Source organism: Parabacteroides timonensis (genome assembly GCF_900128505.1).
GTDB classification, from domain to species: domain Bacteria; phylum Bacteroidota; class Bacteroidia; order Bacteroidales; family Tannerellaceae; genus Parabacteroides; species Parabacteroides timonensis.
On the sequence record NZ_LT669940.1, the window covers coordinates 230,687 to 287,390 of the forward strand.

63 protein-coding genes (2 of these 63 cut by a window edge) are annotated in these 56,704 nt (G+C 43.6%); 25 read left to right on the top strand and 38 right to left on the bottom strand.

Features of this window, described 5'->3' with window-relative positions; all coding sequences use genetic code 11:
* From BQ7394_RS01740 to BQ7394_RS01790, 10 genes are all read right to left on the bottom strand, one after another.
* Positions 1–1,749: the 5' portion of a phage tail tape measure protein gene (locus BQ7394_RS01740; protein ID WP_075555796.1), read on the bottom strand. Its footprint begins 1,131 nt before the window's first position; only the first 1,749 of its 2,880 coding nucleotides appear in the window; it begins with the start codon at positions 1,747–1,749; its stop codon lies beyond the left edge, outside the window.
* A 425-nt stretch (positions 1,750–2,174) separates the two neighbouring features.
* On the bottom strand, positions 2,175–2,477 hold the full coding sequence (locus tag BQ7394_RS01750; RefSeq protein WP_075555798.1) for a hypothetical protein: 303 nt from the start codon (positions 2,475–2,477) through the stop codon (positions 2,175–2,177).
* Between the two features lie 14 nt (positions 2,478–2,491).
* Positions 2,492–2,917 carry a hypothetical protein gene (locus BQ7394_RS01755; protein WP_057327584.1) on the bottom strand — a complete coding sequence of 142 codons (426 nt, stop codon included), beginning with the start codon at positions 2,915–2,917 and terminating at the stop codon, positions 2,492–2,494.
* The gene (locus BQ7394_RS01760) at positions 2,917–4,110 is read right to left on the bottom strand and encodes a DUF2586 family protein (protein ID WP_075555799.1); all 1,194 of its coding nucleotides are present in this window, start codon (positions 4,108–4,110) and stop codon (positions 2,917–2,919) included. The genes BQ7394_RS01755 and BQ7394_RS01760 overlap by 1 nt, the downstream gene beginning before the upstream one ends.
* An 11-nt stretch (positions 4,111–4,121) precedes the next feature.
* Entirely contained in the window at positions 4,122–4,331 is a 210-nt protein-coding gene (locus BQ7394_RS01765) for a hypothetical protein (RefSeq protein WP_057327586.1), read from the bottom strand.
* Position 4,332: 1 nt separating this feature from the next.
* Positions 4,333–4,623 carry a hypothetical protein gene (locus BQ7394_RS01770; RefSeq protein ID WP_075555800.1) on the bottom strand — a complete coding sequence of 97 codons (291 nt, stop codon included), beginning with the start codon at positions 4,621–4,623 and terminating at the stop codon, positions 4,333–4,335.
* A gap of 94 nt (positions 4,624–4,717) precedes the next feature.
* Entirely contained in the window at positions 4,718–4,996 is a 279-nt protein-coding gene (locus BQ7394_RS01775) for a hypothetical protein (protein ID WP_235848650.1), read from the bottom strand.
* Positions 4,997–5,107: 111 nt separating this feature from the next.
* Positions 5,108–5,521 carry a structural protein P5 gene (locus BQ7394_RS01780; protein WP_075555801.1) on the bottom strand — a complete coding sequence of 138 codons (414 nt, stop codon included), beginning with the start codon at positions 5,519–5,521 and terminating at the stop codon, positions 5,108–5,110.
* Positions 5,518–6,582, bottom strand: a complete 1,065-nt coding sequence (locus BQ7394_RS01785; RefSeq protein ID WP_075555802.1) for a hypothetical protein — start codon at positions 6,580–6,582, stop codon at positions 5,518–5,520. Before BQ7394_RS01785 ends, BQ7394_RS01780 begins: the two co-directional genes overlap by 4 nt.
* A 19-nt stretch (positions 6,583–6,601) precedes the next feature.
* A complete protein-coding gene (locus BQ7394_RS01790; protein WP_075555803.1) occupies positions 6,602–7,552 on the bottom strand; it encodes a hypothetical protein in 951 nt (316 codons plus the stop codon).
* 204 nt (positions 7,553–7,756) lie between these two features.
* Between BQ7394_RS01790 and BQ7394_RS01795 the strand changes: the two genes are divergently transcribed.
* From BQ7394_RS01795 to BQ7394_RS01830, 8 genes are all read left to right on the top strand, one after another.
* Complete coding sequence (locus tag BQ7394_RS01795; RefSeq protein WP_075555804.1) at positions 7,757–8,215, top strand: hypothetical protein; 459 nt, start codon at positions 7,757–7,759, stop codon at positions 8,213–8,215.
* Positions 8,205–9,740, top strand: coding sequence for a hypothetical protein (locus BQ7394_RS01800; RefSeq protein WP_075555805.1), 1,536 nt, complete (start codon positions 8,205–8,207; stop codon positions 9,738–9,740). The genes BQ7394_RS01795 and BQ7394_RS01800 overlap by 11 nt, the downstream gene beginning before the upstream one ends.
* Position 9,741: 1 nt before the next feature.
* Positions 9,742–9,972, top strand: coding sequence for a hypothetical protein (locus BQ7394_RS01805; RefSeq protein ID WP_075555806.1), 231 nt, complete (start codon positions 9,742–9,744; stop codon positions 9,970–9,972).
* Positions 9,973–9,975: 3 nt separating this feature from the next.
* Positions 9,976–10,395, top strand: a complete 420-nt coding sequence (locus BQ7394_RS01810; RefSeq protein WP_075555807.1) for a phage protein Gp36 family protein — start codon at positions 9,976–9,978, stop codon at positions 10,393–10,395.
* Positions 10,396–10,397: 2 nt separating this feature from the next.
* Entirely contained in the window at positions 10,398–11,636 is a 1,239-nt protein-coding gene (locus BQ7394_RS01815; protein ID WP_075555808.1) for a phage portal protein family protein, read from the top strand.
* A gap of 14 nt (positions 11,637–11,650) precedes the next feature.
* On the top strand, positions 11,651–12,952 hold the full coding sequence (locus tag BQ7394_RS01820; RefSeq protein WP_139317665.1) for a phage head morphogenesis protein: 1,302 nt from the start codon (positions 11,651–11,653) through the stop codon (positions 12,950–12,952).
* A gap of 102 nt (positions 12,953–13,054) precedes the next feature.
* Positions 13,055–13,612 (top strand): phage virion morphogenesis family protein, encoded by a 558-nt coding sequence (locus BQ7394_RS01825; RefSeq protein ID WP_075555810.1) that lies wholly within the window; start codon positions 13,055–13,057, stop codon positions 13,610–13,612.
* Positions 13,609–14,151, top strand: a complete 543-nt coding sequence (locus BQ7394_RS01830; RefSeq protein WP_057327598.1) for a hypothetical protein — start codon at positions 13,609–13,611, stop codon at positions 14,149–14,151. Before BQ7394_RS01825 ends, BQ7394_RS01830 begins: the two co-directional genes overlap by 4 nt.
* On the opposite strand, the gene BQ7394_RS01835 is transcribed toward BQ7394_RS01830, so the two are convergent.
* The 15 genes from BQ7394_RS01835 to BQ7394_RS01905 form a co-directional block, all read right to left on the bottom strand.
* Entirely contained in the window at positions 14,148–14,366 is a 219-nt protein-coding gene (locus tag BQ7394_RS01835) for a hypothetical protein (RefSeq protein ID WP_057327599.1), read from the bottom strand. The genes BQ7394_RS01830 and BQ7394_RS01835 overlap by 4 nt on opposite strands.
* A 108-nt stretch (positions 14,367–14,474) precedes the next feature.
* Positions 14,475–14,957, bottom strand: coding sequence for a hypothetical protein (locus BQ7394_RS01840; RefSeq protein WP_075555811.1), 483 nt, complete (start codon positions 14,955–14,957; stop codon positions 14,475–14,477).
* A 7-nt stretch (positions 14,958–14,964) separates the two neighbouring features.
* Positions 14,965–15,675: a DUF7168 domain-containing protein gene (locus BQ7394_RS01845; RefSeq protein ID WP_075555812.1), complete on the bottom strand. Its 711-nt coding sequence runs from the start codon at positions 15,673–15,675 to the stop codon at positions 14,965–14,967.
* A 42-nt stretch (positions 15,676–15,717) separates the two neighbouring features.
* A complete protein-coding gene (locus BQ7394_RS01850; RefSeq protein ID WP_075555813.1) occupies positions 15,718–15,990 on the bottom strand; it encodes a hypothetical protein in 273 nt (90 codons plus the stop codon).
* 12 nt (positions 15,991–16,002) lie between these two features.
* Positions 16,003–16,269 (bottom strand): hypothetical protein, encoded by a 267-nt coding sequence (locus BQ7394_RS01855; RefSeq protein WP_075555814.1) that lies wholly within the window; start codon positions 16,267–16,269, stop codon positions 16,003–16,005.
* A 17-nt stretch (positions 16,270–16,286) separates the two neighbouring features.
* The gene (locus BQ7394_RS01860; RefSeq protein WP_075555815.1) at positions 16,287–16,547 is read right to left on the bottom strand and encodes a hypothetical protein; all 261 of its coding nucleotides are present in this window, start codon (positions 16,545–16,547) and stop codon (positions 16,287–16,289) included.
* A 259-nt stretch (positions 16,548–16,806) separates the two neighbouring features.
* Positions 16,807–17,043 carry a hypothetical protein gene (locus BQ7394_RS01870; protein ID WP_075555816.1) on the bottom strand — a complete coding sequence of 79 codons (237 nt, stop codon included), beginning with the start codon at positions 17,041–17,043 and terminating at the stop codon, positions 16,807–16,809.
* Complete coding sequence (locus BQ7394_RS01875; RefSeq protein ID WP_057327618.1) at positions 17,040–17,702, bottom strand: DUF3164 family protein; 663 nt, start codon at positions 17,700–17,702, stop codon at positions 17,040–17,042. Before BQ7394_RS01875 ends, BQ7394_RS01870 begins: the two co-directional genes overlap by 4 nt.
* A gap of 7 nt (positions 17,703–17,709) precedes the next feature.
* The gene (locus BQ7394_RS01880) at positions 17,710–18,135 is read right to left on the bottom strand and encodes a hypothetical protein (protein ID WP_075555817.1); all 426 of its coding nucleotides are present in this window, start codon (positions 18,133–18,135) and stop codon (positions 17,710–17,712) included.
* A complete protein-coding gene (locus tag BQ7394_RS25930; protein ID WP_167369465.1) occupies positions 18,132–18,299 on the bottom strand; it encodes a hypothetical protein in 168 nt (55 codons plus the stop codon). The genes BQ7394_RS01880 and BQ7394_RS25930 overlap by 4 nt, the downstream gene beginning before the upstream one ends.
* A 23-nt stretch (positions 18,300–18,322) precedes the next feature.
* On the bottom strand, positions 18,323–18,904 hold the full coding sequence (locus BQ7394_RS01885; protein ID WP_172681329.1) for an ATP-binding protein: 582 nt from the start codon (positions 18,902–18,904) through the stop codon (positions 18,323–18,325).
* A gap of 32 nt (positions 18,905–18,936) precedes the next feature.
* Positions 18,937–19,149 (bottom strand): hypothetical protein, encoded by a 213-nt coding sequence (locus tag BQ7394_RS01890; protein ID WP_075555818.1) that lies wholly within the window; start codon positions 19,147–19,149, stop codon positions 18,937–18,939.
* The gene (locus tag BQ7394_RS01895; protein ID WP_075555819.1) at positions 19,146–20,030 is read right to left on the bottom strand and encodes an AAA family ATPase; all 885 of its coding nucleotides are present in this window, start codon (positions 20,028–20,030) and stop codon (positions 19,146–19,148) included. Before BQ7394_RS01895 ends, BQ7394_RS01890 begins: the two co-directional genes overlap by 4 nt.
* 34 nt (positions 20,031–20,064) lie before the next feature.
* Entirely contained in the window at positions 20,065–22,122 is a 2,058-nt protein-coding gene (locus BQ7394_RS01900) for a hypothetical protein (RefSeq protein WP_075555820.1), read from the bottom strand.
* Between the two features lie 9 nt (positions 22,123–22,131).
* Positions 22,132–22,524 (bottom strand): hypothetical protein, encoded by a 393-nt coding sequence (locus BQ7394_RS01905; RefSeq protein ID WP_057327624.1) that lies wholly within the window; start codon positions 22,522–22,524, stop codon positions 22,132–22,134.
* Positions 22,525–22,633: 109 nt separating this feature from the next.
* Between BQ7394_RS01905 and BQ7394_RS01910 the strand changes: the two genes are divergently transcribed.
* Positions 22,634–23,068 (top strand): hypothetical protein, encoded by a 435-nt coding sequence (locus BQ7394_RS01910; protein WP_075555821.1) that lies wholly within the window; start codon positions 22,634–22,636, stop codon positions 23,066–23,068.
* Positions 23,069–23,253: 185 nt separating this feature from the next.
* Here the strand turns inward: BQ7394_RS01910 and BQ7394_RS01915 are convergent, their stop codons facing one another.
* A complete protein-coding gene (locus tag BQ7394_RS01915; RefSeq protein ID WP_075555822.1) occupies positions 23,254–23,463 on the bottom strand; it encodes a hypothetical protein in 210 nt (69 codons plus the stop codon).
* Positions 23,464–23,617: 154 nt separating this feature from the next.
* On the opposite strand from BQ7394_RS01915, the gene BQ7394_RS01920 reads away from it, so the two are divergent.
* Positions 23,618–24,364 (top strand): LexA family transcriptional regulator, encoded by a 747-nt coding sequence (locus BQ7394_RS01920; RefSeq protein ID WP_075556829.1) that lies wholly within the window; start codon positions 23,618–23,620, stop codon positions 24,362–24,364.
* 377 nt (positions 24,365–24,741) lie between these two features.
* Here BQ7394_RS01920 and BQ7394_RS01925 read toward each other — a convergent pair whose 3' ends face one another.
* The 4 genes from BQ7394_RS01925 to BQ7394_RS26405 form a co-directional block, all read right to left on the bottom strand.
* Entirely contained in the window at positions 24,742–24,960 is a 219-nt protein-coding gene (locus BQ7394_RS01925) for a hypothetical protein (RefSeq protein WP_075555823.1), read from the bottom strand.
* Between the two features lie 799 nt (positions 24,961–25,759).
* Positions 25,760–27,451: a right-handed parallel beta-helix repeat-containing protein gene (locus BQ7394_RS01940; protein WP_082211626.1), complete on the bottom strand. Its 1,692-nt coding sequence runs from the start codon at positions 27,449–27,451 to the stop codon at positions 25,760–25,762.
* Between the two features lie 110 nt (positions 27,452–27,561).
* Entirely contained in the window at positions 27,562–28,308 is a 747-nt protein-coding gene (locus BQ7394_RS26400; RefSeq protein ID WP_262497516.1) for a 6-bladed beta-propeller, read from the bottom strand.
* Between the two features lie 5 nt (positions 28,309–28,313).
* The gene (locus BQ7394_RS26405; protein WP_262497517.1) at positions 28,314–28,718 is read right to left on the bottom strand and encodes a 6-bladed beta-propeller; all 405 of its coding nucleotides are present in this window, start codon (positions 28,716–28,718) and stop codon (positions 28,314–28,316) included.
* Positions 28,719–28,828: 110 nt separating this feature from the next.
* Between BQ7394_RS26405 and BQ7394_RS01950 the strand changes: the two genes are divergently transcribed.
* Both BQ7394_RS01950 and BQ7394_RS01955 read left to right on the top strand, forming a co-directional pair.
* A complete protein-coding gene (locus BQ7394_RS01950) occupies positions 28,829–29,713 on the top strand; it encodes an ion transporter (protein WP_075555826.1) in 885 nt (294 codons plus the stop codon).
* Between the two features lie 63 nt (positions 29,714–29,776).
* Positions 29,777–29,983, top strand: coding sequence for a hypothetical protein (locus BQ7394_RS01955; RefSeq protein WP_075555827.1), 207 nt, complete (start codon positions 29,777–29,779; stop codon positions 29,981–29,983).
* Here the strand turns inward: BQ7394_RS01955 and BQ7394_RS01960 are convergent.
* Together BQ7394_RS01960 and BQ7394_RS26410 are read right to left on the bottom strand one after the other, a co-directional pair.
* Positions 29,961–30,878: a BF3164 family lipoprotein gene (locus tag BQ7394_RS01960; protein WP_161951772.1), complete on the bottom strand. Its 918-nt coding sequence runs from the start codon at positions 30,876–30,878 to the stop codon at positions 29,961–29,963. The genes BQ7394_RS01955 and BQ7394_RS01960 overlap by 23 nt on opposite strands.
* A gap of 172 nt (positions 30,879–31,050) precedes the next feature.
* Entirely contained in the window at positions 31,051–31,179 is a 129-nt protein-coding gene (locus BQ7394_RS26410) for a hypothetical protein (protein WP_262497518.1), read from the bottom strand.
* A 234-nt stretch (positions 31,180–31,413) separates the two neighbouring features.
* Here BQ7394_RS26410 and BQ7394_RS01965 point away from each other — a divergent pair, with 234 nt between their 5' ends.
* From BQ7394_RS01965 to BQ7394_RS02010, 11 genes are all read left to right on the top strand, one after another.
* Positions 31,414–32,952, top strand: coding sequence for a sulfatase family protein (locus tag BQ7394_RS01965; RefSeq protein ID WP_075555829.1), 1,539 nt, complete (start codon positions 31,414–31,416; stop codon positions 32,950–32,952).
* A gap of 181 nt (positions 32,953–33,133) precedes the next feature.
* Complete coding sequence (locus tag BQ7394_RS01970) at positions 33,134–35,362, top strand: alpha-L-fucosidase (protein ID WP_075555830.1); 2,229 nt, start codon at positions 33,134–33,136, stop codon at positions 35,360–35,362.
* 90 nt (positions 35,363–35,452) lie between these two features.
* Positions 35,453–37,999: a glycoside hydrolase family 95 protein gene (locus BQ7394_RS01975; protein WP_075555831.1), complete on the top strand. Its 2,547-nt coding sequence runs from the start codon at positions 35,453–35,455 to the stop codon at positions 37,997–37,999.
* A gap of 234 nt (positions 38,000–38,233) precedes the next feature.
* A complete protein-coding gene (locus BQ7394_RS26415; protein WP_262497519.1) occupies positions 38,234–38,368 on the top strand; it encodes a hypothetical protein in 135 nt (44 codons plus the stop codon).
* A gap of 16 nt (positions 38,369–38,384) precedes the next feature.
* The gene (trpS, locus tag BQ7394_RS01980) at positions 38,385–39,440 is read left to right on the top strand and encodes a tryptophan--tRNA ligase (RefSeq protein ID WP_075555832.1); all 1,056 of its coding nucleotides are present in this window, start codon (positions 38,385–38,387) and stop codon (positions 39,438–39,440) included.
* Positions 39,441–39,589: 149 nt separating this feature from the next.
* Entirely contained in the window at positions 39,590–40,108 is a 519-nt protein-coding gene (locus BQ7394_RS01985; RefSeq protein ID WP_075555833.1) for an RNA polymerase sigma-70 factor, read from the top strand.
* Between the two features lie 102 nt (positions 40,109–40,210).
* A complete protein-coding gene (locus tag BQ7394_RS01990) occupies positions 40,211–41,002 on the top strand; it encodes a porin family protein (RefSeq protein ID WP_235848651.1) in 792 nt (263 codons plus the stop codon).
* A gap of 50 nt (positions 41,003–41,052) precedes the next feature.
* Positions 41,053–41,811, top strand: coding sequence for a porin family protein (locus BQ7394_RS01995; RefSeq protein WP_075555835.1), 759 nt, complete (start codon positions 41,053–41,055; stop codon positions 41,809–41,811).
* A gap of 3 nt (positions 41,812–41,814) precedes the next feature.
* A complete protein-coding gene (locus BQ7394_RS02000; RefSeq protein ID WP_075555836.1) occupies positions 41,815–42,660 on the top strand; it encodes a FecR family protein in 846 nt (281 codons plus the stop codon).
* An 8-nt stretch (positions 42,661–42,668) separates the two neighbouring features.
* Positions 42,669–45,365: a TonB-dependent receptor gene (locus BQ7394_RS02005; RefSeq protein ID WP_075555837.1), complete on the top strand. Its 2,697-nt coding sequence runs from the start codon at positions 42,669–42,671 to the stop codon at positions 45,363–45,365.
* A 4-nt stretch (positions 45,366–45,369) separates the two neighbouring features.
* Positions 45,370–46,431 (top strand): DUF4249 domain-containing protein, encoded by a 1,062-nt coding sequence (locus BQ7394_RS02010; RefSeq protein WP_075555838.1) that lies wholly within the window; start codon positions 45,370–45,372, stop codon positions 46,429–46,431.
* Positions 46,432–46,435: 4 nt separating this feature from the next.
* On the opposite strand, the gene BQ7394_RS26160 is transcribed toward BQ7394_RS02010, so the two are convergent.
* Both BQ7394_RS26160 and BQ7394_RS02020 read right to left on the bottom strand, forming a co-directional pair.
* Positions 46,436–46,627 carry a hypothetical protein gene (locus BQ7394_RS26160; protein WP_075555839.1) on the bottom strand — a complete coding sequence of 64 codons (192 nt, stop codon included), beginning with the start codon at positions 46,625–46,627 and terminating at the stop codon, positions 46,436–46,438.
* Positions 46,628–46,654: 27 nt separating this feature from the next.
* Positions 46,655–47,137 (bottom strand): cold-shock protein, encoded by a 483-nt coding sequence (locus BQ7394_RS02020; protein ID WP_075555840.1) that lies wholly within the window; start codon positions 47,135–47,137, stop codon positions 46,655–46,657.
* A gap of 307 nt (positions 47,138–47,444) precedes the next feature.
* Here BQ7394_RS02020 and BQ7394_RS02025 point away from each other — a divergent pair, with 307 nt between their 5' ends.
* Together BQ7394_RS02025 and BQ7394_RS02030 are read left to right on the top strand one after the other, a co-directional pair.
* Complete coding sequence (locus BQ7394_RS02025; RefSeq protein ID WP_075555841.1) at positions 47,445–50,207, top strand: TonB-dependent receptor domain-containing protein; 2,763 nt, start codon at positions 47,445–47,447, stop codon at positions 50,205–50,207.
* An 18-nt stretch (positions 50,208–50,225) separates the two neighbouring features.
* Positions 50,226–51,248, top strand: a complete 1,023-nt coding sequence (locus BQ7394_RS02030) for a DUF4249 domain-containing protein (RefSeq protein ID WP_161951773.1) — start codon at positions 50,226–50,228, stop codon at positions 51,246–51,248.
* On the opposite strand, the gene BQ7394_RS02035 is transcribed toward BQ7394_RS02030, so the two are convergent.
* From BQ7394_RS02035 to BQ7394_RS02050, 4 genes are all read right to left on the bottom strand, one after another.
* Positions 51,220–52,119: an endonuclease/exonuclease/phosphatase family protein gene (locus tag BQ7394_RS02035; protein ID WP_075555843.1), complete on the bottom strand. Its 900-nt coding sequence runs from the start codon at positions 52,117–52,119 to the stop codon at positions 51,220–51,222. The two genes, BQ7394_RS02030 and BQ7394_RS02035, sit on opposite strands and share 29 nt — an antisense overlap.
* 77 nt (positions 52,120–52,196) lie before the next feature.
* Positions 52,197–53,375 carry a glycoside hydrolase family 130 protein gene (locus tag BQ7394_RS02040; protein ID WP_075555844.1) on the bottom strand — a complete coding sequence of 393 codons (1,179 nt, stop codon included), beginning with the start codon at positions 53,373–53,375 and terminating at the stop codon, positions 52,197–52,199.
* A gap of 9 nt (positions 53,376–53,384) precedes the next feature.
* Positions 53,385–55,187, bottom strand: a complete 1,803-nt coding sequence (locus BQ7394_RS02045; protein ID WP_075555845.1) for an aryl-sulfate sulfotransferase — start codon at positions 55,185–55,187, stop codon at positions 53,385–53,387.
* Between the two features lie 98 nt (positions 55,188–55,285).
* A protein-coding gene (locus BQ7394_RS02050; RefSeq protein WP_235848652.1) for a RagB/SusD family nutrient uptake outer membrane protein crosses the window boundary here: on the bottom strand, positions 55,286–56,704 show its 3' portion. Its footprint extends 330 nt past the window's final position; the window shows 1,419 of its 1,749 coding nt (coding positions 331–1,749); the start codon falls outside the window, past its right edge; its stop codon occupies positions 55,286–55,288.

A 56,704-nucleotide genomic window follows, 5' to 3' on the forward strand; every position in this document is an offset into this window, starting at 1 on the left:
CTGCTTAAATGGCTTTACAACGCTATCCAATAAAGTAGCCCCAAATTCTTTTATCACACCCCACACGCCAAGTATAGCGACGCGGAAGCCCTCAAATTTTTGCCAACAATATGTTACAGCCGCAATAACCGCACCTATCGCCAAAGCAACCCAACCCAAAGGAGAAGCATAGAACGCCGCATTTAACGCCCATTGCGCTGTCGTCAGCCCCCATGTTGCAGCGGTTTGCGCAATATCCATTACTTTTTTTATACCGCCGATAATGACAGATTTTTGAGTAATGGCGTAATTTGCTCCCATCGCAATAGAATAAAAACCTAAAGCAGCCGTTAGGCCAACAACAAGCGGGTTCCCTTCCCGAAGTAATGAATACCAAGAAGAAAAAAAGCCAACCACAATATTAAGAGTAGAAGAAACGCCGGTCAACACCACATCGGCAACACTCAACCCGGCACTAATAACCGGTAGGATTATTTCGCCGACAGTTACACCGATATTCTTGAATTTGTTCCAAACCTCTGTTAATCGTTGTACGCTGTTTTGTGAGTATTCCAAAGCCTTGTCGGTTTCTCCGGAAGAATTAACAACATCTTTCATAGATGCGTTATACTTTGTAATATCAGAGGTCAAAATAGCGAATGCGTTTTTTGCTTCTTTATCTACCATTCCCAATTTTTCAAGGAAGGAAGATTTTTGTTCATCATTCAATCCGGCCATAACGCCTTGCAAATCGGAGAAAATATCCACAAGGCTTCTAATTTTACCGGCTTCATCAAACACCTTTACACCGGATTTTGCCAGCTTGTCGCGTACCTCGCCGCGCCCCAAAATAGAAAACGCATTTTCCATCAGGACGGCAGCACGTTCCGCGCTTTGCCCTTTCCCCGTCATATAAGCAAATGTTCCGGCAACTTCTTTGTAGGCTACTCCTAAATTCGACGCGCCCGCAATCAGGTTCGGCATATACCGGGCAAAGTCGGAAAACTCACCGGCCCCCACACGCTTAGCCGCAAAGAATGTATCCAAGACTTCCGCGGCCGTCGTATTTTCTTTGCCGACAATAGACAGGGTTTGAGCCAGTGCGGCGGAAACAGTGTCTAATTGAGTAAAACCGGCCTTACTGCCTTTTAACGAAGCATCCAAAATAGAAAGTGACAAATCAACATCGTTAAGCTGTGAGTTTATCTGCTCAAACCCGACAGGTGCTAAAACAACATCTGTTTTATTGTCGTCCGCAATCGTTTTAAGTTTCTTTTTCAGGTCAGACAATCCGGCTTCATCCAGTTGTGCGGTAATATTCACTTTCGCCATGCCTTCGTTAAAACTCATTCCGGCTTTACCAGCAAACCCGATAGCCGCCATTCCGGTAACCAGCGGGTTTTTAAGAAGGCCGGCACCCGGTATGGCCTCGAAAGCGTCGGAAGCCCATTTCTTAAATTTGCCCCCGCCGCTGGCCGTTTCCAGCGCATCAATCTCCTTTGTCAACCGGGAAATTTCTTTGTTATACTCGCGTATGGCGGGCAAATTATCCGCCGGTATCCATTCCCTTTTCGCCTGAAGCGCATCAACTTTCCTTTTAAGCGAACCTACGGTTTTACCCGTATCTTTGCATACAGCATCGACAGAAGCAACCTTTTCACGTACACCGGAAAGGGCTGTTACCGTTTTGTCGGAAGTGGCTGTAATACCACCCAATTTCGCGGAAATCTTATCCTGCAAGCTGAATATGTATTCTATTTTGTTCGCCATAAGCTAACCATTAAATCTTGTTTAACCCATTCGGCCATCGCTATTTGATGCGNGGTATCCATTCCCTTTCCGCCTGAAGCGCATCAACTTTCATTTTAAGCGAACCTACGGTTTTACCCGTATCTTTGCATACAGCATCGACAGAAGCAACCTTTTCACGTACACCGGAAAGGGCTGTTACCGTTTTGTCGGAAGTGGCTGTAATACCACCCAATTTCGCGGAAATCTTATCCTGCAAGCTGAATATGTATTCTATTTTGTTCGCCATAAGCTAACCATTAAATCTTGTTTAACCCATTCGGCCATCGCTATTTGATGCGCCCATTCTTCATCCGTGAGTTCTTCGGGGTTCATGTGCAAATAAGCCCGGATAAGGGTATCGGCTAAAAACATCCATCCGGGCTTGTCTGCTACGTTTGTTCGGCTTATAATTTTTTTAACTCGGCTTCCTTTATTTCGATAAGGTCGGCCAGTTTTGAAGAAACGCCCAGGAATAATTCGTCGTTAGTTTTTATTTCTTCATCACCACCAAGCCTGCAGTTATTCAAAAGCACCTCATTATACTTCATCGGGTCGGTTTTCCCAAGTACGGCAGCCGCACTCAACGCCTTGCGGTCGGGCTTTTTCAGATAGGCCGTTTTGCTGTCAACTGTTACACTGTACACCGAGCCATGTTTCTTTTTCCATGCCTCAATCTGTTCTTCTGTAATTACTTTTTCTTCGTTCATTGTTCTTTTTTTTATTATACAACATTCGGTTCTACATCACAGGCAATAAACGGGAGCGCAATTTCCTGAAACAAATCACCCTCTTTCATCCCGTATGGGGCTTCCGTAATAGATAGATTTACTATCTTATCGGTCTGCACAACACCGCTTTCAGGAACATAGGACACAATAGCATCAAATTCCAAGTCGGTAACATCGTCATACCCTTTCGCCTTTGCGGCTGTCTGCATGGCTATCAATTCGGATTGAAGAACAGTAATAGTACCTTCATACTCCTTTTTCCCAAGCTGAATGCCACGAGCCTTTTTACCTGTGGCGAAAAGGGCTTCTTTCTGTCGCTTCATTTTATATTCAATACCGCGAAGCCCGGTAACAGGTTTACCAAGCATAACAAGCGTTACATCAATCCAAGCGTATTCCTTTGAATTAAAATTATCCATTATTCACTTGTATTATAGGGGTTATTAAATGCTAAATCCACATTTATTTCTTTCAGCAGGGCAGTAGGCACAATTTTTGCCTGAACGTTCAACCTGCCGGAAGTAATCAAATCCTGTTTAGGGTCAATATAGGCGGTAAATCCTGAAATTTCACCTACCATATTGGTGTTAACCGCACGTGTAAGCAACTGTTCGTAATACTTACACATCGGGCTTGGAACCTGTCCGGTTTCGGGGTCTACTTCGATACTGTCCAAAATTTCATCAATGTACGTTTTGTAACAGATAACAAGAGCTTTTTGAATAACGCGGATAAGGCAAAGGCGGTGGTAGTCGTCCGTCGTTGCGATTGCCGTTGCATCATCATTCAAGTAATAACCGTTTTTTCCGATATAGGTACGATAAAAGATATAGCCGGCATCATGCAGGATATTCCAAAGGCTGTAATCTTCCTGTGGCGTTTTTCCGTCGGTCAAATAGCCCGTTGCGGCAATGCTGCCATCTTTGACGCGGCCAATGGAGATATTAACCGCACAGGTGGCCGCACGTCCGAGAACTTGACCGATTGCGGCCGAATACAATTTACTTTCGCCATACTTACCATCCGAAGCCAGTACAATAGACGCACAATTATAACTACCTTCCCTCGGTTGATACAAACCTTCGGTTTCACCGCTCCAACCAATGGCCGGAAGAAGGATAACAAAGGGGGCAATTTTACCCATGTACGACTTAGCAACCGACTGCGCTTCATCGACGGCAGTAATAACATCTTTGTCAATGCAATTTTCAACCGTAGGCGTATAAGAAGCCGGAGCGTTACGATTAACACCTACAAGGCGAATACGTCCAGCTGCGGAGTCAATCAGCTTTTGAAGGGGCGAACCGGGTTCAGAGGAACAAATTTGCGTCAGCGTACTTGCTTCACTTACTACAAGCAAATGCAATTCCGCACCATCGCCGGCCGCTTTATAAAAGGCTGCCACATCTTTATAGACCAAAGGGTTGTTTTCTTTGGTAATGCCGTATTTCGACAGGTCATTGCTGGAAGAAAGAACGTACACTTTGTTAAGGGTAAGTTTTTCCTCTACGGCCTGACCGGTCAAAATAAGCCCGGAAATACCATCGTCAGAAAGGGTTACCGTACCAATATTACCGTTACCCAAAACTATGTTTACATTTGGTAAACTCATGCTTTCAAAAATTAATAAGTTTTTAACTCTCCTTTTCCCACCGTTTTTTGGTGAGAAACGGCTTTATCGTATTCGTGCGACAGGAATACCAAGTTATCACCGGTCACATGAAATTTTAAACATTCCGGGTATGCCGCCCGATATTGAGCCAAAAAGGCGGGTTCCTGTTCTGTTATGGGAACCGGTGTTACTTCCGGCTGTCCCTGTTTTTCTTTTGCCATTCTAATTGCGTTTTAATAGTTTTAAAATAGCCTTCCAAAGCAAAGGCAGATACTTGATCAAAAGGATAACCGCAAACAATCTGCCTATGTATATCCACGTCTGCTGCCACCATGTAAGCCGGTTGGTATAGACCGTATCGCCGGGAACGGGCAGTGGCACATAAATAATAGAATCTTTTGCCGGTATATAAATCGTGTCACGCTTGGCGTTAGCCTTGTAATCAAGTTTGCCATTATCAAAAGAAAGGTTACTTTCAACACCTGCGCTTTTCAATTCATTATAAGCCTTCATTATAACCTGATTATTGCTGTCACATTCAAACAGGGCTGTAAGAAGTGCCGAATCAGGCGACAAATAAACCGGAACCAGTCGTTCCGTTACAAGATTATCCGGTAGGTTCGCGGGCGTGCCCTTCGCATTTCTCTGCGTGCCGCAACTCGTCACGTACAGGACAAGCAATATCAGCGTGGGGACAAGTATTAACTTTTTCAACGGCCCGGCGAAACCGCGCCAACTCTTTCCGTATTTCATTTATTTCTTTTTTTAGCGGCTCGACCACCTCTTCCATCAGGATGGCCATTGCCTTTTTTACATTTTCCAGTTCATCGCCGCGGGTTTCCGCCTTTGAGGCTTTTACTTGCGCCCGAAGTTGTTCGACTTCCACGTCATACTTCTTTCGCAGTAATATAGCCGTGAGCCACGCGCTTAACGGTGCGGATATGATTGCGGCGACCAACGAAATTATTCCAGACAATTCCATCCTGACTTCTTAGGTTTACTTTAATAAATTCCAGCCCGCATATACATCAGCCTGCACGGCAGGAATGCCGTTTTCTACCTGACTGATAGCCGCTGCAAAATTGCACATAGTCGTTTTGTCGTTCACATCCGGCACATAGGTCGCAGTAACTTGCATTTCGCGGCAAACTCTTTGTATATACGCAGCTGTATCATTCTCTGTTCTCGGAGCCCACCGGCTAATAAAGTCCGCAATCGTTTTACAATTATGCTTTTTACGATAGTTTTGAAGCAACTTAATCAGGGCACGATAACCATGCGCCATATCTTCAAATTCTTCAAAAGCATTATCTTTCTTTTCCGATTTTTTTACTTCACCCTGCCAATCGGTAGCATCCGAATTTCGGATGTTACCGGGGTTATTATTTCTTATTCCGCGTGGTGTTGTCATGCCTTAGCTGCTACATAATCCGACATGATAGCCGCCATCGCGTCTTTTTTCTTTGGCAGCACAATGAAATAATGACGGAAGTTTACAAGGCTGCGCTGGTTCAGCGGGTCAGTTTTTGCCTCACTGTAATACATCGTAGTAGAACCGGAAGCCTTGAAAGCACGCTTTGTATAGAAAGCGACAGAAGCTTGAAATTCATTTGCGCCGGCAGCAGTTCCAAACTTGACCTTTGTTCCGTCGGCCTTATATACAGGGTTGGCACAATATTCGAAGACTTCAAAACTATACAGATTGGATATTTTACCGGTTGTATAGTTATAGTATTGGTCTTTGAACTTTTGGTCTGTCAGCAATAAATCGTTTACATGGTCGGAACACAATACCAAACGGCGGCCCTGCAATGGTATTTGCGCTTTATCAAAGGCATCTTTCAGTGCGATAATATCCGCAACCTGTAATCTGCGCCGGCCCGTTTCCCCGCCGTCTACTATTTCGCCGGTTGTTTTCAACACAGGTGTTTTTGCCGTTGTCTTATCCGGTGCAAGGGCGTGAATTGCTTTTGCATATTTAGAAACTTTGATTGCATCAGCATGGCGTTCCTTCAAACTTGACATTTTGTCGTAAGAGGAAGCATACAGTTCGTCGTCTGTTACCGGGGTCGCTTTAGTCTGGAATTTATCCAAGCTGAACACCGCATCAACATCTGAAATTTCCTGAACGGCGATAGGGTAAGTCATATTATTGATTAATACGTCAGGGTCGCCGCCTACATCTACCATGTGAATAACATCATTTTCGGCGTATTGGCTATAATCCGGAATGCCATCCAAGAAGGTAGCAACATCACCCGCACGAAGGGTTTTAATCAATTCACCTGTCCAAATTTCCGTAAGCACACCGGCGCAGGCAGCCCCTTTGGGCATAAAGTTTCCCGCTAAAGCGGACACGCCAACGGCAGTGGCCGCACCGGCAGAAGCGGGAACACCAACTGCAACGGCAAGAATAAGCCCCATAGTTGCGCAAACCAACACACGGGAAAATAATTTAAATCCTGTTTTCATTTAATACCTGTTTTTTTGATTAGTAATTCGGGCAATCCACACCATATTCAGCCCGGTACAGCTTCATATAAGTATGTTTGTCGTTGTTTCTTATTTCTTCAATCTTATCCGCCGGAACATCAGACAATTTTTTATAGTCCAACGCCATAGAACCGCTTGACGGCTGGTTAATCAAGTTCATCGGCTTTTGAATGGGCGTCATAGACTCAAAAGTCAATTTTAAACTTTCAATACCGACCTTTTTACCCAATTCGATAAAATGCGCTTCCTTTTCCGGCACAATCAAGTGTTTTGCCGTAGCTTCTTTTACCGTTTGAGTAATGGCGGATAACTGCAATTGTTCTTTCTCCTGTTGTAATTGCTGGTTGGCCGTTTTATAGCCAAGCAACAGGTCAATGGAAGAAAGAATTTCATTTTCTCCGGCCGTTTCCGGCAACCCCAATTTCAGGGCGATAGCTTTGTAATCCATCTTTTCTTCGTCTTTTTGATTGTTGATATTAGTGAGTAATGGCAGACCGTCCGAATTTTCACCGGCCGCCAGTTTTAGTTCCTGACCTTTAAAAGTGAGTACCATCGGCAAAGCGTTGTCATTTCCGCCTATGTCAACCATACTTGTTTCAATTAGCTTGCTTCGTGTAGCAGTAGCCCGGTATTGGCCCGGCTTTATCAGTTCCGGCGCGTCGCTGGTTTCTATTACCTCAAAATTAGCGGAAGCCATTTTTAACGTACCCTTATCCCATTGCTGCTTTGCAAGTTTACTTTCATCGCGTACTTCATCAAAGTAAGGTTCGCCGGTGATTTTGTCGCCTTCCTTTTTTATATCTTTGATGCAGCCGATAATAATACCGCGCCAGTGCATCCACAACAACACAGGATTACGTTCGTATTGCGAAATATCAACGCCATCGGTTTTAACCCACGTTCCGTAACAGTTTACGGACTCATCACTTATAATTATTCGCTTTGCCATTTGCTACATGTTACATCGTTTTTATTACTGCATTTCTGCGCTTTATCCGGTGCAAACATAACCCCCTAAAATAGTCCGCACAAAAAAGTGTGCAACCGTTACTCACTTGTGTGAAAGCATTTTATAATAGATGGAAAGCGTTTCACACTTAATTGCCTCACCCATCCATACTTTACAATTTTGCCCAAAAGTAAAGCGATAATTATGTCAAAAAAGGAACTGGAAAAGAGCAAAGAACTTGCGCGCCTGTACTATCTGAATGGCGACACGCAAAAACTTGTGGCCGAAAAGGTCGGGGTTAGCCGCGTTACGATAAACAAATGGGTTTCCGACGGTGGTTGGGATACTATGCGTATGGCTAAAAGCATCACCCGGAAAGAACTTGTAACCAAAATGATGCAAAAGGCTAACGACAAACTGGAAGAAGGCGATATGTCTTTTGATGAAATGGCAAAACTATCCGCTTCTATAAAAGAACTGGATAAACAGACAAATGCCGTTACCATTTTGGAAGTGTTAACCGCATACAATGAATGGCTGGTTGTCCGTATGCAGGTCGATAAGGAATTAACGACGGATTTAGTAAAGACTATGAACCGTTATCAAGATATGTTTTTAAGCGAACAGATAGGAAACAGCAAATCGTTATTCAATGGCAACTAACACTTTAAAACAGGCACAGGAAAGATGGAAACAGTTGTCGGAAACGATACAAAACATGTCTACCGTCAATGCCGCCGAAACAAAAGCAACCCAAATCGCACGTATCGAGCGTGCCCGAAAAGATTATGCCTATTTTGTCGAATACTATTATCCCCATTATTGCACGGACAGGGAAACGGGAAAAGTAACACAATCCGCAAAATTCCACATAGAAGCCGCAAAGAGGATATTAAAAACACGCGATTTAAAAGCTGTATTCAAGTGGGCACGCGGGCATGCCAAATCCACACACATGGACGTAATGATACCTATGTGGCTGATGTGTCAAAAACAACGGCAGATACACGTAATGGTATTGGTTGGAAAGTCCGAAGATAACGCAAAAACGCTGCTCGGGGATATACAGGCGGAATTACAATACAACAAACGGTATATTCACGACTTCGGGGCGCAATACAATGCCGGGAATTGGCAAGACGGTGAATTTGTAACCCGCAACGGGGTTGCTTTCTTCGCCCGCGGCCGCGGACAAAGCCCCCGCGGGCTTCGCTACCGGAACCGCCGCCCGGATTACATCGTTATTGACGACCTCGACGACGACGAACTGTGTGAAAATGATACCCGCGTTAAAAAGATTACCGAATGGGTGAAGGAAGCCTTGTTCGGGGCTTTTGGGGCGGAAGGCGGCCGTTTTATTATGGTGGGTAACCTTATCAGTAAATGCAGCGTACTGGCTAATATCGCGGCGTCAAAAGGCGTATTCGTCAGTCAGGTGAATGTACTGGATAAAAACGGCAAGCCCTCCTGGCCGGAATACTGGACGGCAGAACGTATCAAGGCCAAACGTGAATTTATGGGGTACAGGGCATTTGAAAAAGAATACATGAATAATCCCATAAAGGAAGGTTCGGTTTTTCGCAAAGACTGGATTAAGTTTAAAAAGATGTTTCCGCTTGACCGGTACGACAAAATCGTGGCTTATTGCGACCCGTCTTTTAAAGGTTCAACGCAAAACGACTACAAGGCGATAAAAGTATGGGGTAAGATTGGTACAGAATTGCATCACATCAAAGCATTTGTTCGCCAGTGCAGCGTGTCGGAAATGGTACGCTGGTTCTACGACCTGCACGAAAGTTTGCCCGAAGGGGTTATTTGCGAATACTACATTGAAGCCAATTTTCTTCAGGACATTCTTTTGGATGAATTTACAACGGAAGGAAAGCTACGGGGCTACCAATTACCCATACAGGCCGACAAGCGTAAAAAGCCGGATAAATTCGGCCGTATCGAAGCAGTTTCGCCCCTTTGGGAGCGTGGCTTTGTCTTTTATAACGAAGCCATGCAAAACGATCCCGATATGTTGGCCGGGATAGAACAGACCCTTTCAATCGAAAAAGGAAGCCGGACACATGACGATGCACCGGACGCCGACGAAGGGGCTATTTATATCCTGCAAAAATATACAAGAGTACAAGAGTATCAACCCAGCTTCGGTATGCGCCGGAGCCCTAAAAATTCATGGTAATATGATTAAGTTATTCAAAGAAATTATTCTGAATTACAGAGTAAAAAGAGCCGTCAAGATGGCAAAAGAATTATCACAAGTGAGCAAACGCAAGTACATCGTTTTGATGGTGGCCGGTGTTCCCAGAGTCTATTCCAAACAGGAATTAAAAAGCCTGATTGCAAGGCGTGTTTTTAAAAAAGGCACTACTATTCAAGACTTGGAAAGACGTGCAATTCTTATAACCGCATAGCCTATGTTTCTAACAGAGAACGACTATATCGTAACATCGGCGGACGCTCTGACTATCTTCCAACAAAGTACGCCGGAAAAACGCGAACAGGCCGAAAAAATGGCTGTCGAAGAAATTGCCGGTTATCTGCGTAGCCGGTACGATACCGACAAAGTATTTTCCGCGGTAGGCAAAAAACGGAACGACATAATCGTTATGTACGCCTGTGATATAACGTTGTATCATCTTATCTCATGGCTGCCAAATAAAATGGGGCGCGAAATAAGAAAGGAGCGTTACGACCGCGCGATAAAGTGGCTGGAAGAAGTACAGACCGGAAAGGTCACACCGGACTTGCCAACCTTCACCGGTGAGGACGGCGAAGAAGATATTTATAACCCTGTAAAATGGGGGTCAGGAAAAAGTAACACTTACATTTGGTAACAATGGGTAGTAAAAAACGCAATATAAACAACAGCCTGTCTATTGGCGGGTATAATCTTGCAAGGGAAAGCGACCGGAAACGGCTTAATTCCATGCTGGTGGAACTGAAGCTGCAAGCCGATGCCTTGACACAAAAAGACCTGAAAAACTGGCGTCAGGCATGGCAAATGGCATTGAATATCGAAAACCCGCGACGCGGCCCGCTGTATGATATTTATACAGATATAGAGGCTGACCTTCACTTGACCGGTTGCGTCGGTCAGCGCAAGGGCTTCACGCTGAAAAAAAGTTTCAAGCTGGTAGATGCGAAGGGTAAGGAAAAGGAAGAAGCTACGGCCCTGTTTGAAACAGGCTGGTTCAAAGATTTAATCGGCTATATTTTGGATAGCCGCTATTGGGGGCATTCGCTTATACAGTTGGGCGATGTCATATCCGTCGACGGAAAAATGCGCTACAAAGACGTTGAATTAGTGCCGCGTAAACATGTTATTCCCGAATACGGGGCTATCATCCGCGAACAGGGTGACGAATGGAAAAACGGTTTTGATTACCGGGAAGGCCCTTTGTCCGATTGGGTTATTGAAGCCGGAAAACCGAAAGACCTCGGATTATACCTGAAGGCGGCACATCAGGCAATTCCCAAAAAGAACATGCTGGCCTATTGGGATCAGTTCGGAGAAATATTCGGCATGCCGATTAGAATTGCCAAGTCAACGGCACGCGACCCCAAAGATCGGTCGCGCATTGAAAACATGCTGGCTTCTATGGGAGCCGCCGCATGGGGCTTGTTTCCCGAAGGAACCGAAATAGACATAAAGGAAACAACCCGCGGCGATGCGTTTAACGTGTACGATAAACGCGTCGAACGGGCCAACAGCGAAATAAGCAAGGGGCTGCTGAATCAGACAATGACAATCGACAATGGCAGTAGTTTGTCGCAGTCTGAAGTACACCTTGAAGTATTTGAAAATGTTGTCGAAAGCGACGCGGATTTGGTCAAGGATATAGTAAACGACCAGCTTATACCGCGTATGGTTAAGCATGGGTTCCCGATAAAAGGGTTACGTTTTATATATGACGAAAGTATAGACTACACGCCGGAACAGCAGGTTTCATTTGAAACAATGATTGTAGACCGGTTTGAAGTCGACCCCAAATACTTTATAGATAAGTATAATATCCCTATCATTGGTAAAAAGCAGGTTCCGACACAACCACTTTCAAGACCTTTTTTCGACTAAGCCCCACCGATTACGTGGGGCTGCATGGTAGGGCGGCAGAAGTGTACAAAGGTGGCGACCTTGTTTTATCCGCAAAGGATTACCCGGATATTTCAGGTGTTGAAGCGGCGTTCGACAAGGCGATAGAATGGTTGCACGATAAACGCGTATTCGGGGCGGCCATGCTTCGCGACGACGCAATCGCCGGGCTGATTGAGGAAACAGCGTCTTTTCTCTCCAAAGGCATAGAACGGGGGTTGGGTGAAAGTTCGCCATCTGAAGCAATGGTAAACAGTTTACACGAAAGCGTTGGTGTTTTCAGCGGGTTCAAGACATTTCACGAAATGAAAGAAGCCGCAGGTATGTTGCTGGACGAAAGCGGAAATATAAAGCCGTTTGAACAGTATTATAAGGACGTTCAAACATTGAATGATACTTATAATAAATTCTACCTGAAAACCGAATATGACTTTACCGTAGCAAGCAGCGAAATGGCAGCCCGCTGGGAAGAACAGCAGGACGACGGAGGCGGTCGGTATTTACTTCAATACCGGACGGTAGGGGATAACAAAGTAAGAAAGGAACATCGCGCTTTGGAAGGTATCACCCTGCCAAGCAGCGACCCGTTTTGGGATAGCTATTACCCGCCAAATGGCTGGCGTTGTCGCTGTACCGTTACAAAAGTACGTGCGGCCAAATATCCGGCAACCGATAGCAAAGAAGCCATGACGGCCGGAGAAAAGGCGACTGAGGGGAAGTACGCCGAAATGTTCCGCTTTAATCCCGGAAAGCAAAGGGCTGCTTACCCGGCTTACAATACATATACAATCAGCAAATGTTCTGTATGCAAAAAAGGTAATGTGAAGCTGGGTAAAGTACCAAGCAATGAACTTTGTGCCGCGTGCCCGATCATCCGGGAATGCGCCGGAGATATGGCCAAATCACAGACTGCCATTGAGCGTAAGCACTACCTGAGGGAAATGCAGCCGCTTCTAAAAAAGAAAGTCACGCTGGAGATTGACGGGATGCAGAAAAGTATCGGATTCCGAAAGGAAGGGAACGAGCATCTATATAGTGATACGTTTGGCCGATCGTCAGTCCTAAAGAAAGACCATTTGTCCGAACTGGATAAAGTGCTGGAAAAAGCGGTTTATGTGAGAACGTCGGATTCGCTCAGCCATGAACGAAAAGATAAAATCAAACGGTTCTATTATCTGAAATCAGAGATAGAAGGCAAAACTGTTTATTTGAATGTGGCAGAAACGGACGAAAAGTCGAAAAAAGGTGTTATTTGGCACAATCGCTTCCTGTATTCGATTACGGACAAGATAAAATGAAAGCACCCATTGGCGCCGTCTTAGGTTCCAAGACCAGGTGTGGCCACACAATGAATGCTTTCATAGCGCAAATATACAATTAATAATCTAAAACCCAATCTTATGAACGGAAATTTCAGAAAAGAAGTAATCGACCGGTCTTTGGATGATATAAAGGTAGAATTAGACGAAGAGTTCGACCGAAATTTTGAACGTAAATCTTTCTTTGATGAACAGAAGTGGCCCGAAAGGAAGTTTGACGACGGTGTCGGCTCATTAATGCAGCGCACCGGCGGATTACGCAAAAGCATCAGTTCCCGGAAGCGGGGAGCGGAACTGGCGTACACTTCACACAAACCATACGGACGCATTCACAACGAAGGCGGAGAAATAAAGGTTACCCGTAAGATGAAGGGGTATTTCTTCGCAAAGCTGAAAGAGATTGAAAGCGGGTACAGCTATAAGAAAAACGGCGAAAAACGGGATAACAAACGCAACCGGACGTTATCGGATAAAGAAAACTTTTACAGGGCTATGGCTTTGAAAAAGGTTGGTTCTACAATCACCATACCGGAACGCCGCTTTATCGGCAATAGTAAAACAACAGATAAGATTATACGCGAAATCGCAGAACAAAATATTGACGATTATTTTAAACGGCATAATATTATTACAAAATGAGAAAAGATGTATATCAGGCATTAAAAAAACGCCTTAGCCGGCTTATTATTGATGAAGGGGGAAATATAATATTTCTATCAGAAGAACGGCTTCAGGCTGTTATAGAAAGTGGAGATAAGCCAAATTACGCTATAAAACACATCGCCCTTTGGAACAGGCAGGTTGAATTTATAGAAGAAGAAAGTATATTTGCCATGCCGGCCGTTTTCATTGAATTTGGTAAAATTAGCTGGCGGACACAAACCAACGGATTACAGGACGCAGACCTTACAATAGGGCTTCATGTGGTAACAAACGCTGTACCTGAAGGGTTCGACGGTGACACTTTCCATCTTGATTTATTGGATAAAATAAACCGTTGTTTATACGGCTTCAGTACAGAACAGTTAGGTTCTTTGGAACGGACGGCTTCTATTCCGTGCCACGACCACGAAGAAATATTCGATAATACGGAAGTCTTTAAATGTTTGGTACATGATAATTCGGCAGTCAAAAAAATGATGAAGCTACCCACTATGCCGAATATCGCCGTTCATTAAAACAGGGACAGTTGCAACGCTTCCTGTTTAGCAATAACAGCAGGGTTTGCGGCCGCATTTATATAGTTATAGAAAGTCTTTTCCGATATACCATAAATAGGCCAAATATACTTGCGCCAAATCGCCCGGTTGGATAAACCGGTTTTTGCGTATTCGTCGTATATTTCATTTACTTCCTTAACGCGTTTTGCGTATGAACAGCCTGTTAAACTCATGTATTGCGGATTTAGAACAAATACAAAATTATCAATTAAACGCCGTACCACAAAAGAAAAGCGGGATAAATTTACTTATCCCGCTTTCCGTAAAGTGGCAACATCACTTTAAAGCATCAGAATTGAATTATACGTTGCCATTATAGCGGCTATTTCAATCCAAAACATCCAGTTCTTTTCCCGGCTAAATCCGGCAACACATAAAAAAAAGGCAAAAGAAAGCAGGGACAACCACCAAAAGTCGGCCGCGAAACACCATATTTGAGAAAACAGACAACAGATAACCGCCGCAGTATAATGCACTGCATTTGTCAGGCTTTCTTTGAATTGTGCCGCCGTACCAACGAAAGCCAAGCCTGCGGCAGAGAGAAAGCAGGTAAACTGATAACCTTCCGGTGTCACATTCAGCCAACCGGGTAGCAAGAAACCGCCAACACCGTAACAAAATGCAGTAAACAGCCAGCCCAACCCTTTTCTTTTTTCCTCTAAAAGATAGTAGGTGTTGCTAATAGACCACGGAATGCCAAACATAAAAACAATACTGCCAATATACAGCAGAAATATTGCTATTGATGCGAAAATTAAGTTCATGGGATTATTATTTTATTGCTTTGTTGATATTAGTATTCTTTCCGTCACAATAACCATTGTAAAAAGCCTCTGCTATATCTTTCTTTTTCGTTTTAGGGGCTTTTCTTTCGACAGATGCATAACTACGCATATAGTCATTTATCAGTTGATTATGACAAACAACAAGCGATTTTTCCTGCACTTCGTTTGCTTTTGCTTCAATGGTTAGTTTTTCCCTTAGTCCATAGGCACAACCATTCAGGTACGAAATAATATATTTGCGTTTATACTTTTCTGTTCGTATAGCCCCACGTTTGCCGTTTGCAAATTCTTTATACCTGACCGGAGCCAATTTGCGGAAGATACTGCGCAGCATATCATATAAATAGATAACCGTTGAAGTATTTGCTTCTGTTCCTACTACAATCATATTTGTTTGACCGGAAATCAGGAAAACTTTGCAGTAATTAAATTCACATATAACATTCATAAGCAAGCGTTTCCAAAGGCCGTATGTGTCTTTAAAACTAATATTTCCGGTTCTTTGTACCCGCAAAGACTCTTTTCTTTCTTCCGGGTTAATATCCATCAATGACAAATTATATTGTGTCAACAGTCGACTAATCGCAGCCGCAGCGGCATTTGCTTCACCTTCTGACCCGATTTTTTGGGCTGATTGTTGAAGGCGCATTAACTTTTTCAGTCTTTCAACTATTTTATTTGGTACTTCTGTTTCCATTTTATTCCTTTTAATTTTGCTTATATTCGCTGTTTTTTAGGGTTAAACTATCAATTTTAATCTATATCCAAAATCTTTCGTATTCTCATCTTTCCCTATCAAATGGGAATATAATTCATCCATGATGATATAAAATATCACTTTGGGTAGAGGCTTTTGAAGGTAATTCAAGAAGGCTTCAAACAATATATGTTTCGGGATTACTTCTTTTGTCTCTTCAAAACATTCATTCAGTGGCTTAAATGATAAGCCGTGCTTTTGGGGATTTGTCAGCAATTCTTTGTATGCGCTGACTGTTTCGGGTGATAGTACCATTTTCGTTATTTTTTAGTTCATAACTTGTTCCATCCATTCGATAGCCTCTTCGATGGAAGTAACCATCCTAAACTCTCTGGTAACACAATACCTCATATACTGACAACAAAGTTCCGCGTTATCGTCAAAATAAATGTTGTATGCTCCATTATCGTTCGCTCCGGTACAGGCTATCCCCAATTCCAAAGCCTTTCGCACATTATCTTTATCACAGGACATATAGGCGTGGAGATCTCTACTACAACCTTTGCAACCCCTTAATCTTACCAATGGCTCCATATTCGTTATTTTTTAAATTAAAAGTTTAGAAAAGCATATACGCCTGCGTTACACAAAGTGGCAATAATTAACCCCCTATCGCCTTCTGCCGGGCCTATATTCAAACTTTCGCTTACACCCGAAGGGATGGTAACAATTTCATCCCCACCAATCAAACAGAAGCCGGCAGAAACAATTTTCATTCCTTCTATATTCACCATATTATGTGTTACATGGTCGGGAAAAAGAACCGGCATTTTTAAGCCGGTTCCTTCTTGTTCAAATATGACATACTTCATATAAGCCTATTTTAAAGCGTTTCCGGCACGAATGCCATCACATAGGTTACAACATCACAGGTGACTATTACGCGCCCTGAACCTTTGCATTGTTCGCAAATATGGCCGTCTATGATACCGCGGCCGTCACACACCTTGCAAGCTACTACATGCGGCGGAATAGTCCTTGTTCTTTTTATCCCTTTGGGTTCTTGCGTTTCCTTTGGCTTTCTAAATCTGTCTAAAATGTTTCCCATATCGTTTTATTATTTTAATATTACTATTTATTTTCATCAGCTACCCAGTTGATAGTCACAACTGCTTTTAATTTCTTATATCCCTTACAAACCGGGCATTCTACCTTTACACTTTCATGTGTCAGTTCATCCATTCCCCAAAACCAACCGTTCCCATGACAATACCCGCAGAGGACACCGCCGAATACCACCTGTTCTGTCGGGTGTTCTTTTGGGAAAAGCGGCGGCGATATTAATAACATTGGTTGTTGCTTGCTCATGCTTCTGTCATTCCTAAAGGTACACAAACCCATGCGCCATTCTCATTTTTTACTTCAGCCCGGATAAACTGTTTGCTTATCGCCGGTTGATAGGCTTCTTCTATTATTTGAACGCCTTCCATAAAACGGTCACTTCCGGTTTCTTCGGCAATCTTCCGGAGTTGCACTACACGGCTTGCCTTTAATGTGCCTTTCGCATCGCGGGCCAGCAAGCGAAGCACCATTTTAACAAGTGCCTTTGTTTTTTCATCACTGGCAAGCCCTTCGATGTACTCTTTAACGATTGCTATGCCATCTTCTACCGTATCGCGATAACCGTCCGTTGTATAGACACCGATAGTTATCCGTTTATCACCCTGTGAGTTGGTAAACGTATCGCTGCGCTGACCGTCTTTTTTCAACTTTAGAACATCGGCTTTCATTTCAATAACGTGCCTGAAATCATCCAAAATCGACTGCTTTGTTTCCTTAATACCTTGACTAAGGCACATTAAGGCCGGAACTGTCTTGTCAATGGTTTCATCCACCAAATCGCGGTAAGCCTCACGATCTCTTTTAGCCTGTTCTTTGGCATTCTTTTTAGCCTGTTCGGCCTTAAATTCATTGAACTGCTTCAGTTCCTCGTCCGTCATTTCAACGGCTTTCTTTTCTTCTGTCATAACTTTATTAATTTAATTGTGAATAATCCTTGTTTTTATCATTTTTCCGCATTATCAACCGCAATTTGATACACAGAAGTTCCAATTCTTCAACTGTCAATTTTCCGAACTCCTTACCGGAAATTCGCGGGTTTTTACAGTAGGCGTTTACGCGGTTCCAGTCGGTTGTGTCAATTCCATTCTTTTGTAAAAGAAGAAGGGCCGCCGACCGTTTGCGTCTTAGTTCCTCTCGTGCAATTTCGCGGGCTTTATATCCGCCTACCTGTCTTTGCATACCGTCACACATGGCGTCGTATTCTTTATCGGTCAATTCCTTCAGGGAAGTTGTACGGCCGTTTGTGTATTGCCGTACCAATTCCACTTTTAATTCTTCTTTGTCCGATGTGGGCATCCGGTTAAGAAGAGTATAAAACCGGGCATAATTTCGTTTCATATACAATCTTCTTCTGTTAGTCCATATTCAGCCATCAGAGCGTCGTGTGAAAGATTAGTGAGGCGTTCTGATACTTCACTATAAATAAAAGACTGGTCGCTGAAAGAAAAGCCTTCGGCCTTCTTTATCGCACTGTTTAAAATTGCTTCAATCACATCATCCATGACTATGTATTTAAAATTGTTTATTATTCATTCCAATATTGCGCAGCACCTTCAGCCCATATCGTAAAGTGATTGCCCGGCTTTGTGATAAACCGGCCTTTACAAATTGCCCGGAAGCCCTGCACGAATATTTTTACATCAGCATCATAAGCCACCTTTTTTGCTGCCCGGCCTTCAGGTTTTACTCCTTCGGCATGGCTAATAAATATCAGCAGCTTATTACGGTGCTTTTCCTTCATTGCCTTGTAGGTCGCATAAGTAAGCCCGGAGTATTGAAAACTATCCACAATGGCGATACCGGCACTTCTCCGTTTTAAAAGGCGTTCAGACAGTTCATTCATTGGTTCCCGGTCAAGTATCTGAAATCTCCCGTTAACTTCATCCATGCGACACCGGTTCAAACTGTTTTGAAGCGAAAGCCCTGTACTTTCTTCCAAGCTGTCATAAATCACCTTGTCAAACTGGCATAGATACTTGGCCAACTGCATAACGAAACTACTTTTGCCATTACCACTGTCACCCCAAATAATCCAAGTGCCTGTGCGGTCAGGCGTTCCGAATGCAGCTTCCCATTCATCGGTAAACGGGAAGCTGGGTATATTCATAGATTGTATCTCTTTAGGAGAATAAGCCCGTTTCATCCTTTTGCGTATCTACATGCAACCTTGCAACGGGTCGCGGTTACTATTTTGTTAGCTAACTCCAAATTATCCAGTTCAATAATTATCAAACCGGCTGTTTTCGCCCGACGTACACAAATATCACAGGGATATTCACCTTCATTCCACAATAACAGCACATGCGCGGCATATTGCGGCTCCATTCCGAGTTGATAAATCTTTTTCATCATACCAAGCCCCCTTTTCTTATTTTTTCAATTTCTGTATACACCCGGCGAAGGCTTCCGCCGGTACGGTTTACCACTTTCATAATTTCAGTCCCTTCAGGCGCATTTAATTTGGCGACCATTGCGGCTTGTGCCTTCAGGAAGGCTTCGCGTTCTTTCCCGTCTTCCGGGGTTACTTTACTGTACCTGTCACCATAGCGGGAAAACATTTCGGTATAACCTACCTTTTTGCATTCGATAGACCGGTTCATTTTTTCTTTCAGGCCGTCAGCCCCCATCATGTACCAAGCGCAACAACGTTCCGTAGCGTTCCAAAGGGCTTTCAACTCCAAAAAGGCTTCATATTGCAGGTCGCCCCCTTCATCAAGAATAATTAAAGGGTGTTCCAGCGTTTTCAGATAAAAACACAGGTCGTCGTAAACGTCGCAATACCTGCCGTTGTTGTTTACTCCAAATTCTTTAGCTATGAAGCGTATCAGGCGTTGTTTGGTCTTTACCTGCGAACAATCGACATATATGGCGTTCTTGTGGTTCTTTACATACAGGCGGGCCGTAAACGTCTTACCTATATTCGCCATATCGCATAACACAGCAGAAACACTGCTTTCTTGACACATTGCCAACTGTTCGGTTATATAGACAAAAGTCGGCGTTTCAGCCGCTTGCCACTGAATTTCATTATTCAGCGATACATTCAAGCGACGGGCAAGGCAAATCCAATTTGTATCGCTAACCTGTTTGTCAATTTTCCTTTTTTTCAGTACATTGTACACGCTGGCCGAAATGCCAAGTGCGGCGGCGTGCTTGTTATCCGAAGGGTAATTTTCCCGGTTTACCGTAATGGCTTCGAGAATACGTTGTTTAATATCATTCGTTACTTCCATGTTATAATAATGTTTTAATGTTATTCTAATACTGTTATATACTTGCTACGCCCCGGCCTTTGTAGTCGCTGAATTGAGCTATCAGGCTATCGGCATCCGTTTCTACATTATCAACCTGTATCGGCTTCGCCGTTGCTTTCGCTATCTTTTTGGCGGTTTCTGCTTTCATCACCACCACCGGGGCAATAGCTTCTTTCTTAGTCATTGCGTCGAACTGGCTGATTAGCTTGTTTTGCTCTGTCATTACCTGTTTGTCCTTATCTGTCTGTTCGGCTTCCGATGTATTGAAGGTTCCGACGTTGCTTAACTTATCAAGTAGTACGCCGTTTTGGTAGATATACACATCGCCCATGTTTCCTTCTTCATCCGGCAGGTAATAGGCATCCACTTGGTTATTATTGGGGGCAAGGCGGTCGAGAACTTCCGGACTGCTTAACCAAAGGTCTGTATAGTTTACGCGGCAATAACTGTTTCGTCTGATACTTGTTTCTACGTGTTCACCAATGAAACGGTATAAAATAGCCTTATCAACAGGCTGCAAAGTCGGGTTCATATTACTTTCAAGCACCTGCCAGCGCGTCATACCGGGATATTTCTTTTGATTGGGATGCAGGGAATGATTAAATTCGTGAACATCCGCAATATCTTCCTGAATAAGCTGCTCCCATGTGTAATACTGCTTTTCTTCGTAAGTGTCGTTATATTCGTCACTTATCTTTTTACTTTCTGCCCTGTATTTCTCATTTTTGGCATAAAAGCGGCCTATTCCTAAATGGTTTTTGTGTTCAACACTGCGTTTCTTTGCGCCGTTTAATGGTTCTGCAAACTTTTCCTGTGAGTTTAGCGGGGCACAGAAACGAACAAAGGGAAACATCGTACCGGCTTTTAAAAAACTATCTTTCCACTGGCTCATAAGGTGGTTTTCCACTTCGACTTGCGCCGGGCAATTCCAGCCGTTACGCTCCATAAGACGGAACATATCGCGGAAACAGTCTACCACTAAATCAACGTTCTTATTACGGTTGTAAGCAAGACCGACTACACATTGGCTGGTTACGTCATAGGCATAATAAGCCTTTGGACGTTGTTTGGTATCCTTCAGCTTACGTGGCAAATCGCGGTCGTCGAACGAAATCTTACTGAAAGAAAATTCCGGGGCGTGGCGGTGTACATGCGGGCGTTCATTGTGCATGAATGTGCTCCAACTCATAAGTCTGTGATTTATCAAGACCTGATTTTTAGGCTGGTTCAGATAGTTGTTTATAGTGGATTGACTAAGCCTGATCGGGTTTCCTTTCTTATCCACAAATTCCGCCGGGTTAAATATCTCGCCGGTTTCCGGATTGCAAACAGTCAACTCACCGGCTATAAACATGTTGTACATTTCCCACACGTTTTTATTCCACGGCTTGTTCGGCAATGTCGCCAAACTAAGCAGTAAACTTTCAACCTGCACATTGACAAGCCTTGTGTTCTGATTACCGAACTTTTTGCTTATCAGGCTTATGTAGCTGTTTTCTTGAAAGTCCTTCACTTTCTTCTTGAAGCGGTTTACCGAAAGCGGCAGACTATGCCCAAACTCTTTTTGAAAGAAGCTGATCGCACCGGCCATTTCTTCCCAACGTATTTTGTTGTTCTGCATGACAGCCCGTTTCATCCTGACATCATTCATCAGGCGGACAACTGACTGTAAAGCGGAAGCATTCAATGTATATTCCTGCTGTTGTTCCGGTTCCAGAGGCTTGCCGGAAGGCAGACGGAAGCGGGAATAAAAGCTGCGGGCATCCGCATCCACTTCCCAATGCGAAGCGAACCAGTTTCTTAAAATCTCAGCGTCCATACTTCCGTATTTTTGTTCAACTAACTTTTTATATTTATCCGGCAGACTATCCACGGAAACAAGGGATTTTACCCCACGGCCTATACCTTTACGAATCACCTGTATTATTTTACGATAAACCAACTGATCGAAACAGCTAACTGTCATTATAGGAGCTTTCGTTACATCTAACCGATAGTCCCCTAAAAGCGGTCGGTCGTCACGTGTTAGGTCATCTTTTGATATACACAATATTTTTCCGTAGTACTCCATAGTGATACTTTAAATTCGGGGGCCGTAGGCCATTCTCACAACTTCATCCTGAAGGTTCATAAAATCAGAAATCATCAAACTGCTTTCTACTCTCTTCACTTCTTTGCCATTTATAAAAGCAACGACTAAAGGAAAATCATTATGTGATATGATTTTAACACGTTTCCCGAAAGTCTGTGTCATTGTATGCTCTGCCGTTTGATGGGTTGTTTCCCAGTCCATAGCAAAACCGTCATTGATGGTAAAACCGCCTAATTCCTTTATTGCCGTATAACGGATTTTGCGAGCCAGCTCACTGTCGCTTTCAAAAGTCAATGCTTTCCATATCATCACATCCGTACAGTCAAATATCTGACGCAATTTGCCTTTGCCGGCCCTGTCTAAATAAATATGCTTTTTCATCGCTATATTGCTTTATTGTTAATACTCTGTTTTAAATACCTTCCGCTATTCTCACGAACCGCGGAAGTTTTGCTACATTTGTAGCATGTCTAACTAAAATTCAAATATCATGAATAATGAAAGCTGGGTTAAGAACCTCCAAAAACTGACCGATATAACCAATCTGGCTACAGAGAAACAGATCGGATTTTATCAAAATATCCTTGTGGCAGGAGCCAGCATCTTGGGCATTCTGATAAGCCTTCAATCCACACAGACATCTTGCCTATATATCCGTCTGGTATTTCTTCTGTCAGTATATCTATTATTATCGGGAGTCCTGCTCGCTGCAATAGTGCTACATGATTTGTCATCTCTACCAGGGCAGGTACAGAAAGCCTTTGCGGAAGAACTTCGTAAAGTATTGCACAAGGATATAAATCCGAATCCGATAAGTGTTCCGAAGAAAAAAAGAACCATACGTTGCGAAAAATGGTGTTTAATATCCTTGTCAGCTTCATTGTTTTCACTTGTTGTTTATACGACTTTATTACTTTTCTTTTGACATAACCGAAAAAGTACTTGAATGGCTCAGCGAATGAAGTATTCGCCGCGACTCCCTTCGGGCGGGTAGAAGTATTCTTTCTTATACAATAGAATGCCGAATAAGCGGTATTCTATTGTTGAACTAATAACATAGCTTCCCCTAACTTCACATCTGAATGTTTTTCTGATCATAATCATTCCTCCTTATTTAATTATTTCAATCGTACAATCATCCAATTTCCCGGCAAGGACTGCCCTTACATAAGCCATCGCACATTCACCAGAAGTGGCTACTACAAAATCTGTCTGGCCTGTTCCCGCAGCCGCTATATCCTCGTGATTGTTGAATTTTTCTATCAGGTTCAGCATCTTAAACTGTTCCGCTTCATCAATAAATACTTTGATTGCTTTCATAAATCACTTCTTTAATTATTGAACTGTCGAGCGTTTTTCTTATATTTACCGCCCGTTAATATCTTTAACACGCTGCAAATATATACGATTTGTAGATATAAACAAAACAAATCGTAGATTATTTTACAATTTGTAGATGTTTTATTTTAGAACTATGGATAAGAAACAAATGCTTGGAGCTATAATAGACTATTATACAGGTGGAAATAAAGCTAAGTTTTCCGCAATATTAGAAGTGTCACCGCAAACTATAAGTGCGTGGATGGCAAGAAATACGTTTGACTCCGAACTAATATATACAAAATGTAGTGATATATCTGCGGAATGGTTACTTACAGGCAAAGGAGCCATGCTAAAAAATGGAAACTCTTCATTAGCGGATTTAGTACGAACAGACCCAACAAAAAACATTAATTACATACCGCCTACAACCCCGATAGGCAGTATTCCAAATGAACCCAAAGCTATACCGTTTGCAGAAGCCGCACGCAACGGCTTGCATCCAATCCCTTTAGTGACACAAAAGGCGGCAGCAGGTTTTGGTAATGGTGATTTTTCCATTGAAGAAGCCGACGTGAAAGAATACTATGTTATTCCTAAATTCAAATACTGCCATGTTGATTTTATGATTGAAGTTTCCGGTTTATCCATGTACCCGCATTTTAATCCGGGCGATGTTATTGCGTGTTCTATACTTCGTAATACTCAATTTCTACAATGGAACAAATGCCATGTAATAGCCACACGCGAACAAGGTATATTGGTTAAACGTATTATGCCGGGTGAAGATAAAAAGCATTTGCGTGCCATTTCTGACAATAAGGAATATCCACCTTTCGACATACCCGTTGACGAAATAACCGGTATCGCCGTTGTTGTTGGCTCGGTTGGCCTCGAATAGCACATATTATAGTACGCGCACGCAGTTTTTCTCCAATAAATAGGCGCATATTGATGTAATACACTGATAATACGTAATTTATAAACAAATATAATATTCTTTTTCCTGTTATTTATGTGGCTTTTTCTACCCATTTAAACGGCTTTTTCTGTCAAAACAAGCCGTTTTATGTTGTTTTTATATATTTTACAAGCATCATATTACATGCTTTTGTAAGTCTTTTGTAAGTGTTTTAACATATATTTTATATGTGTTTTATGTAGGTGTTTTTGTAAGGCATTCAAGTAAAACAAGATGTTAGAACACCAATAAAAAAGCCGTTATAATACCATATCAAAGGCATTCTAACGGCTTCTAATATTCAATGTAGTAACACTTTAACTTCCGCCTCTAATAAGGTGGGATTGCTTTATAATAGCTTTTCGGGTAGGCAAGGACGTTCCATCACTTAAACCGGCATGTAGAAGGGTACTTTTCCTAATACCGATACGTTCTTCGTCCAATGTTTTGAATATGGCAGATATACTACCAAAGTAGAAATCTTTTTTCTCAAATATCAGGTGTACATGTATCACCTTTGTTTCTGTCTTTCCCATGCGTATTTGGAATTTTATTTTTGCAAAACTACCAAATAGTTATTATTTGGTAGTTTTTATATCGTTAAACTTCCAAAACAGAAGAAAGAAAAAGAACACAAGAAATAAAACCGGCGAAACCTTATTTTGGGGCGTTCTGTCGGCTTTATTATTTATTTCGAGTAATGATAAGCAGAGTAAAGAAGAAAGTAAATGGCGGCCCGTATTTACCCTTAATAGAGGCTTCCGGGTGTAAAGCAGAAATAAAGCAAAAGTAAAGCTCAAACCGTTTCGTTTTAAACCGGCGTTTGTGCTTTACCTCTCTGAAACGCCTATGAATAAAGGCTTTCCGTAGTGTTTTCAATATTCAGAGTTAAACCGCTTCGTTCTGTGCCCCATAGAATAAATCGCTTTCTTTCGTTGCATAATCATTTAATTTTTTCTTGGTTAACACTTATACTAGTTTCTGAGAATTATTACGCTCAAATATAACTTTATTTTTTTTCTAAAATAAACAAATATAAAGAATTTAATTTATGAAAAACATGGCTTCCGTGTAAACTTGTTGTTTAATTTAATGAAAAACGCTGTTTTTATGTGTGGATTTTGGGTGGATGTACGGGCTTTACTGCTTGATAATAAGATGTCTATCTTCTATTTTTCAGAAACGTTGATTATTAAAGATGATGTAAAATCAGTCGGAGGGATTTTAGAAAAAGTTTATTCGTTCCAGCCGATTTTGAAGTATCTGGATAATGAAATGTTGCATGGGTATAAAAAGATTTTTTCTTATACCCGGCAACTTGTTATAGGAAGTCTATTATTGAATGATATTTCCTTCTATCGTAACATTTTTACATTCCTGAGTCTTTATCAACTCATCTAAGGTGAAAGTTTTGGGAGTTAAGAACAGATTGTCTGTGATTTTCAGACCGTCGACCGATTTGGCCGAAACGGCATCGGCTCCTGTCAGTTGGAAACGGTTGTTCGAGATGGTGATGTTACGATGTACGTAGCCTCCATTTCGGTCGTTTTCGGGAGCAATGAAGATTACCGGAGCACCACATTCGATGAAATTATTATTGCGGATGGTGACGTCGCGTGCCATGCCCGATTCAAACCAGCTACGAGCGTCGTCGGCGATCAGGATACCGCTCATTTGCATCCGGAAGAAAGTGTTATTTTCTATAATCACTTTGCGGCGAGTAGATACCAGGATACCACGTGTGGGAATACGGGAGAAATAGTTACCACGGATAACGACCTCAGGAGTATAAGTTACATTTTCGATGACAAGACCTTCTGTTTCTCTGAGCTCGGAGGTTATTGGTTTGTCGATGGTAACAATAATTTCCCGTTCATTTTTCATTTCGGCTTTTTTTATCCTGGCGGATGCGAGAGGCATCAGAGAGTGTGGCTGAATGAACTCAATCGTATTGCCCGGTAGGAATGATTGGAAACCAAACGTTTGATGATGCATATATCTGACAACAACCTGGTTGGAAGAAAGAAATTCTGTTACAGCCAGATGGGTTCCATGTATGTTGATAGGATCGTCGTGTGCCCCGGAGAAACGGGAGTTTTCGACGGTGATTTTTCCTTTACAGCCGGACATCTGTACGAAATCGGCAAAGCCGGCGCAGGTACGTCCACTTCCGGCTTCCGGTTCGAAAGTCATATTGCGGTAAGTAATGTTTTCGGACATTTGCCCGACAATGCCGAAATTCCCCAGGAAAGCCAGATGCAAGTTTTCTAATGTGACATTTTTGCTATATTGGATCAATCCGCAAGCCTCGTCGCGTATGCCGTCGCGCATTTGGAAAGTTAATCCCGGCTGGGCTTGTGGAGTGCCATCGTATACGAAACGGAGTAAATTGGGTTCGAGCTCGATTGCTTTACGAAGGCCGGTGAGGGGTGACCAGCTGCGCCAAGTTATATCCTTTTCCGGGTCGTAACTCTGTGCGATACCGTCGGATAACGACCAGCTGTCGCCTACAAATGAGAATTTACCGTCATTAATCCGGTAGCGCGATTGCGGGTGGATACGTACGGTCATATGATGTTCGCCAACTTCGGTAACGGTCAGTTCCGGTACGGTTGGATCGGCCGCTGTAACAGTGAGGTTGCGGAATGTGATGTTTTCGCATTGGTCGATCACGAAGCTCGTCATTTCGCCATGTGTGATGAGATGGGCTCCTTTTCCGTCGATCGTGATGTTTTTTAATCCTTTCAGCCATAATCCGATATGCTTTGTCTGATCCGGATTCTCTTTTTCGGATGTTGTGTTTGATATATGGTAAAGTATCTGCGACGAACTTTCCCTGTGGATGTTGTAGTTGGCATTTTGCAATTCGATAACAACTGCTTTCCCGTTGTAACTTCTTGCCTGCTCTACCGCTGCCTGGAGCTTCTTTGTCATATCCCCATTTTCGGGACTTACTTTAATAATATTTTGTGCCGTAGCAGTAAGCACAAAAAATGAACAAATGGTAAAAAGAATTGATTTTTTCATGGTATTTTTGTCTAATTGAATTAAAAACTACATTAGTACAAATGTATAGGATTGGACTTTGTCTACCAAATTAAACCAGATAAAAATGAATTCGTAAATAGCTGTATATCTTACTTAAAATAAAATTTTACCAGACATAAATTATCATCTTCCTGTATGTCTTTTATTTTTGTAATTTCTTCTGCGGAAAGACTTTCTTTATATGCATCGATCTCTTCAGGTGAAATAATACTGACCATATATTCGTCTGTAAAAATGCGAGTATTCTTTATTTTGGCGCCGCCAGTCAGCGTGTCGAATACATACGATTTACCATCTTTTTTTCGGTAAAAGACGTTACGCCATTTGTCGATGCTCCAACTTTCCAATACAGTATAATAATATTCTTTGTTTTGATACTGACAAGAGAAGTAATAAGGAATTTCAAGCGTTTCTGTCAGTTGTGGGAATATATTCGGATCTTCTTTCACTCTTTCTTTATAGGGGACTAAATCCAGATTTTCACTCCCAAAATCCCATGTATATGCCAGCTCTACCGTGTCTTTAGTAAATCGATAGACTTCATTTGCAAACTGAGTTGAAAAATAGTTTTCGCCTTTGTATTGATAAAATACGTCAATACACATATTGCTCATGAATGTGTTGTCTGTATCTTTCCAGAACCCTCCAACGGTTTTACCTGTGTTCATATCATAAAATGTAACTTTGTCATCCGGTGGTCCGAACAGTGTCCAATAAGCGATAAGCCCATTGTCGATTTCTATCATATCCTGTTGGCCTCCAATTGGCAAAATGTCTTTTTTTATAAAGTTCCCTTCCATATTGTAGGTATATATGGCTCCCATTGGACTTAACATATAAATTAGTTTTTTTCTGGTTTGGTTATCATTTCGTAAATCAGATGATATTCATCAGGACCATTCCCATTCTTATCTATCTTATATAAAAAAGAGCCTTGTTTATTGAAACAATATAAAATAGACTGCTGAGTGTCAAGGATATAATATTGGTCTTTATATTCTGTTATTCTTCCTATTGTTTTAATTAAGCATTGATCGGATGTCTCTAAAGGTATAATTTTTATATCTTTAAATAGAGTGGAAGCCGTTAATTCTTCAGGTTTGAGAGGAACAGATAATATATTTTGTTTAGACTCGTTACTTTTTTCTTTGCAGGAAGGAAATAACAAGCAGAGAAGAACTATGATAAAAATGTTTGTAGCTTTGATAAGGAATAGATTTCTCTTATTTGCAGAATGTTTTTTCATGATAATTCTCTGTTTTTGTTTACTTTGCAAATGAAGTTAATTCTTTGTACTAAATGAAATATTTGTCGTGCAATTATTAATTTTGGATTGTTAATACAGAAAGTGCAATTATGGAACAGCTAGAAAACAAGCCTGGATTTTTCCAGAAAATCAGAAACAAGATCAACGCTTTTCTTCATAACAAGAAATTGAAGGAGAAGCTATATATTATTATATTCGAATCAGATACTCCTAAAGGGAAGTTGTTTGATGTTTTTCTTATTGGGTTTATCATTGCTAGCGTGTTGGTGGTGATATTGGAGAGTGTCGTGACCTTTTCCGATCGTTTCAAGCTGATCCTTCAGATACTGGAATATGTGTTTACTGCTTTCTTTACTTTCGAATATCTGGTGCGGATTTATTGTAGCCCTAAACCGAAGAAATATATATTCAGCTTTTTCGGAATTGTGGATTTACTGGCTACATTGCCTTTGTATCTTGGCTTTTTCTTTAGGGGGGCACGTTACCTGTTAATTATAAGAACTTTCCGTTTGATCCGGGTGTTTCGTGTGTTCAAGTTGTTTAATTTCCTGGAAGAGGGGAATTTGTTGCTGGTGTCTTTGCGGCTGAGTAGTCGGAAGATCTTTGTGTTTTTCTTTTTTGTCCTTATCCTGGTTACTTCGATTGGGACGATCATGTTTATGGTCGAGGGTACGCAACCGGATACCCAATTCAATAATATACCCAATTGTATTTATTGGGCGATAGTTACCATGACAACGGTCGGTTATGGAGATATAACGCCTGTTACCCCTGTCGGACGTTTTATCTCGGCTTGCGTGATGCTGATAGGTTATACGATCATTGCAGTCCCGACGGGGATCGTTTCGGCTACGATGATGAAAGAGCATCGCAAACGTAGTCTGTTGCAATGTCCCCATTGTTTCCGGACAGGACATGAAGAAGAAGCTAAGTTCTGCAAGTATTGTGGAGGAAAGCTAGATGATACAAAATAAAATTGGTCAACTTTCTTATCGTTTTAACTAGCGCGTTTCGTGAATATTTTTATATTTGCGCATATGAAAACACTATTAGCCACTATTGTAGCAGCATTGCTTATCACTATTCTGTTTTGTGCCGGAGGATATAGCTTATACCGTATTGAAGCTGATCCGACATTGTTTATTCTCGTTTTGGGGATTGCCTGGGCTGTTTCGCTCTGGCTGCTTTTTTCCACCGTGTTCAGTAAAAAGCGAAAGAGATCTATTTCTTTTTTAAGGCATTGATCCCGGAAAGATCAAATGAACATAATCCGAAATCATCTTCATAACTGAAACCGATCAATTGCTTGTCATCTTCGCTGATACAGATGTTCATCAGGTTGATATCTGTTTCCAGTTGACAGACAGGATTACCTTCCCAGTCGTAGATGAGAATATGTCGGGCACGTAAAACATCTTCAAGGCCTCCCTCTGTTTTCTTATTCCAATATTTTCCTGAATATAGAATGTAGATGAAATTATTCGTAGTCTTCATATCCAGGCTACCGAAAATGTCGTCCTTTTCATGTGAGGTCCCGAATCCTCCGGGGATATTTATGTCTTTATATTTTGCATAAATTTCATGCCTTAAAGCAATGGGGCGTATACTGTCTTTTCCTATTTCGTAGATATCCAGAATGACCCCGTTGCGTGTCGCGAAAGCTATTCGTCCGTTTTGTCGGTTTCCAGCCATTGAACCTTGGTAGGCGAACATTTTGAGTGCGTTGGATAATTCTATCCCGTCGTTGGGGAAATCTCCGAACGAACGTATTACCTGACCTTGCCGATCGAGCAAAGTGTATCGCTCGTCCGCTTTGTTTTCATATTTATAGTTGAAAAGCGATGTGATGAAAAAGGTATCGAGGCGGATTACATTAAAAGGAGTATTGTCGATCTTTAAGGAAGACAGTCTTTTACCGGAGGGGGACAAATTATGTATTTTACGTGTTCTGCTATCAATAGCCAGAATCGAGCCGTCGGGCTCTTTTTCAGAAATTTGTAAAAATAGAAAATCATCCGGCCCTTCTCCTAACCGGGCGATAGACACAACGCTGTCTGCATTGTAATAAATCTTATCGATAAGAGATTCCCCTTTAAAATTATCCTTAATGAGGAATCCTTCTTTTTCGTATAATATCATATTTCCCTGGGACGGTAATTTTTCAGGTGTAATATTCAACTTTTTGTGTTTGATTGAGTATACTTCCGAAAAATGATTGAATGGTATATCTTTTGTGGATTTTTGGGAACCGGAAGAACAAGAGATAAGGCATCCGAAGAGGATAAAGTATATAATGTGATGAATTTTCATATCAATCTTTTGATTTACTGTTTATATCTTTCAACGTATCTTTTATAACGTACCATATAACGCAGACGATCATGACCAGCATGATGGCACTGCCGCCTACACTGATTATTGTTTTTATGTATTGATCCATCTTTTGAAAGGCATTAGGTTTATAGATATAGTTACTACTTGCTAAAGATAGGCATAAGAATATTAATAATTGGGTTATCCGCGGAATAATTATATTGCCGTGAAAAGAAAAATAGTTGTTGTGGTCTAATATTGTTTATATTTGCGGTGTTATGGATGGAGATCGGGAATATGATTTACGATTATTATGAACATTGTATTGGCACAGAATCCCAATTACAAATAACATTAAGATATGAACAAGTTAATCAATAATCGCGGACTGTTTCTTTCCTTAGGAAGCTTGGTCGCTTTTAGCAGTTGCGCTCAACAACAAGCGCAAGATCAGAAGAAACCTAATATCGTCTTTATCTTTGCAGACGATATGGGATATGGGGATGTATCGGCGTTGAATGAGAATTCGAAGCTGAAGACAACGAATATCGACCGGATTGCCAATGAAGGGGTGATATTTACGGATGCCCATTCCAGTTCGTCTGTCAGTACCCCATCCCGGTACAGCCTGTTGACAGGGCGGTATAACTGGCGGTCGGATCTGAAGGACGGTGTCCTGTATGGTTACGACAAGGCACTTATCCCGCAGGATCGCCGGACGATTGCGAATGTCCTGGGAGAATGCGGTTATCAGACTGCTGCTATCGGTAAGTGGCATCTGGGGTGGGACTGGAATAATATCGAGGCAGGGCCGGAAAACGTCGATTTCAGTCAGCCGATCACTAACGGGCCGACTACGCGTGGCTTCGACTATTATTATGGGATCTCGGCATCTCTCGATATGGCTCCTTACGTATATGTGGAAAATGACAAGGTTACGGCTTTGCCCGACCGGGAGACAGTCAATACCGGCATGGGATTCTGGCGTAAAGGACCGACCGGAGCGGATTTCGATCATGAGCAGACACTTCCGCACCTGATCGATAAGGCGGTAGGTTATATCCACGACAAGTCGAAGGAGGATAAACCTTTCTACCTGTATCTGCCGTTGCCAGCCCCTCATACCCCGATTCTTCCGATCAAGGAATACCAGGGCAAATCCGGCCTTAACCCTTACGGAGATTTTGTTTTGATGGTGGACGATATGGTTGGTAAGGTGATGAAAGCGTTGAAAGATGCGGGTGTCGAAGAGAATACGATCATCGTTTTCAGTACGGATAACGGTTGCAGCCCGCAGGCTAAATTCGATGAACTTCAGGAGAAAGGGCATTATCCCAGTTATATCTATCGCGGACATAAGGCCGACCTGTTTGACGGTGGCCACCGTATCCCTTGCGTAGTGAGATGGCCGGCTCAGATAAAGCCTCATGTGGTCGACCAGACCATTTGCCTGACGGATTTCTTCGCTACATTTGCCGCTGTTGCCGATTACCAGTTGAAGGATACGGAAGGAGAGGACAGTTATAATATCCTGCCTTTATTGTTGAACGAAAAAGAAAGCAATGTGATCCGTGAAGCGACTGTTCATCATTCTATAAACGGTGAATTTACAATCCGTAAGGGGGATTGGAAATTGTTGTTATCACCGAGCTCCGGCGGATGGAGTTTCCCGAAGCCGGGTACGGATGACGAGGTGATCAAAACGCTGCCGCTTGTTCAGTTGTACAATATGAAGGAAGATCCCGCAGAAACAAACAACGTTTATGCCGAACATCCGGAGATTGTAAAAGAACTGAAAGACCTGATGGTGAAATACGTCAAAGATGGTCGCAGCACTCCGGGGACTCCCCAGAAGAATGATGGGCCCGAAGTCTGGAAGCAGTTGAGCTGGATGGAATAGATCATCGGATCTTGATTATATATATCCCGGATAGTAACCTTATTATCCGGGATATTTTTTGTCTGTTTGCCTGGTATTACGCAAACGTTTGCGTAAATTTTACCGGATAATATTTCGTATACAAAAGACAAAGGCGTATTTTTGGTAACTCATTTACTAACTTCAAATCAAAATGCCAATCATGAGGAAAAGAATTGTTTGTTTATTTGGAAGTCTACTTTTCTCTGTAGCCCTTTGTGCACAGGACAATGGTATGTCTTTCCGGAATACTATTAAGATCGAACCCGGCGACAGCCACGAAGTCATTATTGAAAAGGCCGCCCATGTTGTCCCCTCTCCGAATCAGCTGAGTGCATTGCAAAATGAATACATCGCGTTTATTCACTTCGGACCGAATACGTTTACTCGTAAGGAATGGGGAAACGGCATGGAAGACCCGAAAGTGTTTGACCTGAAGGAACTCGATACCGACCAGTGGTGCGAGGCCATGAAAGCGGCCGGGATGAAGATGGTCATTATTACGGTAAAGCACCATGACGGATTTGTACTGTGGCAGAGCCGCTACACAAAGCATGGTATCATGTCGTCGGGCTTTGAAGGCGGCAAAGGCGATATCCTGAAGGAATTATCCGCTTCCTGTCAGAAATACGGTTTGAAACTGGGCGTTTACCTCTCTCCGGCCGATCTGTTCCAGATAGAAAGTCCGGCCGGCCTGTATGGTAATCTCAGTAAATATACTAAACGGACGATTCCGCGCGAAGTTCCCGGCAGACCGTTTGCCAATCCGACAAAATTCGAGTTTGTGGTGGACGATTATAACGAATATTTCCTGAACCAGTTATTCGAGTTGCTGACCGAATACGGCCCTATCCATGAGGTTTGGTTCGACGGGGCGCACCCGAAGCGCAAAGGGGGACAGACTTACAACTATCCCGCCTGGAAGAAGCTGATCCATACCCTGGCTCCGAATGCCGTTATTTTCGGTCGCGAAGATGTGCGTTGGTGCGGTAACGAGGCCGGAGGAACAAGGCCGACAGAATGGAACGTGATACCTTATCAGGCCGACCCCGATACCATGACGCAGTTTGCCGATATGACGGATGCCGTACTGGGTGGCCGCGACGAATTATATAAAGGGAAATACCTGCATTACCAACAGGCGGAAACCAATACTTCCATCCGCGAAGGCTGGTTCTACCGGGATGATACGCACCAGAAGGTGAGAAGTGCCGACGACATGTTCGATATATATGAACGTGCCGTGGGAGGAAACTCCACTTTCCTGTTGAATATCCCTCCCAACCGCGACGGTCGGTTCTCTCCTGCTGATGTCGCTTCGTTGAAAGAGGCTGGAAAACGTATCCGGGAAACCTATGGAACGGATCTTTTGCAGGGGGCGCAAGGACCGGTACAGGTACTGGATGGTAAATCCGATACCTATTTATTGCTGGATGAAGGACATAAAGAGTTTACTGTGGCAATGCCTGCTCCGGTTACAATCAACCGTATCATGCTCCAGGAAGCTGTGGCAACAAATGGAGAACGTGTAGAAAAGCATGCCATAGATGCCTGGATAAATGGAGCCTGGAAAGAGATAGCCGTCTCTACCAATATCGGTTACAAACGTATCCTCCGCTTCCCGGAAGTGACAACCGATAAACTGCGTTTCCGTTTACTCGAATCGCGCCTGACACCTGCTATCAGTCATATTTCCGCTCATTACTATACAGCCCGTCCGCCGCAGTTGAGCTTTAAGCAGGATGTGGATGGCCTGGTGACAATAGAACCTAAATTACAGGATTTCGGCTGGAATCCTCACGGCCAGAATGCAGCCGGTAACCTGAATGTCGGATATACCATTTATTATACGACCGACGGTACGGAACCGGGTGAAACGTCTAAGGAATATAAAGAACCGTTTAAGACGGATCGCGGCGAGCTGAAAGCCGTTGCTATTCTGAAAGGAGAAAGAGGACCTGTGCATACCGAGCGTCTGGGACTAACGAAGAAAAACTGGAAGTTGCTGGAAGTAAGCAGCGAAACCAAACGTAATCCGGCTATTGCGGCATTCGATGCCAAGCCGGCTACTTTCTGGTGTTCGGAAGAAGGGGCCCTGCCACAGTTCATTGCCATCGACCTCGGTTCGAAGGAAACATTGAATGGTTTCGCTTATACGCCCCAGACGCGTAACCCGGAAGGAATGATGGCGAAAGGTGTTATCAAAGTCAGTGACGACGGCAAGAACTGGAAAGAAGTAGAGTCCTTTGAGTTCGGTAACCTGATTAACGACCCGAGCAAACGTTATCATTACTTCAAGCAGCCGGTATCAGCCCGTTATATCCGTGTCGAAGCGACCGAGATAGCGGCTAATGGCAAGGTTGTCTCTGTTGCCGAATTCGACCTGCTCTGATTGAAAATACTTTAAAAGCTTTTGATGTCTCCGGAAAACAACTACTTTTGTTGTCCGGAGACATCTTTTTGTATTTAATACCTAATTATCATGAATATACGCTTATTATCTTCCCTTTTCCTATTATTTTGTTGTCTTGCGTGCGCGGAAACACAAAAGAAGGAGTCGCTCGTTTTGTGGTATGACGAACCTTCCGAAAGTTGGAATGACGCTCTTCCCGTGGGGAACGGTCGTGCCGGTGCAATGGTGTTCGGCGGTGTAGACAAAGAACAGCTGCAACTGAATGAAAATACCTTGTACAGCGGGGAACCTTCCACTACATTCAAAGATATTAAGATCACTCCCGAAATGTTCGACAGGGTAGTCGGGCTGATGAAAGCACAACGGTACGACGAGGCCTCCGATCTGGTCTGTAAACATTGGCTGGGGCGTCTGCATCAGTATTACCAGCCTTTCGGCGACCTGTTTATCGAGAATAACAAGCCGGGTGAAGTATCCGGTTACAAGCGTGAACTGAACATCTCGGATGCCATAACCCGTACGGTTTTTCAGCAGGACGGCGTACAGTATGAGCGGGAAGTGTTCGCATCTTACCCCGACGACGTGATCATTCTTCACCTGAAGAGCAGTACGCCTGAAGGCCTCGATCTTTCTCTGAATTTTACCTCTCCCCATCCTACGGCCAGGCAGTCGGAAGGTTCGGATCGTCTGGTTCTGCACGGACAGGCTCCCGGGTATGTGGAACGCCGTACTTTCGAGCAGATGGAAGCATGGGGCGACCAGTATAAACATCCGGAGTTGTATGACGAGAAAGGAAACCGCAAATTCGATAAACGTGTGCTCTACGGCGATGAGATCGATAACAAAGGTATGTTCTTCGAAGCCCAACTGAAACCTGTCCTGCCCAAAGGGGGAGACTATGAGATAACCGATAAAGGCATACATGTTTACAATACCGGCGAAGTCTATTTCGTCCTGAGTATGGCTACCAGCTTCAACGGTTTCGACAAAAGTCCCAGCCGCGAAGGTGTAGACCCGTCCGCAAAGGCAGCCGGTATCCTGGATAAAGCCCTGGCTTATGATTATAAACAGTTGAAACAACGTCATGTGACCGATTATCAGAGCCTGTTCGACCGGGTAGATTTGCAATTGCCTTCTACTCCCGAGCAGAAAGCAATGCTGACCGATCAGCGTATCCGGCAGTTTGAAGCTGTTTCGGATCCCGATCTGGCAGCCCTGCTGTTTCAGTTCGGCCGTTATCTGATGATCAGCGGTTCGCGTCCCGGCGGACAACCGTTGAACTTGCAAGGTATCTGGAATAAAGATGTTGTTCCTGCCTGGAACAGCGGATATACGATCAATATAAATACGGAAATGAATTACTGGCCGGCCGAACTCACCAATCTTTCGGAATGCCACGAGCCGCTTTTCCGTCTGATCGATGAATTAGCGGTTTCAGGAGCCGAAACTGCCCGTAATATGTATAACCGTCGTGGTTGGGTAGGCCATCACAATACTTCTATCTGGCGCGAGTCGGTTCCGAACGACAATGTACCGACCGCTTCTTTCTGGCCGATGGTACAAGGTTGGTTATGCAGTCATCTGTGGGAACACTACCAGTACACACAAGACGAAGAGTTCCTGAAGAACCGCGCTTATCCGTTGATGAAAGGTGCAGCCGAGTTCTTTGCCGACTGGCTGATCGACGATGGCAACGGCCGTCTGGTAACTCCTGTCGGTGTCTCTCCTGAAAATCGTTTCATCATGGATAACGGCAAACAAGGTGCTATGTCGATGGGGCCGACAATGGATATGGCGATTATCCGCGAAACATTCACCCGTACGCTTGAAGTGGCGGAAAGATTGGATCAGGATGAACCCTTACGTACTGAACTGAAAGATAAACTTTCACGTCTGTTGCCTTATCAGGTAGGCGAACGCGGCCAGTTGCAGGAGTGGATGTATGACTTTAAAGAGTGGGAGCCGAAACACCGTCATTTCTCTCATTTATACGGCCTTCATCCCGGCAATCAGATCACAGCAGATGCCACTCCCGAACTGTTCGATGCAGCCAAACAAACACTGATCCTGCGTGGCGATGAGGCTACCGGCTGGTCGATGGGCTGGAAGATCAACTGTTGGGCGCGTTTGCAGGATGGCAACCATGCTTACAAGATCGTCTCCAATCTCTTCAATCCTGTCGGCTTCGGTAACGGACGCAAGGGGGGCGGACTATTCAAGAATATGCTGGATGCCCATCCGCCTTTCCAGATCGACGGCAACTTCGGTTATACCGCAGGTGTTGCCGAAATGCTGCTGCAAAGTCATGCCGGGTTTATCCAATTGCTGCCTGCTCTTCCGGATGTATGGAGCGAAGGAGCTGTCTCCGGTCTGAAGGCACGTGGCAACTTTGAAGTCGCAATGAAATGGCAACAAGGCAGTCTGTCTGAAGCTACTATCCTTTCCGGAAGTGGGAAGGAGTGCCGGTTGAGAACGTCCCTTCCTATTGCGGTGAAACAGGGTGGTAATGCAATAGTAACTTCTTCCCCGGTTACTTCCAACGGGAAAGAATACTATGAAACGGTCTTTGCTACGGTAGCCGGGAAGAGCTACCAGGTAAGTCCGGTCGCTCCTTGATATAGTCTCTAATGGCTGGGGAGTATTTATATTTACCTACCGATGTAATCTGTTGCCGACACTGTCGATAATATTGTTGACACTGTCGAAAGCTTTGCCGACGCTGTCGTTTATTTTGCCGACACTGTCGGCAACAAGTCGCATCAGCAGGTAATCAGGATAACCTCCGGTCTGACAGAAACTTACTTCCTGATAATTATAACAAACAAGCGCATAACAAAAAACAGATATCTTATGAACAAAAAATTAACCTTATTAAGTACTGCCATGTTATCGACTACGAGTTCGTTGACCGCAGACGAAAGACAATTCGACTTTCTGGGACGGATTTGTATTCTAAAATTACTATCTTTGCGGCTGTTTGAATAAAATAAAGAATTTAGAAATGGAAACAGTAGTAAGTGGCATCAGGCCAACAGGTAATTTGCATCTGGGGAATTACTTCGGAGCAGTAAAGAGTTTTCTGCAAATGCAGAATGAGTATAATTGCTTTTTCTTTATTGCAGACTGGCACTCCCTGACTACACATCCGCGTCCGGCAAATATCCGTGAAAGTGCAAAGACGATCCTGGCCGAATACCTGGCTTGCGGTATCGATCCGGAGAAGGCTACCATCTATATACAGAGCGATGTTCGCGAAGTGGCAGAGTTGTATCTCTACCTCAATATGAATGCCGGTATCGGTGAGTTGATGCGTACGACCTCGTTCAAGGATAAAGCGCGTCAGCAACTGCATATCGACCGTGTAAATACCGAAGAGGGTGATGTCGAGAGAGAGATCTTTAACGAAGGAAACAAGCATAGTGTAAATGCCGGTCTGTTGACTTATCCGACTTTAATGGCTGCCGATATCATTATCCACAAGGCTTTGAAAGTGCCGGTAGGAAAAGACCAGGAGCAGAATATGGAGATGGCGCGTCGTTTTGCCCGTCGTTTCAATTCTACCTATGAAGTTGAATTCTTCCCCGAACCTGCTTCTTTCCACCTGACAGAGAAGGCTGTAAAAGTGCCGGGTCTGGATGGTTCCGGTAAGATGGGTAAGAGCGAAGGCAACGCAATCTATCTGATCGACGACGAGAAGGCTATCAAGAAAAAGGTAATGAAAGCCGTTACCGATGCAGGTCCTACGGAACCGAACAGCGTGAAGCCCGAACCGATCGCCAACCTGTTCGCGATGATGGATATCGTATCGACAAAAGATACGTACGATTTCTTCAACGAGAAGTACAATAACTGCGAGATCCGTTACGGTGATATGAAGAAGCAGCTAGCCGAAGATATCAACAATTTCTGTGCTCCGATCCGTGAACGCATCTTCGATATCCGTTCCAATGAGGAATATATGGAAAAAGTAGCCCGCATGGGAGCTGAAAAGGCTTCAGCCAGTGCAGCTAAAACTCTGGCAGAGGTTCGTGAGATTATCGGTTTCCGCCCGTATTGATATTAATACAGAATAAAATAGGAAAGAGGTTGTTTCGAAAGAGGCAACCTCTTTCTTTTTATTAAATATGTGATAAAGAAGCTGAAATTCTACCTGATTATCAAGAAAACTCTTTTACTTTGTAGCGAATAGTTACAGATAACAAACGTATGGCAACCATTTCCAGTGGAGAGTTTGAGCGGTATTTCAAGGATTTATATAAACCCTTGTGTCTTTTTGCGCTCCGATTTACTGAACGGTTAGATGATGCGGAGGATATTGTTCAACAGGCTTTTGCCGATGTATGGGACAAAAATATCAATAATATACTGATTGATAATCTGAAGTCGTATATGTATCAGGCTGTACGTAACCGTTCCCTTTCGCTTGTTACACAGCCTGCCGATTTGCAGACTACCGACCAGCTTCCGGATATGGAAGACTCATCGGAGGAAGAGCAGGTCTACAATGCAGAACGCGATGCCCGCCTGTGGAACGCGATAGACGGCTTACCTCCCGAACGCAAAAAAATCTTTTTACTTTCGAAACGCGACGGTCTGAAGTACCAGGAGATCGCCGAAGAACTGAATATCTCAATAAAAACGGTTGAGAATCAGATGGGGAAAGCATTGAAAGCATTACGTGAGACGGCAGTACGTATCTATAACTTTCTCTTTGGTCTGGCGTGATCAAATAAAAAAGTTCTGACCGGAGTAGGGGTTTTTTCAGACTTCTCTGTCTTAGAGACAAAAGGTATTACAAATTTTGTTTCACTAAGAAAGAGAATGATGATGAAAAAGATGATGATTTTTGGAGTGATGTTGATGATGATGTTGATGTGTGTGACGAGTGTTAGTGCACAATGGTCTGTAACTCCTGAGGCCGGAATGAATGTGACGAAGTACAAAAATGCATCTGCCGCTATTGGTTTTAAAGCCGGTGCGGCTGTGAGCTATACTTTTGGTTCAGGATTGTTTTCACTTCAATCCGGCCTGTATTATGTACAGCGGGGAACAGGGAAATCTTTTTTCGGAGGAGCCTATGGCAAAGCTATGGATAAAGAGGGAAATATGGTAGATCATTATTTAAACTTTGCTCCGGGTTTTTTAGGTAGTTATAATTATGGTGATTTCATAACTTCCGGTTATTCCGGAATATATGGAGGAGAAGGAGGTTTTCCGATTGATATGCGGGTAGATGGTATTCGTTTGAGTGAAGGAAGTATTCGTCGGGATTATTTGCAGTTGCCGGTTCTTGCCCGTTTTAACTGGAAGATTGGTGAAGATGTAAAGTTTCATATAGCTGCTGGTCCTTATCTGGCTTATGGAATTGGAGGAAAGAGAAAGTACAAGGCAATGGAAATGTCCGATAAGGGCTTTTCAGAAACAGATGAATCTTTTAATCCATTCAAAAATTCCAGTTACGAACGTTTCGACTGGGGATTGACATTTAATGCCGGAGTTGAAGTAAAACGCTTTACGTTTAATGCTTCTTATGACATGGGGCTGGGTAATGAGTATAAATATGATGGTATAGGTTTAAAATATCATACCGTAAGTCTTACAGTAGGGTATAGATTCTAGAGAATAAAAGCAAGCAGATAGGTCAAGTTTATATTTAAAGAATAAAGAAGATGAGAAAGCTTATTTTGATGATGTTGAGTGTGTGGATGATTGGCGGAATGGCGAATGCACAATCCCGTTGGAGTTTGACTCCGGAAGCAGGTATGACGGCCGTTCAACGTGTTGGCTACGGAACGTGGAGACCGGGAGTGAAAGTAGGAACAAGCATCGGTTATCAGTTTAAGCCGGAATGGATTGGACTGAAGACAGGTTTGTTTTATACCAACCGTGGTTATTCAATGGGTGATTATCCGGTGACAAGTCAGTATTTGGACGGTACGACAACGTTTGAACTGATTGGTGGCAGTATTACACAGCATTTCCTGCAATTGCCGGTAATGGCTGATTTCTCCTGGAAGGTAGGAGACAAGGTGCGGATGCATTTAGGGGTTGGTATGTATGCCGGTGTCTCATTATCGAATCATTGGAAATGGGGTTCAAGCATGACGACTGTCTCCAAACCGGATCCAGGCGTGGAGCAAAGGATGATTTCGTATCCTTACCCTTATCCGGGGGGAAATTATGAAATGGCCTATGATACTAATCCATTCGGTGGGCAGAGTTCTTTTGATTGGGGGCTGACTACTTCCTTTGGAATAGAAGTTGACAATTGGATAATTAATGTAGGATATGAATTATCTTTGGGTGACGAAGGTGATAGTTATATGGTGAGGGGAGATAATTTCTCGTTTATGGATGATCGGAGCGTAGGTTCCAATTACAACACCTTGTCGCTCTCTGTCGGTTATAAGTTTAAATTAGGAAAATAATATATGAACAACGAGCAGGAACATAAACTGGAAGAACGCATCCGTTTCGTAGCGAAACACTACGAGGAAGGACGTCTGGATACGGATAAGGCCTGGCAGCAGTTTGCCTCCAGGCATCAGGTACGCCGTACGGTCTCTTTCCGCCGCTACTGGATGGCTGTAGCTTCGGTCTTATTACTGCTCATTGGTTTCAGTACTTATTATATAACAGAACGTAATTTCCCCGAATGGGTAGCGGTAACGACTACCCCGGGACAGCTAAAAGATGTTTACCTACCTGACAGTACTCTGATTTCGATGGCTGGAAATTCCTCCATTCGATATGATGCGAGATCTTACGGAAAGGAGCGGCGTGTAGTGGAGATGAAAGGAAAAGCCTTTTTCCAGGTGACGCGGAACGAAGCACGCCCCTTTTCTGTGTATACTGAACGGACGGAAGTGACCGTATTGGGTACCAGTTTTCAGATAAACGAACAACCCGGCGGAACAGACGTGAATGTGATGACCGGTAAAGTAAGCTTTGGTGCTACCGGAAGTGAAACGGACAAGGTTATATTAACAGCCGGTATGTCGGCTTCGTTCTCTATGGAAAGCAACGGAATAACAATACTCGAAGAAGAAGACCTCAATAGCCTGTCATGGAAAACCAGACAGTTGCGTTTCAATGATACTCCGCTTGAAAAGGTTATCGACGATTTGAATGAATACTATCAGGTAAAAGTAATCAATAAAACAGAAACCCCGAATCTGAAACTGACGGCCACTTTCAATGATCTTCCGTTGGAAGATGTTTTACTGGTTATCAACCAGACGCTGGATACCCGCCTGGCTCCTGATCCCAATAAATAAGTTTACCTATGGGACGTATATGGATATTGCTGACAGGAATTCTTATGCTTTTTTCGCAGGTAAAAGCCGGGGAACTGGCTGCTGTGGTTAAGCTCCCGGTCGAGCCTACACCTACGGTAACAATGGAGATGCGCCAGGTTTCCTTGTTGGAGATATTGCAGGAGCTGGAAAAGCAGACCGGGATCTTTTTCTCTTACGAATCATCTATGCTCGATGATTTCCCGAAGATGTCGTTTAAGGCCCAGGACGAATCACTGTCTTATTGTCTCAGGAGATTATTTTACTCTTTGCCTGTTACTTACCGGATGACCGGGCAGATCGTGATTTTGAAACGAAAGCCCCGGCTGTATACCATAAGTGGTTTCGTACGTGACTCGGTATCCTACGAAAGTCTTATTAATGCTTCGGTATTCGAACGCAATACCAGGAGCGGAACAACAACAAATAATTACGGCTTTTACAGTATTACTCTGCCTCCCGGGAAGGTTACTTTACGAGCCTCCTTTGTCGGTTATGATGCGAAAGAGGTCACTTTTGAGTTATCCCGTGATACATTGGTCGATATACCTTTACATGCTATCGAGGCATTGGGGGAGATTGTCGTGGAGGGCTTGAATCCCCGGTCGGAAGTATTAAATACACGTACGGGGGTAGTGGAGGTGCCTTCCCGGCGCATCAAGTCGATGCCGGCTTTGCTGGGGGAGACGGATGTGGTGAAAACCCTGCAACGACTTCCCGGCGTTGCAGTAGGGGTGGAAGGGATGACCGGTCTCCATGTGAGGGGAGGCAATGCCGACGGAAACCTTTACTTGCTTGACGGTAACCCGGTTTATCACACCAATCACTTGCTTGGTTTCTTTTCAGCCTTTAATCCTGATGCCGTCAAGAATACGACATTTTATAAGGGGAGCTTTCCTGCCGAATACGGAGGAAGGCTCTCGTCGGTTGTAGATGTGAGGACGAATGATGGCGACCGTTACGAATATCATGGAAACTTCTCTATCGGTTTGCTCGCTATGCGGGGGAACCTGGAAGGCCCTATTATAAAAGGAAAATCTTCATTCAACGTTTCCGTCAGACGTACCTGGATGGAACTTTTCACCTGGCCGATACTGAAGGCAGTAAATAAAAACAGGAGCGATAAACTGAAAGGCGGGTATCACTTCTTCGATATGAATGCCAAAGTAAACCACTCCTTTAGCGACCGCACCCGTCTTTATATGAGTTTTTATATGGGTAGCGACAGTTATCTCGATGGAGAAGAGTATAGCTATGGAGATCGTCTTGGTAAGGATTTTCGTTGGCGGTGGGGAAATCTGATCGGTTCAGTGGGAGTGAATCATGTATTCAATAATAAACTGTTTGCCAGTTTTACGGCGGGATATGCACGTTACCGTTCACATATCATACAAGATAAGGCAGATTATGCACAGTCTTCCAACGTTAATGAAGAAAGGGTATACAACCAGGAAAGCCACTATCGTTCGGCTATGGAAGATATGAGCCTGCGTGCATCATTCGATTACCGTATACATGAGAAACACCGTCTCCGTTTTGGTGGTGATTATCTGTTTCATAATTTCCGTCCTGAGCAGAATACGATGAAGAGTTGGTATAAGGACTCGGTAAAATCGCAAGAGACAAATACGATGTATGCCAATTCGCTGATTCACGGCCATGAAGTCTCTTTGTTTGCCGAAGAAGAGATGCATGTGATGGAACGTCTTAAGACGAATGTGGGTTTGCGATATACGTTATTTACTGTACAGGGGGAGACTTACCAGTCTTTTCAACCGCGTTTGTCGATACGTTATCTGCTGGCCCGTAACTTCTCTGCTAAACTGTCATATTCCAAGATGAACCAGTATATCCATCTTCTTTCCAACAGCTATATCAGCCAGCCGACAGATATCTGGGTGCCCGTAACCCGTAATATCCGTCCGATGAATGCGCATCAGTATACCGCTGGGCTTTACTATACGCTTAACAGGCTGTATAACTTCTCTATCGAAGGATATTATAAACGGATGAACAACCTGATCGAATACAAAGATCGTTTTCCGGTAGGGATCGATTATTCCAATTGGGAAGAACGGGTAGGGGAAGGTCATGGCCGTGCCTACGGAATGGAACTTATGGCGCAGAAGAAGACAGGGCGTTTGTCGGGCTGGATCGGTTACACATTATCCTGGTCGGATCGCCTCTTTCCGGATGGAAGTGTAAATAAAGGCCGGCGTTTTCCTTCCAAATATGATAACCGTCATAAGATAGACGTCGTGGCAACTTATAAACTGTCTCGTAAGGTGGAACTGACTGCCGCCTGGATGTTTGCCTCCGGTAATTATATCACGATCAAGGATCAGGTATATCATGGAGGGACGGGACAGACGAATAACGGCTATTTACACGGTAGTGGCATCATTTCAGGGGGAGACGGTTACGATTATGCATCCAGTTCCCGAAACAACTACCAGTTGGCTCCTTATCACCGTCTTGACCTGGGACTTAACTTTTACCGTTATAAAAAGAAGGGGCGTATGGGAATCTGGAATCTTAGCCTTTGTAATGCTTATTGCCACCCGAACCCGTTTAGTGTTGAGACAAAATACTATACTGATCCCGTTACCGGAAAACGCGAGATCTATCTGGAGCAATCTATCTTATTCCTGTTCCTGCCTTCCGTATCATATACCTATAAATTCTAATACGATGAAGAAGATATTATCCATATTACTGCCACTTTTGCTTTTATGCATTTCTTGTATACGTGATGTCGTGCTGAAGCTCGATCCGGTGCCTCCGGTATTGGTGTTGAATGCCTCTATCACACCTGAACGTGAAGTGGCTGCATTTCTTTCGAAAAGCTGGTTTTTACTGGATAGTGTTCCTGAATACGACCTTCCTGATAAGGGAGTGAATATAGATGTGTATGTAAATGATACTTTTCGGGGAAGTATGGAACGTTCGGATAATCCGGCTGACAGTACCGAATACAAAGGACAGTTTAAGTTGTCCGGTTGCCATGTAAAGGCTGGTGATAAAGTGAGGTTGGAAGCCGGGGCATCCGGTTTCGATCCGGTAGCGGCAGAGACGGTGATCCCTCAGAAGACGGATATTATTTTACTTGACACAGTGGGATTTCTCAAACCGAATTCTTTTAGTTCTCATCTTTTAAGGATGTATATTACGTTGCACGATAAACCTGCTGAACGTAATTACTATCGTCTGGTTGTGGAACAATTGGTTGAATTTCATAAAGGTGACAGTGTGATGTGGGTGAGTACGTTTTGTGATGAAACATGGAGAAATACCATTACCGGTGATGACCTGGTGGATACTTTTAATAAATTCTCTTTTGACAGTTTTCGGTTGACTTATGACGATCCGGTATTCCAGCCCGATATCCCTTCACTTGCTTATTATGACGGCCCTTATTGCCGGGGTATTTTCCCGGATGATCTGTTCAATGGAAAGGATTATACGGTGACAGCTTCGTTCGCTCCCAATTATTCATTTGTCACCGACACCTTGTCGGCCACCGTCTATTACGATGTTCATCTTTTGTCGATTTCGGAGGCTTATTATAACTATCTGAAAGTGATCCGTAACTTCTCCATATCGTTGGGAGATGCTAATATGGATGCTTTGCTGGAACCCACTTCCACCTATTCAAACGTAACCGACGGCTTCGGTGTTGTGACTGGCTATCAGAAAGCAACACGTCGCATCACCATGCCCATCGGCAGTGTACCTCCTTATTTCGAATGGTAAGAACTTATACCATCGAGGGGTGCAATCTTTTGTAGTTTTCTATACGAATCTCTCTTTCCTCGGGGGAAAGATGAGCAGGAAGTTCAATCGTCGTCCTTGGGCTGATAGCTACAAGAACCACTTCGCCTACGCTTTTTTTATACTCTTTCAGTGAATTCTCTATTAGCTGGTTTGTTAAACTTCTTTCTGATCGCATATTCTTTTCTTATTAAATGATTGTTTATTAATCTTCTGATGCCTCTTCTACGGCGGGTAATTCGTTTTCCAGGCGAATGTTGATCGCATTCATGCCTTTTAAGCCGCGTTCGAGGTCGAATGTAACGATATCACCTTCGGTTATTGCCGAAGACAAGATATTGTTTACATGGAAAAAGTATCTTTCACCTCCTGAAAGTTCTTTGATAAAACCGAATCCTTTCGAGGTATTGAAGAAGTCTACTTTTCCTTTTAGGATAACCGGTTCCTCTTTCTCTTTTTTAGGTACCGATATCAGTATCTCTTCCTGTTTGATCTCTTCTTTTTTGACATTTTCTTCCGGAGGAGTCGAGGTAATCACCCCATTCTCATCCACGTAAGCTATCATATCCTCAAAGCTGTTCGCTTTAGGGTTTAGCTTCTTTTCTTCTTTTCTTTTTTGTTTTTCTGCTCGTTTTGCGAGTCTCTTTTTTTCATTTTCACGTTTGTCTACGGTAACGGATCTTGCCATGTAATTATTAATTTTATTATAAGATAAATACTAATTCGGAGTAAGGAGTATTATTAAAGGAGAGGCCTGCTTAATATAATGTGTAAATAAGGAGAACTGTGCAATAATGATTCGTAACTCTAACTCTTTCACAAAGATAAGAAAATAAATTGAAGAATCCCTCTTTATAGGCTGATTTAAAAATAAGAAACAATCGTTGCCATATATTAGTGGAGCGTATTTTCGAATTATTCTATTATTTTTGTCCTGCCCGATAGGGGTATTTCCGTAAATCCTGTCTAAGGGATAGATATCAACAATAAGTAAGATGAAGAAAGTATACCCTGCAAAATTATTTGCCCGTGTTACAATGGTTGTAGTGATGATGATGTTAGCTTTGTCCGCCCTCCAGGCGCAGACAAGAGGTGCGGATGAGACACGGAAGGTTACGTTGAATATGCAGAAGGCCTCTATGCGGGAAATTCTCGACGAGATCCAGAAGCAGACAGGGGTAACCTTTTCCTATGAATCATCTTTGTTGAGAGAGCTTCCGAAAACCAGTTTCAAAGCAGAGAGTGAGGCATTACCGGATTGTTTGAAGCGTTTATTCGCAAATCTACCGGTGGTGTATAAGTTGACAGGAAATGTGGTGATCCTGAAGCGTAAACCAAAGCAGGTAACGGTCAGTGGTTTTGTGCGTGATTCAAAGTCCGCCGAATCTCTGATCGGAGCCTCGGTTTATGAAGCCCATACCCGGATGGGGACGGCTTCGAATAATTTTGGTTTTTTCAGTTTGACGCTGCCTGCCGGAGAAATAAAGATACAGGCGTCTTATATCGGATACGGAAGCCTGGTGTATGATCTGGAAGAATTGGACCGTGATACAACATTGGCAATAGACCTGGTGCCAACTGCTTCTTTACAGGAAGTGGTCGTGACGGGGGCGGCGAATAGTAAACAGTCGGTACTCAGTACGCAAATGGGAGCTTTGGAAATCGATCAGAAAACAATCAATGCAACACCGGTGATGTTCGGTGAGGCGGATATTATCAAAACCCTTCAGTTGACACCTGGTGTGTCTGCCGGTACGGAAGGTACGGCTGGTATGTATGTACGTGGTGGTAATGTCGATGAAAATTTATTCCTGATAGATGGTAATCCTGTATATCAAATCAATCATATCGGAGGTGTTTTCTCCGCATTTAATTCGGAGGCGATCAGCGGTATGGATTTCTTCAAGGCTGGTTTTCCGGCTCGTTATGGCGGACGTTTGTCGTCGGTAGTCGATGTACATACCAAAGAGGGGAATATGAGAGAATACCACGGAAGTGCTACACTCGGTTTGATTTCCGGCAATTTGAATCTTGAAGGACCTATTATAAAAGATCGTACCTCTTTCCAGATCGCTTTACGGCGTACCTGGCTGGATGTACTTACTGCTCCGGCTATTGCCATAACTAACGGGATCATCAAGAAGGATGGTTCGAAAGTTCGCGGACGATATGCTTTCCATGATTTGAATTTAAAAATAAACCACCGTTTCAGCGACCGTAGCCGGATGTATCTGAGTCTTTACAATGGTAATGATGTGTTGAAAGGTGGAGGAAGTGATTTTTCGACTTCGGATGATGAAAAGGAAAAGTTCAGGGATGATACCGATATCTCTCTTCGCTGGGGAAACCTGATGGCTACGGCAGGATGGACGTACGTGTTCAATAATCAGTTATTCGGAAAAGTATCGGGTGTGTTTACCCGTTACCATTCCAAATTGAAGAATACGGAGAAATATGTAAATGGTGAGGAGGGAGATGATGAATATTATAATACATTTAATGAAACGTCTACACAAACGGGGATTATGGATGTCGGTTTACGTACTTCGTTTGATTACTTACCACTAGCATCCCATCATATCCGGTTTGGGGGTGATTATCTGTTGCATCGCTTTCGTCCCGAATATAATGAAGCCGCTTCTTCTGAAACAAATATCCAGGATACGACTCGTATAGGTAAGGTTTTTGCTAACGATTTGCTCTGGGCGCATGAAGCCGGTGTTTTTGCGGAAGATGACTGGACACTTTCTTCTACTTTGAAGTTGAATGCTGGTGTGCGTTTCAGTTTGTTTAATATACAGAATAAAACGTATGCCGGTTTGGAGCCCCGTGCTTCGTTTCGCTGGTTGATGAAAGATGATCTAAGTTTCAAAGCGTCTTATGCGCGAATGAACCAGTATGTGCACCTGATAAGCAATAGTTTTATCAGTTTGCCTACAGATGCATGGATGCCGGTGACACGTACACTGAAACCGTTGGTAAGCGACCAGGTTTCGGCCGGATTTTACTATTCATTGAACAAAGAGTATAATTTCTCACTCGAAGGATATTATAAACGAATGAATAATCTGCTGGAATACCGTGACGGACATACCTTTACACCCTCTTTCCAGAATTGGGAGAAAAAGATGACATCCGGTAAGGGACGTTCCTATGGAGCTGAGTTGATGGCACATAAAGAAACCGGGCGTTTGACCGGTTGGGTGGGGTATACTCTTTCCTGGTCAGATCGTAAATTTCCGGAATTAAATAAGGGTGAACGTTATCCGGCTCGTTTTGATAACCGACATAAATTGAATATTGTGGCTATGTATAAGATTACTCCAAAAGTGGAGTTGTCGGCTGCCTGGTCGTTTGCTTCGGGTAATCATACGACACTTTCATTGGAAAATTATGAGCAGTCAGGAATCCCGGATCTCGGTTTACCGCCTAATAAATATTATGGTGGAGGCTATAATCCAAGTGATAGTCGTTTGGAAGCTGTTGATTACTATGAGGGACGTAATAATTATCAATTGCCTTCTTATCATCGCTTGGATCTGGCGATTAAGATTTATCGCCCGAAGAAAAAGGGAAGGATGGGCATCTGGACAGTCAGTATCTATAATGTATATTCCCGCATGAATCCATTTATGATTTACAAATCAGAAAAAGTTGTTCCTGATCCTGATAGTAAATGGGGAAGGTTTGTCCCGGCATTCAAGCAGGTAGGTATTATGCCTATTATTCCTTCTGTTTCCTATACATATAAATTCTAATCAACTATGAAGTATCTTATGAAACATACTATTTTATTTATCCTGTTGTCAACAATCTTTTCTTCGTGTGTGAAGTATGTCGATCTGGAAGATCTGCGTCCAGATCCAAAGTTAGTGTTAAATTGTGTGGCGCAGACAGGAATGCCGTTGACAGCAACGGTTTCACGTACCTGGTTTTATACAGATGAAAATCCAAACATAATAATAGAGGATGCAAAGGTCAGTCTTTATGTGAACGGACAATACCGGGAAGATATGACATGGCATGTGGAAGAGAGTGAATATAATTCAAATAGTTACTACCGGGCTTCCTATGTTCCGTCTGAAGGTGACAAGGTACGTCTTGAGGTAGAGAAAGAAGGTTTTAAAGATGTTTCGGCAGAATGTGTATTGCCGGTAAAGCCAGAATTGCTGAAATTGGAGGTTGTGCGGGAAAAGTATACCGGGGAATATCAGTATTATGATTACCAAACTATATATAAAACAACATTCAAAGACAAACCTCAGGAAGGAGATTGTTATTTGGTGTGTCTTGCAGTGGGTAATCCTGATTCTGAGTTAGACTTTGAGACCGGTGAAGAGATTTTTTCGGGTATGTATAATTGGGGTACTATTCATCCGGACTATTCGTATGAACCGGTATTTAAAAATAAAATATCTGTGTTGGATGAATTGTTTGGTAATGATTGGTTATCAGGAAATGGTGGCCGCCCTTTCTCCGATGAATTAATTAACGGACTGGAATATACGTTGAAACTAGTTACTAGTTCCTACAACTACGGATCAGGTACGGGTAATGAGGAACTCCCCAGTAATAAACCTCCTCGCTATGTAAAGGTTTTTCTGTATACTCTTTCAGACTCTTATTATCAGTATTTGATGGCATTGGCAGAATTGGCCGATCGTTCATTTAACAATGACCTGGTGGATGCCGGACTGGCCGAACCGATACGTGTTCTCAGTAATGTAGTTGGAGGAACCGGCATATTAGGTGCGGCCAGTGTGGATACGCTTACTGTGGAAATTCCATACAGATACTAACCGGATAATGATCCGAAATCCCTTCCAGCTCCTCTCCGTTCTGAACAGCTGCATCGATGCATTTGGGTGTTAAAGCCGGTGAAACCAGGATATAGTCCAATCGTTCGCCAAGCATTTTCAGGCGTGGATCGCCCCATTGCCATTCGTAGAGGGTAGCGGCAGGATACGACATCCGTTGCTCTGCCGGGACAAACATCTTGACGGGATCGGCAAAACCGATGGAGAGGAATTTGGACAATACCGAGTAATCGAACTGTTCACCACGCATATTGCCATATTCAGGATGGCTTTTGTCCCATCCCTGCATATTCTGTCTGAGTTGGGTATGTGTTTCGACTTCGTCGGCATCGAAAGGGGAGTAGGCATTGAAGTCGCCCATGACCATACAAGATTCGAGTTTGTTTTCACGGATATATTCTGTGATCGCTTCAGCCTCTTTCAAGCGGTATTTCCATTCGAACGGACTGAGGTGCGTAACGATAATATCTAATCCGTAAGTTTGTGCATGCAACATACCATGCCAAAATCCTTCCACCTGTTTCTTGACTACATCGATGGGTTTACGGGAAGTAAGCCCTACCGGATAACCCTCCTCTTTCACAATGGCTACATACGGATGACCATAAGAAGCGGCCAGTGCCGAGAGATCTTTCTCGTTGATTCCGACAAGTTCCTCCAAAGCAACGATATCCGGCTTTTGCTGATTTATCCATTCGGTGAAACGGGCCTGACGTGCCGCATCTTTTTCAAAACCGTTCCAGATATTGTATGAGATAACCTTTATAGTATTTGTTACCTTTTCCTGGCTGATGCCTTTGAGTGCGAATAAAGAGAATAGAAGAAGTAAGCCTAGTGTTTTCAATGTTTTCATGATAATTGTTCCCTTGTTTTATTGATCCGGTAAAGGTAATAACTCTTTTTGTATCCCTACTCCAGGCAGGGGGATAATTATCCCCCTTTATATTGTTTGTTCCGGTCTATCAATTCATTGATCTTAGCCACCGAGGCAGCAGACCGCAGGCCGTCTTCCGGCGTATTCATACAATAGTCGACGAGTAGTTCCACGGTCGAAACCGCCACATGCATCCGCGTATCGCAGGAAGCGTAGTAAATAAATACCGTACCATCCTCATCGGCTATCCATCCGTTGGAGAACAAAACGTTGGATACGTCACCGATACGTTCTTCCCCTTTCGGAGCCAAAAAATAGCCGCCGGGCTGTGCGATAACCTTTGTGGGGTCGTCCAGAGCCGTCATGTACAGGTACAGTACATAACGAAGCCCGGCGGCACATGCCCTGACTCCGTGGGCCAGATGTAGCCAGCCTTCGGGAGTCTTGATGGGATGCGGACCTTCCCCGTTTTTTACTTCTTTGATTGTATGATAGTAGCGTTTATCGATAATTAATTCGGAGAGAACGTTGGCATTTGCCATGTCGTCTATTAATGTCCATCCGATACCGCCCCCGCTACCGGCTGCTATAAAGCCATCCTGCGGACGGGTGTATAAAGCATATTTACCGTACACAAACTCGGGATGCAGGACAACATTGCGCTGTTGGCTTCTGGTTACCAGATCCGGTAATCTTTCCCAATCGACCAGATCTTTCGTACGGACAATTCCCGCTTTAGCCACGGCGGCCGACAGATCTCCCGGCGGTGCATCCGGATCATGCCGTTCACTGCAAAAGATACCATAAATCCATCCGTCCTCGTGTGCCGTCAGGCGCATGTCGTATACGTTGGTTTCCTCCGGAGTGATATCCGGCAAGTTTACCGGACGTTCCCAAAAACGGAAATTATCCACTCCGTTCGGACTTTCGGCAATGGCAAAGAATGATTTCCGGTCGCACCCTTCCACACGAACCATCAACAGGTATTTCCCTTTCCATTTGATAGCCCCCGAGTTCATACAGGCGTTAACCCCGATCCGTTCGAGGCAGAACGGATTGGTTGCCGGATTTATATCATACCGCCATTCCAGCGGGATATGATCTTTGGTAACAATCGGGAATGTATATCGGCGGACGATACCGTTCGTGTTTTCCGTTAGCGTATTGGGGCGTTGCAACAGGGCTTCCTGCTGCTGTTGCAACGTTTGTAGTTTTTGTTTAAAGAGATTGTTCATATATCGTTTTTATAAATTGTCCGGATATAATGTGATACGGTTGGCTCGTTGATAAACAGCTGAAGATATTTCCAACTCAAATACAATTTGTTGCGTATCTGGATCGATTTCGACGACACGTCCGCCGCTGCTACCGTCACTGAGCGCATTACTCATGCCCGGACAGAACAAGCGGTTACCTGTCTGCGGCAGATACTGAACGGAAGACCGGGCCGGTGCATAGTACTTGTGAGCTCCTTCTTTACCGAACTGCCATACCTGTCTGACCGTACGTTGTTTCTCATTTACTTCATATTCGACAGCCCGGCTGTAAAGCGATTGGTCGTCGAACCGTGACAGGACGAAATTACGTCCGTATCCGTTGTCGAACACCAAGATATTTCCGTTAGGTAGGGTGATGGCGGTATGTGCTCCCCAGGGCCATTCGAAGTCATTACCGCTTTTTTCTCCTGAAATAATCTCCGGATCGGTGATAGGAGTGCCGTCGGCATGTAACGGTTTCAATAACAGATTCTGATATTTGTCATGCCAGCCGCGATGAGGCGAGATGATCCATTTGACACCTCCTGCATGGTTGAATTTGCATACTCCCTGGAAACGTATGGTAGCGAGGTAATCATCCCCGACTCCGACGATCGCATTGTTATGTGCCCAGTTCGACTGTGTCTGACCGAATGCTGCTCCCGGCAAACTAGGGTCTGTCAGTTCGTAGCGTGCCGAGTCGATCATGGCGGCCAGGTCCCATTCCTGTGTTATGGTGCCTTTCACCGGGTCGAGTTCCAGCATATAATCATTATAACGTATATCTTTCCCATTTGCCAACCTGGCGGATATTTTGCTGACCGTAGCCAGTAATTTCCCGTCTGCATTTTCGGCTACATCATGATGAAAGGAGTATCCCATAGCTCCCAGATCCCAGCTTTGTACGATCTCTCCTACGGTATTTACTTCTATCAGTTTGTTCCGGTATCCATCTCCGTTCAGATAGTTTCCGCTTTTCATCCGGGAGAGTCCGCAACCGATATCGATATGGTTTAATTCTGGATGGTTTGCCCAGTCCAGCATCCACCGTATCTCTCCATCGGCATCTATCATATAAGGGATGGCTGTATCAGCTTCCGATTCTCCCGGCGAACTGATCAGGTTCATTCCCGGTTCCATCCGGGCAAGGTTGGCTGTGACCACATTTGTTTTTTGAGGCAAATGAGGGTTCTGGAGTTTCCCTGTTTGAATATGAATGATGGAACGGGCATGTTCGTTTCCGTCTTTATCTGTGTAAATCAGAGTGACTTTATTGTTATAATCCGGGTATAATCCCAGGATAGTCACTGTTTGTCCTTTTTCAATACTTCTGAAAAAATGTGTTATGTCTGGCGTCCGGTATCCGTCTTTACTGTGGACGATCAGTTTCATGCGTCCTAAAGCCGGAAGGTTCATAACCGCATAAGCCGATAGCGGATTGTATCCGGAAGGATTGACAATCACGTTGGTAATCAGTTTATCGATTGAAGTGCCTATACTGGGTAGGGTGTAAGTGCTGCCATTGACAAAGGTTAAGGTCGATTTCCATTCATCTGCATTTGTTGTCAAGCTTTGGACTGTGTTTGAAGGGAGTGTGATGGTTTTTGTTTCGAAGTTAAGAACATAATTATCTCCCTCCACTGCGGAAGATTTCAACAGGTCGCTTTCCTGCAATTGATTTTGGATACTTTGTATGGCTATTGTACAATCTACATCATCATTCTCACTGCATGCTGTTGTTATGAGAATAAATGATAGGAATGTAAATATGTATATACTTGCTGTTTTCATAATCCTGTGTTTTTCAGAAGATAATATGTATAAGATATTGCAAATGCTTTATTATGAGAGTGTGTCAAAAGTTGAGGCTTTTGACACACTCTTTTACTTTATTGCCAGTCCGTTTTCTGTTCCAGATTGAGGTTGGCATCTACTTCACTCTGCGGGATCGGGAAATATAAATGCTTCTTCTGGAGATTGCTGAAATTCTGACTGTCTATGATCTGTCCGGTAAACCGGTAACCGGTGATCATACCATTTTCCCAGATCGGTTCCCAAACCTTCGTATCGGTCTTGCGTGCTTGCATGATCGATTTGAACTCATCGAAGCCGTACCAGCGAACCATATCGTCCCAACGGACATTCTCACCTGCGAACTCCAATAGTTTCTGGTTGCGCAGTTCTTCCATGATCGCCGATTTGTCTCCCAATTGTTTTTCCGGTAGGCCGGCACGAGTACGGATACGGTTGATATCCCGCATAGCACCGGCATTATCACCTGTTTCCAGGCAGGCTTCCGCATGTAAGAACAATACTTCGGCAAAGCGCATGATCCGGTAGTTGGTGATACGTCCGGAATTATTCGAATACATCGTACATCCTGCCTTGTTCCACCACGGTGTATGCTTCTTCATCAGGAAACGTCCTTCTTTACCTTCGATATCGGGATAAGCAGGGCTCATGCCGCTCTTGATCCTGTATTTGTCGTCGCCTTCAGGAAGCGCCGTATATTTGAAAATACTGTCGAAAGGGAAAGAGTCGAAGAATGTCTCATCTTCTTTCACATCGTTATAGTCGGAGTATTTGAAGAAACAGGTCGTATATAAACGTTTGTCCCATTTGGTGTCGGAGCCTGAAGGACGAGGTTCTGAAACAAACTGTTTGACCAGGAATGGAGATGGGTGCATTTTATACCAGCCACCGCCCTGGTTCAGACCCGTTCCGGCTCCCCCTTTCAGTGTCGGGCCGAAATAATGACCGATCACATTCCCCATGAAAGCATTGTCGCCCGTACTGCTACCCCAGGCATCTCCGGAATCACCGAATGCTTCAAAGTTGATTTCCCAGACAGACTCCTGGTTGAACTCGGTATCGTCGCGGAAATTCTTTTCATAATCGGCCATCAGATCGTAGCCGTAATCATTCATTACAGACTCCAGTTCGGTTTTAGCCGCAGCAAAATCACCTTTCCAGAGATAAGCTTTCCCTAGCATAGCACTTGCCAGTCCTTGCGTCACGCGTCCGGCTTCTTCGCTGGGACGCGTTTTAGGCAGACGTGCCTTTGCCTCTTTCAGGTCGGCAATAGCCTGATCCAGGATCGCTTCGGCAGAAGATAACGGGTGGGCTTCCGGATCCGCATCCTGAGGCAGGGTACGGAGAACGCCTTCGTTAAAATCGGTACGTACACGGAAGTACCAGAAACCGCGCAGGCAATAAGCCTCGCCTAAAAGCTGGTCGAGTTTCGTTTTGTCCATATCTACGTTCGGAGCCCTGAACAAGAACTCGTTGGCAAGCTGGATACCTGTGTA

Bases quoted from the DNA above. Each gene is read 5' to 3' on its own strand.
- BQ7394_RS01750 (WP_075555798.1), bottom strand. From the start codon at position 2,477: ATGAACGAAGAAAAAGTAATTACAGAAGAACAGATTGAGGCATGGAAA.
- BQ7394_RS01755 (WP_057327584.1), bottom strand. From the start codon at position 2,917: ATGGATAATTTTAATTCAAAGGAATACGCTTGGATTGATGTAACGCTT.
- BQ7394_RS01760 (WP_075555799.1), bottom strand. From the start codon at position 4,110: ATGAGTTTACCAAATGTAAACATAGTTTTGGGTAACGGTAATATTGGT.
- BQ7394_RS01765 (WP_057327586.1), bottom strand. From the start codon at position 4,331: ATGGCAAAAGAAAAACAGGGACAGCCGGAAGTAACACCGGTTCCCATA.
- BQ7394_RS01770 (WP_075555800.1), bottom strand. From the start codon at position 4,623: ATGAAGGCTTATAATGAATTGAAAAGCGCAGGTGTTGAAAGTAACCTT.
- BQ7394_RS01780 (WP_075555801.1), bottom strand. From the start codon at position 5,521: ATGACAACACCACGCGGAATAAGAAATAATAACCCCGGTAACATCCGA.
- BQ7394_RS01785 (WP_075555802.1), bottom strand. From the start codon at position 6,582: ATGAAAACAGGATTTAAATTATTTTCCCGTGTGTTGGTTTGCGCAACT.
- BQ7394_RS01790 (WP_075555803.1), bottom strand. From the start codon at position 7,552: ATGGCAAAGCGAATAATTATAAGTGATGAGTCCGTAAACTGTTACGGA.
- BQ7394_RS01795 (WP_075555804.1), top strand. From the start codon at position 7,757: ATGTCAAAAAAGGAACTGGAAAAGAGCAAAGAACTTGCGCGCCTGTAC.
- BQ7394_RS01800 (WP_075555805.1), top strand. From the start codon at position 8,205: ATGGCAACTAACACTTTAAAACAGGCACAGGAAAGATGGAAACAGTTG.
- BQ7394_RS01805 (WP_075555806.1), top strand. From the start codon at position 9,742: ATGATTAAGTTATTCAAAGAAATTATTCTGAATTACAGAGTAAAAAGA.
- BQ7394_RS01810 (WP_075555807.1), top strand. From the start codon at position 9,976: ATGTTTCTAACAGAGAACGACTATATCGTAACATCGGCGGACGCTCTG.
- BQ7394_RS01815 (WP_075555808.1), top strand. From the start codon at position 10,398: ATGGGTAGTAAAAAACGCAATATAAACAACAGCCTGTCTATTGGCGGG.
- BQ7394_RS01825 (WP_075555810.1), top strand. From the start codon at position 13,055: ATGAACGGAAATTTCAGAAAAGAAGTAATCGACCGGTCTTTGGATGAT.
- BQ7394_RS01830 (WP_057327598.1), top strand. From the start codon at position 13,609: ATGAGAAAAGATGTATATCAGGCATTAAAAAAACGCCTTAGCCGGCTT.
- BQ7394_RS01835 (WP_057327599.1), bottom strand. From the start codon at position 14,366: ATGAGTTTAACAGGCTGTTCATACGCAAAACGCGTTAAGGAAGTAAAT.
- BQ7394_RS01840 (WP_075555811.1), bottom strand. From the start codon at position 14,957: ATGAACTTAATTTTCGCATCAATAGCAATATTTCTGCTGTATATTGGC.
- BQ7394_RS01845 (WP_075555812.1), bottom strand. From the start codon at position 15,675: ATGGAAACAGAAGTACCAAATAAAATAGTTGAAAGACTGAAAAAGTTA.
- BQ7394_RS01850 (WP_075555813.1), bottom strand. From the start codon at position 15,990: ATGGTACTATCACCCGAAACAGTCAGCGCATACAAAGAATTGCTGACA.
- BQ7394_RS01855 (WP_075555814.1), bottom strand. From the start codon at position 16,269: ATGGAGCCATTGGTAAGATTAAGGGGTTGCAAAGGTTGTAGTAGAGAT.
- BQ7394_RS01860 (WP_075555815.1), bottom strand. From the start codon at position 16,547: ATGAAGTATGTCATATTTGAACAAGAAGGAACCGGCTTAAAAATGCCG.
- BQ7394_RS01870 (WP_075555816.1), bottom strand. From the start codon at position 17,043: ATGAGCAAGCAACAACCAATGTTATTAATATCGCCGCCGCTTTTCCCA.
- BQ7394_RS01875 (WP_057327618.1), bottom strand. From the start codon at position 17,702: ATGACAGAAGAAAAGAAAGCCGTTGAAATGACGGACGAGGAACTGAAG.
- BQ7394_RS01880 (WP_075555817.1), bottom strand. From the start codon at position 18,135: ATGAAACGAAATTATGCCCGGTTTTATACTCTTCTTAACCGGATGCCC.
- BQ7394_RS25930 (WP_167369465.1), bottom strand. From the start codon at position 18,299: ATGGATGATGTGATTGAAGCAATTTTAAACAGTGCGATAAAGAAGGCC.
- BQ7394_RS01885 (WP_172681329.1), bottom strand. From the start codon at position 18,904: ATGAATATACCCAGCTTCCCGTTTACCGATGAATGGGAAGCTGCATTC.
- BQ7394_RS01890 (WP_075555818.1), bottom strand. From the start codon at position 19,149: ATGATGAAAAAGATTTATCAACTCGGAATGGAGCCGCAATATGCCGCG.
- BQ7394_RS01895 (WP_075555819.1), bottom strand. From the start codon at position 20,030: ATGGAAGTAACGAATGATATTAAACAACGTATTCTCGAAGCCATTACG.
- BQ7394_RS01900 (WP_075555820.1), bottom strand. From the start codon at position 22,122: ATGGAGTACTACGGAAAAATATTGTGTATATCAAAAGATGACCTAACA.
- BQ7394_RS01905 (WP_057327624.1), bottom strand. From the start codon at position 22,524: ATGAAAAAGCATATTTATTTAGACAGGGCCGGCAAAGGCAAATTGCGT.
- BQ7394_RS01910 (WP_075555821.1), top strand. From the start codon at position 22,634: ATGAATAATGAAAGCTGGGTTAAGAACCTCCAAAAACTGACCGATATA.
- BQ7394_RS01915 (WP_075555822.1), bottom strand. From the start codon at position 23,463: ATGAAAGCAATCAAAGTATTTATTGATGAAGCGGAACAGTTTAAGATG.
- BQ7394_RS01920 (WP_075556829.1), top strand. From the start codon at position 23,618: ATGGATAAGAAACAAATGCTTGGAGCTATAATAGACTATTATACAGGT.
- BQ7394_RS01925 (WP_075555823.1), bottom strand. From the start codon at position 24,960: ATGGGAAAGACAGAAACAAAGGTGATACATGTACACCTGATATTTGAG.
- BQ7394_RS01940 (WP_082211626.1), bottom strand. From the start codon at position 27,451: ATGAAAAAATCAATTCTTTTTACCATTTGTTCATTTTTTGTGCTTACT.
- BQ7394_RS26400 (WP_262497516.1), bottom strand. From the start codon at position 28,308: ATGTTAAGTCCAATGGGAGCCATATATACCTACAATATGGAAGGGAAC.
- BQ7394_RS26405 (WP_262497517.1), bottom strand. From the start codon at position 28,718: ATGAAAAAACATTCTGCAAATAAGAGAAATCTATTCCTTATCAAAGCT.
- BQ7394_RS01950 (WP_075555826.1), top strand. From the start codon at position 28,829: ATGGAACAGCTAGAAAACAAGCCTGGATTTTTCCAGAAAATCAGAAAC.
- BQ7394_RS01955 (WP_075555827.1), top strand. From the start codon at position 29,777: ATGAAAACACTATTAGCCACTATTGTAGCAGCATTGCTTATCACTATT.
- BQ7394_RS01960 (WP_161951772.1), bottom strand. From the start codon at position 30,878: ATGATATTATACGAAAAAGAAGGATTCCTCATTAAGGATAATTTTAAA.
- BQ7394_RS26410 (WP_262497518.1), bottom strand. From the start codon at position 31,179: ATGGATCAATACATAAAAACAATAATCAGTGTAGGCGGCAGTGCCATC.
- BQ7394_RS01965 (WP_075555829.1), top strand. From the start codon at position 31,414: ATGAACAAGTTAATCAATAATCGCGGACTGTTTCTTTCCTTAGGAAGC.
- BQ7394_RS01970 (WP_075555830.1), top strand. From the start codon at position 33,134: ATGAGGAAAAGAATTGTTTGTTTATTTGGAAGTCTACTTTTCTCTGTA.
- BQ7394_RS01975 (WP_075555831.1), top strand. From the start codon at position 35,453: ATGAATATACGCTTATTATCTTCCCTTTTCCTATTATTTTGTTGTCTT.
- BQ7394_RS26415 (WP_262497519.1), top strand. From the start codon at position 38,234: ATGAACAAAAAATTAACCTTATTAAGTACTGCCATGTTATCGACTACG.
- trpS (WP_075555832.1), top strand. From the start codon at position 38,385: ATGGAAACAGTAGTAAGTGGCATCAGGCCAACAGGTAATTTGCATCTG.
- BQ7394_RS01985 (WP_075555833.1), top strand. From the start codon at position 39,590: ATGGCAACCATTTCCAGTGGAGAGTTTGAGCGGTATTTCAAGGATTTA.
- BQ7394_RS01990 (WP_235848651.1), top strand. From the start codon at position 40,211: ATGAAAAAGATGATGATTTTTGGAGTGATGTTGATGATGATGTTGATG.
- BQ7394_RS01995 (WP_075555835.1), top strand. From the start codon at position 41,053: ATGAGAAAGCTTATTTTGATGATGTTGAGTGTGTGGATGATTGGCGGA.
- BQ7394_RS02000 (WP_075555836.1), top strand. From the start codon at position 41,815: ATGAACAACGAGCAGGAACATAAACTGGAAGAACGCATCCGTTTCGTA.
- BQ7394_RS02005 (WP_075555837.1), top strand. From the start codon at position 42,669: ATGGGACGTATATGGATATTGCTGACAGGAATTCTTATGCTTTTTTCG.
- BQ7394_RS02010 (WP_075555838.1), top strand. From the start codon at position 45,370: ATGAAGAAGATATTATCCATATTACTGCCACTTTTGCTTTTATGCATT.
- BQ7394_RS26160 (WP_075555839.1), bottom strand. From the start codon at position 46,627: ATGCGATCAGAAAGAAGTTTAACAAACCAGCTAATAGAGAATTCACTG.
- BQ7394_RS02020 (WP_075555840.1), bottom strand. From the start codon at position 47,137: ATGGCAAGATCCGTTACCGTAGACAAACGTGAAAATGAAAAAAAGAGA.
- BQ7394_RS02025 (WP_075555841.1), top strand. From the start codon at position 47,445: ATGAAGAAAGTATACCCTGCAAAATTATTTGCCCGTGTTACAATGGTT.
- BQ7394_RS02030 (WP_161951773.1), top strand. From the start codon at position 50,226: ATGAAACATACTATTTTATTTATCCTGTTGTCAACAATCTTTTCTTCG.
- BQ7394_RS02035 (WP_075555843.1), bottom strand. From the start codon at position 52,119: ATGAAAACATTGAAAACACTAGGCTTACTTCTTCTATTCTCTTTATTC.
- BQ7394_RS02040 (WP_075555844.1), bottom strand. From the start codon at position 53,375: ATGAACAATCTCTTTAAACAAAAACTACAAACGTTGCAACAGCAGCAG.
- BQ7394_RS02045 (WP_075555845.1), bottom strand. From the start codon at position 55,187: ATGAAAACAGCAAGTATATACATATTTACATTCCTATCATTTATTCTC.